This is a genomic window from Paenibacillus sp. cl123, from assembly GCF_900101595.1.
GTDB lineage: Bacteria > Bacillota > Bacilli > Paenibacillales > NBRC-103111 > Paenibacillus_G.
Map to the genome: position 1 here is coordinate 1 of NZ_FMYY01000016.1, position 57,298 is coordinate 57,298.

Annotated in this window: 56 protein-coding genes and 1 pseudogene (1 of these 57 cut by a window edge); 5 read left to right on the forward strand and 52 right to left on the reverse strand. The window is 56.3% G+C overall.

Features of this window, described 5'->3' with window-relative positions; genetic code table 11:
• A pseudogene (locus BLR08_RS31475) lies at nt 1-265 on the forward strand (integrase); the annotation flags it as partial.
• Nucleotides 266-413: 148 nt separating this feature from the next.
• Here BLR08_RS31475 and trmD read toward each other — a convergent pair.
• The 18 genes from trmD to BLR08_RS21290 form a co-directional block, all read right to left on the reverse strand.
• Nucleotides 414-1,178, reverse strand: coding sequence for a tRNA (guanosine(37)-N1)-methyltransferase TrmD (gene trmD / locus BLR08_RS21205; protein WP_072334750.1), 765 nt, complete (start codon nt 1,176-1,178; stop codon nt 414-416).
• Nucleotides 1,175-1,699 carry a ribosome maturation factor RimM gene (rimM, locus tag BLR08_RS21210; RefSeq protein WP_072334747.1) on the reverse strand — a complete coding sequence of 175 codons (525 nt, stop codon included), beginning with the start codon at nt 1,697-1,699 and terminating at the stop codon, nt 1,175-1,177. Before rimM ends, trmD begins: the two co-directional genes overlap by 4 nt.
• Before the next feature lie 120 nt (nt 1,700-1,819).
• The gene (locus BLR08_RS21215) at nt 1,820-2,050 is read right to left on the reverse strand and encodes a KH domain-containing protein (RefSeq protein ID WP_072334744.1); all 231 of its coding nucleotides are present in this window, start codon (nt 2,048-2,050) and stop codon (nt 1,820-1,822) included.
• A 28-nt stretch (nt 2,051-2,078) separates the two neighbouring features.
• Entirely contained in the window at nt 2,079-2,351 is a 273-nt protein-coding gene (gene rpsP, locus BLR08_RS21220) for a 30S ribosomal protein S16 (RefSeq protein WP_072334740.1), read from the reverse strand.
• A gap of 130 nt (nt 2,352-2,481) precedes the next feature.
• The gene (ffh, locus tag BLR08_RS21225) at nt 2,482-3,849 is read right to left on the reverse strand and encodes a signal recognition particle protein (protein WP_072334789.1); all 1,368 of its coding nucleotides are present in this window, start codon (nt 3,847-3,849) and stop codon (nt 2,482-2,484) included.
• Nucleotides 3,850-3,895: 46 nt separating this feature from the next.
• Nucleotides 3,896-4,246: a putative DNA-binding protein gene (locus BLR08_RS21230; RefSeq protein WP_072334737.1), complete on the reverse strand. Its 351-nt coding sequence runs from the start codon at nt 4,244-4,246 to the stop codon at nt 3,896-3,898.
• A 436-nt stretch (nt 4,247-4,682) separates the two neighbouring features.
• Nucleotides 4,683-5,678: a signal recognition particle-docking protein FtsY gene (ftsY, locus tag BLR08_RS21235; protein WP_072334734.1), complete on the reverse strand. Its 996-nt coding sequence runs from the start codon at nt 5,676-5,678 to the stop codon at nt 4,683-4,685.
• Nucleotides 5,679-5,794: 116 nt separating this feature from the next.
• Nucleotides 5,795-9,370, reverse strand: a complete 3,576-nt coding sequence (gene smc, locus BLR08_RS21240) for a chromosome segregation protein SMC (RefSeq protein WP_072334731.1) — start codon at nt 9,368-9,370, stop codon at nt 5,795-5,797.
• Between the two features lie 562 nt (nt 9,371-9,932).
• Nucleotides 9,933-10,637 (reverse strand): ribonuclease III, encoded by a 705-nt coding sequence (gene rnc, locus BLR08_RS21245; protein ID WP_072334728.1) that lies wholly within the window; start codon nt 10,635-10,637, stop codon nt 9,933-9,935.
• A gap of 101 nt (nt 10,638-10,738) precedes the next feature.
• Nucleotides 10,739-11,977, reverse strand: coding sequence for a beta-ketoacyl-ACP synthase II (gene fabF, locus BLR08_RS21250; RefSeq protein ID WP_072334725.1), 1,239 nt, complete (start codon nt 11,975-11,977; stop codon nt 10,739-10,741).
• A gap of 157 nt (nt 11,978-12,134) precedes the next feature.
• On the reverse strand, nt 12,135-12,368 hold the full coding sequence (gene acpP / locus BLR08_RS21255; protein ID WP_072334722.1) for an acyl carrier protein: 234 nt from the start codon (nt 12,366-12,368) through the stop codon (nt 12,135-12,137).
• Nucleotides 12,369-12,535: 167 nt separating this feature from the next.
• On the reverse strand, nt 12,536-13,276 hold the full coding sequence (gene fabG, locus BLR08_RS21260) for a 3-oxoacyl-[acyl-carrier-protein] reductase (protein ID WP_072334719.1): 741 nt from the start codon (nt 13,274-13,276) through the stop codon (nt 12,536-12,538).
• A gap of 74 nt (nt 13,277-13,350) precedes the next feature.
• The gene (gene fabD / locus BLR08_RS21265) at nt 13,351-14,292 is read right to left on the reverse strand and encodes an ACP S-malonyltransferase (RefSeq protein WP_072334715.1); all 942 of its coding nucleotides are present in this window, start codon (nt 14,290-14,292) and stop codon (nt 13,351-13,353) included.
• Nucleotides 14,293-14,326: 34 nt separating this feature from the next.
• On the reverse strand, nt 14,327-15,313 hold the full coding sequence (locus BLR08_RS21270) for a beta-ketoacyl-ACP synthase III (RefSeq protein ID WP_072334712.1): 987 nt from the start codon (nt 15,311-15,313) through the stop codon (nt 14,327-14,329).
• Between the two features lies 1 nt (nt 15,314).
• A complete protein-coding gene (gene plsX, locus BLR08_RS21275; protein ID WP_072334786.1) occupies nt 15,315-16,316 on the reverse strand; it encodes a phosphate acyltransferase PlsX in 1,002 nt (333 codons plus the stop codon).
• Nucleotides 16,300-16,938: a transcription factor FapR gene (gene fapR, locus BLR08_RS21280; RefSeq protein ID WP_072334707.1), complete on the reverse strand. Its 639-nt coding sequence runs from the start codon at nt 16,936-16,938 to the stop codon at nt 16,300-16,302. The genes plsX and fapR overlap by 17 nt, the downstream gene beginning before the upstream one ends.
• A 237-nt stretch (nt 16,939-17,175) precedes the next feature.
• A complete protein-coding gene (rpmF, locus tag BLR08_RS21285) occupies nt 17,176-17,349 on the reverse strand; it encodes a 50S ribosomal protein L32 (RefSeq protein ID WP_072334702.1) in 174 nt (57 codons plus the stop codon).
• Nucleotides 17,350-17,393: 44 nt separating this feature from the next.
• Complete coding sequence (locus BLR08_RS21290) at nt 17,394-17,918, reverse strand: YceD family protein (RefSeq protein WP_072334699.1); 525 nt, start codon at nt 17,916-17,918, stop codon at nt 17,394-17,396.
• Nucleotides 17,919-18,062: 144 nt separating this feature from the next.
• Between BLR08_RS21290 and BLR08_RS21295 the strand changes: the two genes are divergently transcribed.
• A complete protein-coding gene (locus BLR08_RS21295; protein WP_072334696.1) occupies nt 18,063-19,352 on the forward strand; it encodes a nucleotidyltransferase in 1,290 nt (429 codons plus the stop codon).
• On the opposite strand, the gene BLR08_RS21300 is transcribed toward BLR08_RS21295, so the two are convergent.
• Entirely contained in the window at nt 19,319-20,407 is a 1,089-nt protein-coding gene (locus BLR08_RS21300; protein ID WP_072334692.1) for a SepM family pheromone-processing serine protease, read from the reverse strand. The genes BLR08_RS21295 and BLR08_RS21300 overlap by 34 nt on opposite strands.
• A gap of 112 nt (nt 20,408-20,519) precedes the next feature.
• Between BLR08_RS21300 and BLR08_RS21305 the strand changes: the two genes are divergently transcribed.
• Nucleotides 20,520-21,797: a nucleoside recognition domain-containing protein gene (locus tag BLR08_RS21305; protein ID WP_072334689.1), complete on the forward strand. Its 1,278-nt coding sequence runs from the start codon at nt 20,520-20,522 to the stop codon at nt 21,795-21,797.
• A gap of 30 nt (nt 21,798-21,827) precedes the next feature.
• Here the strand turns inward: BLR08_RS21305 and coaD are convergent, their stop codons facing one another.
• The 22 genes from coaD to BLR08_RS21415 all read right to left on the reverse strand — a co-directional run bounded on the left by coaD (nt 21,828) and on the right by BLR08_RS21415 (nt 45,931).
• Nucleotides 21,828-22,352, reverse strand: a complete 525-nt coding sequence (gene coaD, locus BLR08_RS21310) for a pantetheine-phosphate adenylyltransferase (RefSeq protein ID WP_072334686.1) — start codon at nt 22,350-22,352, stop codon at nt 21,828-21,830.
• 24 nt (nt 22,353-22,376) lie between these two features.
• Nucleotides 22,377-22,934, reverse strand: coding sequence for a 16S rRNA (guanine(966)-N(2))-methyltransferase RsmD (gene rsmD, locus BLR08_RS21315; RefSeq protein ID WP_072334683.1), 558 nt, complete (start codon nt 22,932-22,934; stop codon nt 22,377-22,379).
• A gap of 435 nt (nt 22,935-23,369) precedes the next feature.
• Complete coding sequence (locus tag BLR08_RS21320; protein WP_083537398.1) at nt 23,370-24,194, reverse strand: sugar phosphate isomerase/epimerase family protein; 825 nt, start codon at nt 24,192-24,194, stop codon at nt 23,370-23,372.
• An 11-nt stretch (nt 24,195-24,205) separates the two neighbouring features.
• On the reverse strand, nt 24,206-24,634 hold the full coding sequence (locus BLR08_RS21325; protein ID WP_072334680.1) for a secondary thiamine-phosphate synthase enzyme YjbQ: 429 nt from the start codon (nt 24,632-24,634) through the stop codon (nt 24,206-24,208).
• A 10-nt stretch (nt 24,635-24,644) separates the two neighbouring features.
• Nucleotides 24,645-25,526 (reverse strand): amidohydrolase family protein, encoded by an 882-nt coding sequence (locus tag BLR08_RS21330; RefSeq protein WP_256257739.1) that lies wholly within the window; start codon nt 25,524-25,526, stop codon nt 24,645-24,647.
• An 82-nt stretch (nt 25,527-25,608) separates the two neighbouring features.
• Entirely contained in the window at nt 25,609-26,388 is a 780-nt protein-coding gene (frlD, locus tag BLR08_RS21335) for a fructoselysine 6-kinase (RefSeq protein WP_072334677.1), read from the reverse strand.
• A gap of 64 nt (nt 26,389-26,452) precedes the next feature.
• A complete protein-coding gene (locus BLR08_RS21340) occupies nt 26,453-28,195 on the reverse strand; it encodes a hydantoinase B/oxoprolinase family protein (RefSeq protein WP_072334674.1) in 1,743 nt (580 codons plus the stop codon).
• A 16-nt stretch (nt 28,196-28,211) separates the two neighbouring features.
• Entirely contained in the window at nt 28,212-30,260 is a 2,049-nt protein-coding gene (locus tag BLR08_RS21345) for a hydantoinase/oxoprolinase family protein (RefSeq protein ID WP_072334671.1), read from the reverse strand.
• Between the two features lie 27 nt (nt 30,261-30,287).
• Nucleotides 30,288-31,130: a carbohydrate ABC transporter permease gene (locus BLR08_RS21350; protein WP_072334668.1), complete on the reverse strand. Its 843-nt coding sequence runs from the start codon at nt 31,128-31,130 to the stop codon at nt 30,288-30,290.
• Entirely contained in the window at nt 31,127-32,062 is a 936-nt protein-coding gene (locus BLR08_RS21355; RefSeq protein WP_256257738.1) for a carbohydrate ABC transporter permease, read from the reverse strand. The genes BLR08_RS21350 and BLR08_RS21355 overlap by 4 nt, the downstream gene beginning before the upstream one ends.
• A gap of 60 nt (nt 32,063-32,122) precedes the next feature.
• The gene (locus BLR08_RS21360; protein WP_072334665.1) at nt 32,123-33,376 is read right to left on the reverse strand and encodes an ABC transporter substrate-binding protein; all 1,254 of its coding nucleotides are present in this window, start codon (nt 33,374-33,376) and stop codon (nt 32,123-32,125) included.
• A gap of 330 nt (nt 33,377-33,706) precedes the next feature.
• Nucleotides 33,707-35,557, reverse strand: coding sequence for a cache domain-containing sensor histidine kinase (locus tag BLR08_RS21365; protein ID WP_072334663.1), 1,851 nt, complete (start codon nt 35,555-35,557; stop codon nt 33,707-33,709).
• Nucleotides 35,550-37,067, reverse strand: a complete 1,518-nt coding sequence (locus tag BLR08_RS21370) for a response regulator (protein WP_072334660.1) — start codon at nt 37,065-37,067, stop codon at nt 35,550-35,552. Before BLR08_RS21370 ends, BLR08_RS21365 begins: the two co-directional genes overlap by 8 nt.
• Before the next feature lie 76 nt (nt 37,068-37,143).
• Nucleotides 37,144-37,872 carry a GntR family transcriptional regulator gene (locus BLR08_RS21375; protein WP_072334657.1) on the reverse strand — a complete coding sequence of 243 codons (729 nt, stop codon included), beginning with the start codon at nt 37,870-37,872 and terminating at the stop codon, nt 37,144-37,146.
• Nucleotides 37,873-38,109: 237 nt separating this feature from the next.
• On the reverse strand, nt 38,110-38,718 hold the full coding sequence (locus BLR08_RS21380) for an acetylglutamate kinase (RefSeq protein ID WP_256257737.1): 609 nt from the start codon (nt 38,716-38,718) through the stop codon (nt 38,110-38,112).
• Nucleotides 38,719-38,832: 114 nt separating this feature from the next.
• Nucleotides 38,833-39,435, reverse strand: coding sequence for an ABC transporter ATP-binding protein (locus BLR08_RS21385; RefSeq protein ID WP_072334651.1), 603 nt, complete (start codon nt 39,433-39,435; stop codon nt 38,833-38,835).
• Nucleotides 39,426-40,256 carry an ATP-binding cassette domain-containing protein gene (locus BLR08_RS21390; RefSeq protein ID WP_072334648.1) on the reverse strand — a complete coding sequence of 277 codons (831 nt, stop codon included), beginning with the start codon at nt 40,254-40,256 and terminating at the stop codon, nt 39,426-39,428. Before BLR08_RS21390 ends, BLR08_RS21385 begins: the two co-directional genes overlap by 10 nt.
• Nucleotides 40,257-40,266: 10 nt before the next feature.
• Complete coding sequence (locus BLR08_RS21395; protein WP_072334645.1) at nt 40,267-41,109, reverse strand: ABC transporter permease; 843 nt, start codon at nt 41,107-41,109, stop codon at nt 40,267-40,269.
• A 1-nt stretch (nt 41,110) separates the two neighbouring features.
• The gene (locus BLR08_RS21400; RefSeq protein ID WP_072334642.1) at nt 41,111-42,079 is read right to left on the reverse strand and encodes an ABC transporter permease; all 969 of its coding nucleotides are present in this window, start codon (nt 42,077-42,079) and stop codon (nt 41,111-41,113) included.
• Between the two features lie 85 nt (nt 42,080-42,164).
• A complete protein-coding gene (locus BLR08_RS21405) occupies nt 42,165-43,799 on the reverse strand; it encodes an ABC transporter substrate-binding protein (protein ID WP_072334639.1) in 1,635 nt (544 codons plus the stop codon).
• Between the two features lie 372 nt (nt 43,800-44,171).
• Nucleotides 44,172-45,011: an amidohydrolase family protein gene (locus tag BLR08_RS21410; protein ID WP_072334636.1), complete on the reverse strand. Its 840-nt coding sequence runs from the start codon at nt 45,009-45,011 to the stop codon at nt 44,172-44,174.
• 11 nt (nt 45,012-45,022) lie between these two features.
• Nucleotides 45,023-45,931 carry an aldo/keto reductase gene (locus BLR08_RS21415; protein ID WP_072334633.1) on the reverse strand — a complete coding sequence of 303 codons (909 nt, stop codon included), beginning with the start codon at nt 45,929-45,931 and terminating at the stop codon, nt 45,023-45,025.
• A 195-nt stretch (nt 45,932-46,126) separates the two neighbouring features.
• On the opposite strand from BLR08_RS21415, the gene BLR08_RS21420 reads away from it, so the two are divergent.
• Nucleotides 46,127-46,492, forward strand: a complete 366-nt coding sequence (locus BLR08_RS21420) for a c-type cytochrome (protein WP_072334630.1) — start codon at nt 46,127-46,129, stop codon at nt 46,490-46,492.
• A 147-nt stretch (nt 46,493-46,639) separates the two neighbouring features.
• Here the strand turns inward: BLR08_RS21420 and BLR08_RS21425 are convergent, their stop codons facing one another.
• The 3 genes from BLR08_RS21425 to BLR08_RS21435 form a co-directional block, all read right to left on the reverse strand.
• Entirely contained in the window at nt 46,640-47,662 is a 1,023-nt protein-coding gene (locus tag BLR08_RS21425) for a hypothetical protein (protein WP_072334627.1), read from the reverse strand.
• On the reverse strand, nt 47,659-48,978 hold the full coding sequence (locus BLR08_RS21430) for a c-type cytochrome (RefSeq protein ID WP_072334624.1): 1,320 nt from the start codon (nt 48,976-48,978) through the stop codon (nt 47,659-47,661). The genes BLR08_RS21425 and BLR08_RS21430 overlap by 4 nt, the downstream gene beginning before the upstream one ends.
• Before the next feature lie 149 nt (nt 48,979-49,127).
• On the reverse strand, nt 49,128-49,463 hold the full coding sequence (locus BLR08_RS21435; protein WP_072334621.1) for a DUF6262 family protein: 336 nt from the start codon (nt 49,461-49,463) through the stop codon (nt 49,128-49,130).
• 237 nt (nt 49,464-49,700) lie between these two features.
• Between BLR08_RS21435 and BLR08_RS21440 the strand changes: the two genes are divergently transcribed.
• Complete coding sequence (locus tag BLR08_RS21440; protein ID WP_072334618.1) at nt 49,701-50,318, forward strand: SCO family protein; 618 nt, start codon at nt 49,701-49,703, stop codon at nt 50,316-50,318.
• Here BLR08_RS21440 and BLR08_RS21445 read toward each other — a convergent pair.
• The 8 genes from BLR08_RS21445 to BLR08_RS21480 all read right to left on the reverse strand — a co-directional run.
• Nucleotides 50,315-51,166: a cytochrome c oxidase assembly protein gene (locus tag BLR08_RS21445; protein ID WP_072334615.1), complete on the reverse strand. Its 852-nt coding sequence runs from the start codon at nt 51,164-51,166 to the stop codon at nt 50,315-50,317. The genes BLR08_RS21440 and BLR08_RS21445 overlap by 4 nt on opposite strands.
• 261 nt (nt 51,167-51,427) lie before the next feature.
• Nucleotides 51,428-52,906, reverse strand: a complete 1,479-nt coding sequence (locus BLR08_RS21450) for a copper resistance D family protein (RefSeq protein WP_256257741.1) — start codon at nt 52,904-52,906, stop codon at nt 51,428-51,430.
• Nucleotides 52,907-53,147: 241 nt separating this feature from the next.
• The gene (locus tag BLR08_RS21455) at nt 53,148-53,492 is read right to left on the reverse strand and encodes a c-type cytochrome (protein ID WP_072334609.1); all 345 of its coding nucleotides are present in this window, start codon (nt 53,490-53,492) and stop codon (nt 53,148-53,150) included.
• A gap of 29 nt (nt 53,493-53,521) precedes the next feature.
• Nucleotides 53,522-54,169 (reverse strand): response regulator, encoded by a 648-nt coding sequence (locus BLR08_RS21460; protein ID WP_072334605.1) that lies wholly within the window; start codon nt 54,167-54,169, stop codon nt 53,522-53,524.
• Nucleotides 54,166-55,014 carry a sensor histidine kinase gene (locus tag BLR08_RS21465; protein WP_072334602.1) on the reverse strand — a complete coding sequence of 283 codons (849 nt, stop codon included), beginning with the start codon at nt 55,012-55,014 and terminating at the stop codon, nt 54,166-54,168. Before BLR08_RS21465 ends, BLR08_RS21460 begins: the two co-directional genes overlap by 4 nt.
• Nucleotides 55,015-55,461: 447 nt before the next feature.
• Nucleotides 55,462-56,247: a DUF1906 domain-containing protein gene (locus BLR08_RS21470; protein WP_072334599.1), complete on the reverse strand. Its 786-nt coding sequence runs from the start codon at nt 56,245-56,247 to the stop codon at nt 55,462-55,464.
• A gap of 148 nt (nt 56,248-56,395) precedes the next feature.
• Nucleotides 56,396-56,647: a YolD-like family protein gene (locus BLR08_RS21475; protein WP_072334596.1), complete on the reverse strand. Its 252-nt coding sequence runs from the start codon at nt 56,645-56,647 to the stop codon at nt 56,396-56,398.
• A gap of 84 nt (nt 56,648-56,731) precedes the next feature.
• Nucleotides 56,732-57,298 carry the 3' portion of a hypothetical protein gene (locus BLR08_RS21480; RefSeq protein WP_072334593.1) on the reverse strand. The gene runs 96 nt beyond the window's last position, so only the last 567 of its 663 coding nucleotides appear in the window; the start codon falls outside the window, past its right edge; the stop codon is at nt 56,732-56,734.

The following is a 57,298-nucleotide window of genomic DNA, read 5'->3' on the forward strand; positions in this document are numbered from 1 at the left end:
GACCGTCGAAGTCCGTGTGACGCTAGACGAAGAAGTCATTTTGTGGTTTCAGGGCAAGGCAGTTGCGCTTAAGCCAACGGAACGGCCGAAACGGATTTCTGCGCCAAAAGAAAAAGCGGGCTCTGCGCAGCCACGCAAACCCGCCAGCAGTCATCCGTGGAGAACCGCGGAGACTCAAAACCAATCCAAGCGTACCACATCCAAGAGCTCATTCCAAGATGCCATCTATTCACAGCACAACCGCTATTCGGAGGCCTCCTGGTAGGCGGCTTCCATTTATTCTAAAAGTGACATTTTCTCGGAAAAGTTAAGGTGACATTTTCTCAGACGATTGACACATGAACTTCACAAAGCTTTGGGGCTATATGCCGCCGCCGTCATTCCGGCTATTTATGTAAGGAAATGCCGCGGAGTCACGGCGCATCGTCCGCCACTTCCGCAGCCCGCTCGCGCTCAAATTCCGCCAGCCACTTACGGTCCTGCGCCGTCAGCTCCACCTGCTCCAGCAGATCGGGACGCTTGCGCCAGGTCCGGTACAGCGACTGCTTGCGCCGCCACTGATCGATATGGGCGTGGTTGCCCGAGATAAGCACCTCCGGCACATCCCAGTCCCGGAACTTGGCCGGCCTCGTATAATGAGGATACTCCAGCAGCCCTGTGCTAAACGAGTCGGTCACCGCGGATGTCTCATTGCCCAGCACGCCGGGCAGCAGCCGAACGACGCTGTCGATGACGACCATTGCGGGCAGCTCCCCGCCCGTCAGCACATAATCGCCTATAGAGAGCTCGTCGGTCACCAGATACTCTCGAATGCGTTCATCGTAGCCTTCATAGTGGCCGCACACAAAGATCAGATGGCGTTCGCCGGACAGCTCCTCCGCTTTCTTCTGCGAGAATGGCTCTCCCTGCGGACACATTAGGATGACCCGCGGCTTCGCCTGCTCGTCTGCCGGCCGTATATCTTCGACAGCGGAGAAGATCGGCTCGGCCTTGAGCACCATTCCCCCTCCGCCGCCGTACGGATAATCGTCCACCGTGTTATGCTTGTTGTTGGCATAATCGCGGAAATTCACCGTATTCAGCTCGACCAACCCTTTTTCCTGCGCCTTGCCGAGGATGCTGGAATGAAACACCCCGTCGAACATCGCGGGAAACAAAGTCAGCACATCGATTCTCATAGATCCAGCAAGCCTTCCATCAGGCGAACGGTCACCTTTTTCCCGGCTACATCGACATCCAGCACGACATCATCGATGTACGGGATCAGCAATTCCTTGCCTTGCGGACGCCGCACCACCCAGACGTCGTTGGCGCCGGGAGACAGGATCTCCTTGATCTCGCCAAGCGCTTCGCCTTCTTCGGTGACGACCGAGCAGCCGATGATTTCATGGTAATAGTACTCGTCGCTGTCCAGCTCGGACAAGTATTGCTCCTCCACCTTCAGCAGCCAGCCTTTATACTTCTCGACTTCATTAATATTTCCGAAGCCCTGGAACCGGATAATGAACATCTGTTTATGCTCACGCGCCGTCTCTACCGTCACCGGAAGCTTCGCCCCCGAATTCGGATCGACAAATACAAGCTTGCTGTTTTTCGCGAACCGTTCATCCGGAAAATCCGTCTCCGGCACGATCTTCAGCTCGCCGCGGATGCCGTGCGTATTTACAATTTTCCCTACCGTATACAGCTTTTCACTCATGCTTGCTCCATGCCTCCTGCCGCCAAAAAACTCTTGAAGGCTCGCAGATATTTGCTGCGCCCGCTTCCCTGTATAGAAAGAAAAGAGTTAGGAAGCATCTCCTAACCCTCATCTTTTCCATTATGACACAATCTCAACCGAAACGCGTTTCGATTCTTTCACTGCAGCTGATGTAACTACCGTGCGAAGCGCCTTGGCGATACGCCCCTGCTTCCCGATCACTTTGCCGACATCGGACTTGTGAACGGACAGCTCAAACGTGATGCTGCGGTCGTCCTCCACGATATTCACATGCACATCCTCCGGATGATCGACGAGCGCCCTGGCAATTACAGATACAAGATCTTTCATCGGAATCGGACCCTCCCAATCACACAGATTACTTCTGCAGCTTGGACTCGTGGAATTTCTTCAGAATGCCAGCTTTGCTGAACAGACTGCGAACCGTATCGGAAGCTTGAGCACCGGTTTGAAGCCATTTCAGTGCTTTCTCTTCATCAATATTTACAACGGCTGGTTGAGCAACCGGATTGTAAGTACCAATTTCTTCAATGAAGCGGCCATCACGCGGGGAACGGGAATCCGAAACCACTACGCGGTAGAAAGGAGCTTTGTGAGCGCCCATACGCTTAAGACGAATGCGAGTTGCCATGTTAACATTTCACCTCCCTAGTAAGATAAACGCTTATAATGAGATCCTAGTCCGAACGCTGCCTGACCGGATCGCCTTGATTAACGCAAGGCGGGCGCAGCTTCTGCCCTTAAAACGACCGTCCTAAGAACTAAAACGGGAATTTCATGCCTCGTCCCATTTTTTTCAGCTGCTTCATCTGTTTGGCGCCCTTCGGGCCCATCATGCCGGAGAACTGCTTCATCATCTTGCGCATCTCATCGAACTGCTTGATGAAGCGATTGACATCCTGCACCGAGTTGCCGCTGCCTGCCGCCAGACGCTTGCGCCGGCTTGGCGTAAGCAGATCGGGATTCTGACGCTCTTCCTTGGTCATCGACTTGACGATTGCCGCTACGCGCGTCATCTGCCTGTCGTCGACCTTGACATCCTTCATTCCCTTGATCTTGCCGGCGCCAGGCAGCATATCGAGCAGCTGATCCAGCGGTCCAAGCTTCTTGACCTGCTCCATCTGCTCCAGGAAATCGTCGAAGGTGAACTCCGCCTGACGAAGCTTGCGCTCCATCTCCTTGGCCTTGTCCGCATCGATGCCAGCCTGAGCCTTCTCGATCAAGGTGAGCATATCCCCCATCCCGAGTATCCGCGAAGCCATCCGCTCCGGATGGAACGGCTCCAGGGCATCCATCTTCTCGCCCATAGCCGCGAACTTGATCGGACAGCCGGTAACGGCCTTAACGGACAATGCCGCCCCGCCGCGGGTGTCGCCGTCGAGCTTCGTCAGAACGACGCCTGTCAGCTCCAGCTGCTTATGAAAAGTTTCGGCCACATTGACGGCATCCTGACCAGTCATCGCATCGACGACCAGCAGGATCTCGTCAGGGGTTACCGCAGCCACAATCTGCTTCAGCTCGCCCATCAGATTCTCGTCGATATGTAAGCGTCCCGCCGTATCGATGATCAGATAATCATGATGCTGATCCTTCGCATGCTGAAGCGCCTGCTTCGCGATCTCGACCGGGCTGACTTGATCGCCCAGCGAGAATACCGGCACTTTCAGCTGCTCGCCAAGCACTTGCAGCTGCTTGATCGCCGCCGGGCGGTAAATATCGGCTGCCGCGAGGAGCGGCCGGTGATTTTGCTGCTGCAGCAGCTTTGCCAGCTTGCCGGTCGTCGTCGTCTTGCCCGCGCCCTGCAACCCCGCCATCATGATGACGGTCGGAGGCTTATTCGCCTTGGCCAGCTTGCTGTTTGTACCGCCCATCAAGGCCGTTAGTTCCTTGTTGACGATATCGACAACAATCATGCCGGGCGTGAAGCTTTGGAGCACTTCCTGGCCGATCGCCCGCTCCTTCACCTTGGCCACGAATTCCTTGACGACCTTGAAGTTAACGTCCGCTTCAAGCAGTGCGAGACGCACCTCGCGAAGCGCTTCGTTCACGTCCTCCTCGGTCAGCTTCCCCTTGCCTCTCAGTTTGCTGAATACGCTTTGAAGCCGGCTGGATAATCCTTCGAATGCCACTGGGGTCACCACCTTCAAGGGAAATTTCATTGCTTCGATCGCTCTCTTAGTCCAATGCCTGAAGCTGTTCCGTCAGCTCGATCAGAGCCTTTGCTTGCGCCGGCGCCAATCCGTCAGCCAGCCCGCTTACGCTCTGCAGCAGCCGCTGTCTCCGCTCGTGCTTATCCAGCAGCCGCAGCTTCGATTCGTATTCCTCAAGCACGGACTCCGCACGTTTGATATGCTCATAGACAGCCTGCCGGCTAATCTGAAATTCCGCCGCGATCTCGCCAAGCGAGTAATCGTCATGGAAATAATGCTTCATAAAGGTTTGCTGCTTCTCCGTTAACAACCGCTCATAGAAATCGAACAGCAGATTGATCCGGTTTGTTTTCTGAAGGGCGCTATCTTCCATCATTCGCGTTACCCCCTTCGTTAAGGTAAAACCCTTTACACCCGAGCAACATCACCTATCATACTTAAACCTGGCTAGGATGTCAAGTCTTTCTCCTTGTCAGACAAAAGTCAGACAAAAGTCAGACAAAAGTCGGTCTTCGGCCGGTCCTTGAAAATCTCTACGTACGGCTCCATGCTTTTGGTGCGTGGGTAGGAATGGATATGGGCTTCCAACCGCTCTTGAAGTCGTGTCCAATTGGGATTGATTTTAGAGGTAAGGACACGACTTCAAAGGCGGACGCTTTCGCTTTTACACCCCATATCCATTCCCTTTCTTCTACTCCGTGCTCTCTTCGACTTCTCTAAGAGCAATCCGAGCTGCCATGCTCCTATTAAAGCGGCATGCAGCCAGAGCCGATTGACTTCACAACGATTGGATAATACGCCCGCTATCGGGTTCAAGCCTGCCCGCGTTTTTCTTCATCCGCTATCCACTTGTTGAAGAGCGCGTGAACGAACTGATCGGAGTCGAACTGCTGAAGATCGTCCATCTTCTCCCCGAGGCCGACAAATTTGACCGGCAGCTGCAGCTCCTGCCGGATGGCCACGACGATGCCGCCCTTGGCCGTGCCGTCAAGCTTGGTCAGCACAAGACCGGTCAGACCGGATTTTTCATCGAACAGCTTCGCCTGCATCAGCGCATTTTGCCCGGTCGTGGCGTCCAGGACCAGCAGCACCTCGTGAGGAGCTTCAGGCACCTCGCGGCGGATGACGCGGAATATTTTATTCAGCTCTTCCATCAGATTCACTTTATTTTGCAGCCGGCCTGCTGTGTCGCAGAGCAGTACATCCGCGCCGCGGGAACGCGCAGCCTGCAGCGCGTCGAACATAACGGCAGCCGGATCGGAGCCGGCCTGCTGCTTGATGACGTCCACGCCTACACGGCGCCCCCATTCCTCGAGCTGCTCGATCGCGCCGGCCCGGAATGTATCTCCTGCGGCCATCATCACTTTTTTGCCTTGCGACTTGAGCAGATGCGCAAGCTTGCCGATCGTCGTCGTCTTGCCGACGCCATTGACCCCGACGAACAAAATAACGGTCAAGCCGCTGTCTGCCATGCGCAGCGCCGTCTGCTCGTCGCCCTTCAGCAGCGCGATCATTTTCTCGGACATAATCGGCTGAAGCTCGCTCGGGCTTTCGATTTTACGCTTGCGCACCTCGGCCCTCAGCTCTTCGATCAGCTTCAGCACCGTATTCACGCCCACATCGGCGCCGATCAATATTTCTTCAAGCTCTTCGTAGAACTCCTCGTCGATTTTTTTGCGCCGGGAGAACAGGTCGTCGACGCGTTCGATGAACACATCCCGCGTCTTGGCCAGACCTTCCTTGAATTTGCTGGTTACCGACTCCGTTTTGGCGGAAATGCTTTCCTTCAGCCGCTGAAAAAAGCTCATGCTACCATCCACTTTCCACATATATTTAGTTGACTATGCCGCCCCCAGCCTCCCTGAGCGGCAGCGCGAAGCCGGCAAACTTCCGTCTGCCGGCAAGCTCCGGAAGCAGCCTTGCGTCAGCCTGCTTCCATGACCGCTTCCTCATCCTCCAGGCGGACGGACACCAGCTTGGATACGCCGCCTTCCTCCATCGTCACGCCGTACAGCACATCCGCTTCCTCCATCGTCCCCTTGCGGTGCGTGACGACGATAAATTGCGTCTGCTCCGAGAACTCGCGCAAGTATTCGGCAAACCGCGCCACATTCGCCTCATCCAGCGCCGCTTCGACCTCGTCAAGCACGCAGAACGGAACCGGCTTGACCCGAATAATGGAGAACAGCAGGGCAATCGCCGTAAGCGCGCGCTCTCCGCCCGAGAGCAGCTGCAGATTTTGCAGCTTTTTGCCTGGCGGCTGCGCCACAATTTCTATCCCCGTGTCCAGCAAATTGTCCGGCTCCGAGAGGATGAGATCGGCCCGGCCTCCGCCGAACAGCTTCGCGAACACGATGACGAAGTGGGACCGGATCGCATCGAACGTCGTGCGGAACCGCTTGGCCATCTCCTCGTCCATCTCGCGGATGACGCCATACAAGGCCGTCTTGGCTTCGACAAGATCGTTTTTCTGCTCGGACAAAAACGTGAAGCGCTCGTTCACCCGCTGGTACTCCTCGATAGCCCCGAGATTCACGTCACCGAGTATGGCGATCTCACGCTTCAGATCACGCACGAGATTTTGTGTGCCGAGCACATCCTCCGGCACCGGATACCGCTCCTTCGCCCGCTCGTAGCTAAGCTCGTAATCCTCCAGCAGCTTCTTGAGCAGGTTCTCCAGCTCGACATCCAGCCGGTTCACCTTGACCTCGGTCTGCCTGAGCTGCTCCTCGACGCTTCGCAGCTGATTGCGCTGTTCGCGGGTTTTATTCTCCTCCGCTTCCAGCTTGGCGGTCCAGGCGGCGCGCTCCGCTCTGTTCAGCTCCAGCGCTTCGGCCGCCTGCTGCTTCTTCAGCTTCAGATCGTTCAGCTGCTCAATTTGCCGGATCGTCTCCTGGTCATGATGCTCCATATCGTACTCCAGCTGGCGCAAAGCTTCCTTATTCGTATTCAGCTCTTCCGCAATAACCCCAAGCTCGGCCGCCAGTCTGCGCTCCATCTCCTGAAGGGATTGCTTGGCCTGCGATTGCGATGCGACCTGCACCTTCAGCTCGGTCATCTGCGACTGCAGCTCTTCCTTGGCCGACTCGCTCGCCTTGCGGCGGATTTCGGCCTCGCGGATCGCCTGCTGCAAAGCCGCTTCTTCCCCGGCCAGGCGCTCGAGCGCTTCAAGCGCGGCCGCACGGCGGCGCTGAAGGTCCATACGTTCTGCGCTCATCGTCTCATCGTCGGCGCCATAAAGCGCAAGCTGCTCCGCCACCTGCCTGGATTCATGAGCCAGAGGCTCCAGCGAAGCGCGAATTTGCTGCTCCTCGATCCGGCGCGACTCGCCCAGCTCCCGCAGCTCATCGAGCTGCCGGCCGGCGTCGCCGATCTCCTGCCGCATCGCTTCGGCTCTGGCCTTGTATTCCGCCAGCTGCTCCTGGGATACGGCGATCTCCTTGTCCATCTCCTCAATCTGCCGCTGACGGCTAAGCAGGCTTGTCGTCTTCCGCTGCTGGCTGCCGCCTGTCATCGAACCTCCGGGATTAACAACGTCGCCCTCCAGCGTTACGACCCGGTAGCGGTACTGAATACGCGCGGCAATCTTGTTGGCCGCTTCAAGCGACTTCGCAAGGATAACATTGCCCAGCAGGCTGCCGATAATCTGACGGTAGCGGTCCTCGAATTGAACCAGATCGACCGCAATGCCGACAAAGCCCTCCATGCTCTCCACCGCCCGCTGCTCGCTGTCGGGGATCGAGCGGGCGCGAATGACATCAAGCGGCAGGAACGTAGCCCGTCCCAGCTGCCTCCGCTTCAGAAACCCGATTGCCTCGCGGCCATGCGCTTCGCTCTGGACAACGACATGCTGCAGCGCCCCGCCAAGGGCTGTCTCCACAGCGGTTTCAACATGAGCGGGCACCTTGACCAGCTCGGCCACCGCGCCGTGAATGCCCCGCAGATCCGCGCGGTCCTTCGCCTTCAGCACTTCCTTGACTCCATGCATGAAGCCGTCGTAATCGCTTGCCATCTCGCTCATCGTATCCCGCCGCGAGATCAAGGCATCCAGCTTTTGCTCCCACTTGCGGACCGCCGCCTGAGCCTCCTCGGACAGCGACTGCTTCTCGCGCACGCCCTGGCTAAGCTCCAGATAGCGGTTGCGCGCTTCCTGGATGCCGGCGATCGCTTTCTCCAGCCGCTTCTCCAGAGCGGACTTGCGCGCCGCAATGCTTTCCTGCTGATCGCGCCACTTGCGGTTCTCGTCGCTGAGCCGGTCGAGTCTCCGTCCCAGCGCCTCCAATTGCTGCTCCGTGTAGCGCGCCTCATTGCGGGCGTTGGCCGTCTGGTTCAGCAGCTCGAGCAGTTCTCCCTTAAGCCGGTCCTCCTCCGCGCTGCTGATGCCGCCGGCAACCCCCAGCAGCCGATCCTCTTCGGCCTTCAGCTGACCTTGAACGACCGCCAGCTGGTCAGCTACGGTGCGCAGCTTGCCGCGCGCTTCCCCGAGCTCGGCTTCCTTGTCCGCCATGCGGCTCTCCAACTGCCTGGAGCCTATCTCGAGTTGAGCGCGGTTGGCGGAATAATTTTTCTTGCGTTCCTTCAGGACCTCGCCCTGGCCTTCGCATTTCTCGAAATCCTCGCTGATCTGCAGCAGCTTGCCCTGAAGCTCCTCGATCGCCTCCTCCTTGCGGCGCAGCTCCCAGCGGTCCGTCTCCAGCTGGGCGTCATGCGCGCTCACGAAGCCGGACAGCTCCAGCTGCGCTTCCTTGAGCTTGTCCAGCCGCTTGTTCGTTTCGTCCCATGTTTCGTAGATCTGCTCGATCTGGTAGACGTACATGGCGATTTCGCTGGATTTGAGCTCTTCCTTCAGCTCCTTGAACCGGATCGCCTTCTCCGATTGCGTACGGAGCGGATCGAGCTGGTCCTCCAGCTCCGACACCAGGTCGTGAATCCGCAGCAGATTTTGCTCGGTCTCCTGCAGCTTTTTCTCGGTTTCCTTCTTGCGCGATTTATATTTGACGATCCCCGAAGCCTCTTCGAAAATACCCCGTCTCTCTTCGGATTTCGTGCTTAAAATCTCCTCAATCCGGCCTTGCCCGATGATCGAATAAGCTTCCTTCCCGATCCCCGTATCCATGAACAGCTCCGTAATATCCTTCAGGCGGCAGGGCTGCTTGTTGATCAGGTATTCGCTCTCTCCGCTGCGGTGAACCCGTCTGGTGACGGTCACTTCCTGGTAATCCAACGGCAGCGATTGGCTGGCATTATCCAGCGTCAGCGAGACTTCCCCATAATTCACGGCCTTGCGGGCATCGCTCCCTGCGAAAATAACGTCCTGCATATTGCCGCCCCGCAAGCTTCTTGCGCTCTGTTCCCCGAGCACCCAGCGGATGCCGTCGGAGATATTGCTTTTCCCGCTGCCGTTCGGACCTACAACTGCGGTGATGCCTTGGACAAATTCAAGCTCGGTGCGGTCCGCAAACGACTTGAAACCCGACAGCTCAATACGCTTCAAAAACAAATGAACTCACCTCAAAATCTATTGTATCATATCCGCCGCCTCGCGTAGAGCGGGCTTTTCTTCAGGCGTTCAGCGTAAAAAAGCCCCGCCGCATGGAGCCTTGCAGGGGACGCTAAGATATATGGTCTTGCCGCACCTAGCTTCTTCATCGGCCGGCTCCGATGGGGATTGTCCGAAGCCGCCCCTAGCTTTTACGCAAAGACGGACGAGAGGGGAAGGGCGCCGAACGAACGCTAACGGAAATTAGCGACCGTTATAGCCGTTTCTCTCATGACCTTGCCATTCTTACGGAAATCAGCGACAAAATAGACGGGACACCTGTTATCCAATTCGCTTTAGACCTGGCAAAAGAATTTAGCCCGCCTGGCACGGCGTGGGTAAACGTCTTAAGATGTCTTGAGAAAACCCGCATGGATAGCAAGGAATCGAACAGCCGCCAGAGCCTGTTCTTCCTGTGGGTGACCCCCGCCATGTGGCGCCGAGCACCGCCCTCTGGGAGCTGTTCGGAGAAGAAAAAAGCTCCAAAAAACGGCGACCCATGGCCGCCGCCTTTTCTCTCGCCTCAGGATTGCTTCGCCCGCACCTTCAGCGTCTCGAGCGCGCCGGACGCCGCATGCTGCTCCGCCTCCTTCTTGGAGCGGCCCAACCCTTGGCCGAGCCGCTCATCGAACAGGAACACCTCCGCGATAAACTCGCGTTCGTGCGCAGGGCCCCGCTCGTCCACAATCCGATACTCAAGCGGCCCCATATTATGCTGCTGGGTATACTCCTGCAGCAGCGTCTTGAAGTCGGCCGTCAGCAGACGGCCTTGCTCCGGAAGCCGCGGAAACATATGCACGCTGAGGAAATCCCGGACGACCTCAAGCCCCTGGTCCAGGTACAGCGCGCCGACAAACGCCTCGAATACATCGGCCAGCAGCGCCGGACGCGTCCGCCCCCCAGTCAGCTCCTCGCCTTTGCCTAGCAGCACATACAAGCCGAATTGGAGCTGCTCGGCAAAACCGACAAGCGACGGCTCGCATACGATGGAGGCTCTCAGCTTGGTAAGCTCCCCTTCCGAGCGATCCGGGTATTTATTGTACAGAAATTCGGAGACGGTAAGCTCCAGCACCGCATCTCCCAGAAACTCAAGCCGCTCGTTATCTCTATGATGGCCCATTCGATGCTCGTTGACATAGGAGGAATGGGTAAACGCTTGTCTGAGCAGCTCCGGATTGCGGAACGGTATGGACAAATCGGATTGTAATTGCTTCAAGTTTCGATGCATGGCGATCACCTTCGTGTCAGCGGATGGTCCCAGGGGACATACGTCCTGCGAGCTTATGCCCCCTGAAACATTGTGGTTAGTTTACGGTCGTCCAAGCTAACTTATGCTTCGTATTTCTTCAGGATAACGGTAGCGTTATGTCCGCCGAACCCGAACGAGTTCGACATCACGACGTTCAGATTGGCCTCGCGCGGCGTATTCGGAACGTAATCCAGATCGCATTCCGGGTCCTGGTTCTCGAGATTGATCGTCGGAGGAATGATGCCGTGCTTCAGAGCGAGCGCACAGATCAGCGCTTCCACTCCGCCGGCCGCCCCAAGCAGGTGTCCGGTCATCGACTTGGTGGAGCTGACCGCCAGCTTGTAAGCGTGTTCCCCGAATGCCTGCTTGATGGCCGTCGTCTCGGATTTGTCTCCGACCGGTGTCGACGTGCCGTGCGCATTGATATAATCGATCGCCTCGAACGGAATGCCCGCGTCCTTGACGGCTTTCACCATACAGCGCGCTGCCCCGTCCGGGTCAGGATCGGTCATATGATGCGCGTCGCCGCTCATGCCGTAGCCGATCACCTCGCCATAGATGCGAGCGCCGCGCTTCTGGGCATGCTCCAGAGACTCCAGAATCAGAATGCCTGCGCCTTCGCCCATCACGAATCCGTCGCGGCCCGTATCGAACGGACGGCTTGCCTTCTCCGGCTCGTCGTTGCGCGTCGACATCGCGCGCAGCGCGCAGAAGCCGGCCACGCCCGTCGGACTGATCGTCGCCTCCGCTCCGCCGCAGATCATCACATCCGCGTCGCCGCGCAGAATCGTTTTGAACGCGTCGCCGATGGAGTGTGTTCCTGTCGCGCAAGCGGTGACCGCTGTGCTGTTCGGGCCTTTGGCTCCGGTAATCATCGAGATTTGACCGGCTCCCATGTTCGCGATCATCATTGGAATGAAGAACGGGCTGACACGCTTCGGCCCCTTCTCCAGCAAAATTTTGTGCTGCTCCTCCCATGTCGACAACCCGCCGATCCCGGAGCCTACGTAGACACCCACGCGCTCGGGGTCCGTCTGCTCCCGGATGTCCAGGTCTGCGTCCTTAAGCGCATTCAGCGTTGCCGCCACGGCGAATTGGACGAACCGGTCCATCCGGCGGGCTTCTTTCTTATCCACATAGTCCTCGACGACAAAATCCTTGATCTCTGCGGCAATCCGCGTCGGATATTCGCTCACGTCGAACGATTCGATACTGCTGACGCCAGACTTGCCCGCAAGCAAATTCGACCAGAACGTTTCGACATCCTGGCCGAGAGCGGACATCACGCCAAGACCGGTAATTACGACTCTCTGCTTCACTTGATACCCACCTCTATGAATACGGTTCAAGCGGTGCCGGCCCAGTGCCGGGCAAGCCGCTATCTCCAGAATATACTGCAATTAGGACTTGCTTTCGGGCACTCCCGGATATGGAGATAAGTCCCGTCACAGAACAGCATAACGGGACTTATACGGCTTACGTATGAGATTTTATGTACTCAACTACTTGACCTACAGTAGCGATTTTCTCTGCGTCTTCGTCAGAGATTTCCATATCAAACTCATCTTCCAATTCCATAACCAATTCAACAACATCGAGAGAATCGGCACCTAAATCATCTTTAAACGATGCTTCCAGGGTCACTTCCGCCTCATCGACGCCAAGACGGTCTACTACGATCCGCTTTACGCGATCTACAACGTCGGACATCCGGTTCACCTCCTCTTTGGTATTATACTGAACTTATGGACAAAATGCCAGAGCCAGTTGCCAAGCGGGCAAAAATGTGGCGGCAGCGTCCCAAGCCGGCACGGGACGCGCTTCCATGCGGGGCCTTGCGCCCAAGAGACCCCCGCTAATTTGCCCCGGAACACCGGCTACATATACATGCCGCCGTCGATGTGAATCGTCTGGCCGGTCATGTAGGAAGCATCGTCCGAGACGAGAAACCGTACGGCCTTCGCAATATCTTCCGGCTGCCCCAGCTTCGCCAGAGGGATTTGCTTCAGCAGCCCCTCGCGCAGCTCATCGCTCAGCTTATCCGTCATATCCGTCTCGATAAAGCCGGGAGCCACACAGTTGACGGTAATGCCCCGCGACGCCAGCTCCTTGGCCGCCGCCTTCGTCATCCCGATCACGCCCGCCTTGGCTGCCACATAGTTAGCCTGCCCCGGATTGCCAAGCGCGCCGACGACCGACGAGATATTGACGATACGGCCCGAACGCTGCTTCATCATCGGGCGGGTTGCCGCCTTCACGCAGTTGAACACGCCCTTCAGATTCGTCTCAATCACTTGATCGAACTCTTCTTCCTTCATCCGCATGATCAGGTTATCCCGCGTGATGCCGGCATTGTTGACCAGAATATCGATGCGGCCGAACGTCTCCAGCACATGCTTGAACATATCCTCGACTTCCTGGACGGAGCCGACATTAGCCTTGATTTTGAAGGAACGCCGCCCCAGCGCTTCAATAAGCTGGACGGTTTCCGCTGCGGCAGCCTCGCTGCCGGCGTAGTTGACGGCGACATCGGCCCCCGCCTCCGCCAGCGCAACCGCTATGGCGCGCCCGATACCGCGCGATGCGCCCGTGACGAGCGCGACTTTCCCCGTAAGCATGAGTATTGTACTCCTCCCGTGACAATCTGCCGGAGCAGGAGAAAAACGCGCCTGCTTCCGCCGGAATGCCTGATTTAAGCCTCTGCCGGCTTGAACTGCTCCAGCGCCTCCAGGCTGTTGATCGTATGCACCGTGACGCTGCGATCGATCTTCTTGATCAGCCCGGTCAGCACGCTGCCGCTGCCGAATTCGATGAACGTATCCACGCCTTCCGCAATCAGCCAAGCTACGCTGTCCTCCCACAAGACGGAGGAATGCACCTGATCGACCAGCAGCCGGCGGATTTCCTCCGGCTCCCGCACCGGCCTTGCGCTGACATTGGCTACCACCGGCACGGCTGCGCGGCTCATCTCCACCTCGCGCAGCACGGCTGCCAGCCGCTCGGATGCCGGGCGCATCAGCGAGGAATGGAACGGCCCGCTAACCTCCAGCGGGATAACGCGCTTCGCTCCGGCGCCTTCCTTCCCTTGCTCGACGACAGCCTGAACGCCCTCCACGCTGCCCGAAATGACGATCTGCCCCGGACAGTTCAGATTGGCCAGCTCAACCGGGCTCCCGCCCGCGCTGATCGAAGCGCACAGCGTCTGCAGCGCCTCGCGCTCCGCGCCGAGCACAGCCGCCATCGCGCCTTGCCCGCTCGGCACGGCCGCTTCCATAAATTCGCCCCGCGACCTGACGGTGCGGACCGCGTCGCGGAAGCTCAGCACGCCCGCAGCCACCAAAGCGCTATATTCGCCCAGACTATGTCCGGCGACATAATCAGGCTGCAGCGCATGCTTCGCCTGGAATCGCTCCAGATAGGCGATGCTCGTCGTCAGCAGCGCAGGCTGCGTATTGGCGGTCGCCTTCAGCTCCGCCTCCGGACCTTCCAGAATGATGCGGCTCAGCGCGAAGCCCAGCGCTTCATCCGCCTCGTCGTAAAGGCTCCTCGCCGCCGCATCCGCCTCTACAAGCTCCTTGCCCATGCCTACGGCCTGCGCTCCCTGACCCGGAAACACGAATGCCAACTTCCCCATATTCGTCAACCTCCTGCGACCTGTACGTCTTCTATTACCAAACCAGTACGGAAGCGCCCCATGTCAGTCCGCCTCCGAAGCCGACGAGCACCAGGGCGTCGCCTTCCTTCACCCGGCCTTGCTCCACGGCTTCCGCCAGCGCCACCGGGATCGAAGCCGCCGACATGTTGCCGTACTTGTCCAGGTTGATCATGCATTTATCTGCGGACAGCTCCAGCTTCTGCAGAGAAGACTGGATAATCCGGATATTCGCTTGATGCGGCACGAGCAGGTCAATGTCGCCTTTGGCCAGACCCGCTTTGCGAAGCGCCTCTTCCGCCGCATTGCCCATGATCCGCACGGCGAACTTAAACACCTCGGAGCCCGCCATATAGATGTAGTGGCCTTTGCCCGCAAGCGTCTCCGGAGTAGCGGGACAACGCGAGCCGCCAGCAGCTACCTGAAGCAGCGGACCGCCCGAGCCGTCGGCGCCAAGCTCGAACGACTTGAACCCCCGGCCTTCCTCCACTTGCCCGAGCACGACCGCTCCCGCCCCGTCTCCGAACAGAATGCAGGTATTGCGATCCGTATAATCCGTAATCTTGGACAAGCATTCCGCGCCGACGACAAGCACATGCTTGTACACGCCGCTCGCGATAAAGTTCGAGCCCGTCGCAAGCCCGTAGATGAACCCGGAGCAAGCGGCCGACAGATCGAAGGCCGCCGCCTTCTTCGCCCCCAGCTTGTTCTGCAGAATGCAGGAGACCGAGGGGAACGCCATATCCGGCGTAATCGTCGCCACGATGATCAGATCCAGCTCCTCCGGACTTACGCCCGCCGCTTCAAGCGCGCGGAGCGATGCCTCATAGGCCAGATCCGAGGTCGCCTGCTCAGCTGAAGCCAGCCTGCGCTCCCGGATGCCGGTTCGCGTCACAATCCATTCGTCGTTCGTCTCTACCATGCTTTCCAGTTCCTGATTCGTCAACACACGATCGGGCACATACTTGCCGGTGCCGATAATGCCTACAGGCAGTAAACTCATATTAAGACCTCTCGCTTCCATTGCTGATTTCTGCACGGATTCCGTCGATCAGGCCGCTCTGGACGGCGATGCGCGCCTGTCTTACCGCGTTTTTGACGGCCACTGCGCTGGAGGAGCCGTGGCTTTTCAGCACAAGCCCGTCCACTCCGAGGAGCGGAGCGGCGCCATGCTCGTTGTAATCCATCTTTTTGCGGAAGCTGCCAAGCCCCTTCTTGACCGTAGCGGCTGCCAGCTTCGTATACCAGGTGCGGGTAAATTCCGTTTTAAGAGCGGAGAAAATAACGGAGGCCGCCCCCTCCAACGATTTCAGCATAATATTGCCCGCAAAGCCGTCGCACACCAGAACATCGCAAGGCTTCTTCAGCACATCGCGCGATTCCACATTGCCGACGAACCGGATGGGCGCCTGCTCCAGCAGCGGATAAGCCGCTTTCGTCAGCTCATTGCCCTTCATCGCTTCCGTTCCGACGTTCAGCAGTCCGACCTTGGGCTCGCGGACCCCGTGTACTTTGTTACGGTAAATGCTGCCCATGATCGCATACTGGACGAGCTGCTCCGGGGTCGCATCCATATTAGCGCCCAGATCAAGCGCGAGCAAGCCCTCGCCGTCCATCGACGGCAGCATGGGAGCGAGCGCCGGGCGCTCGATGCCCTTCATCCGTCCGACGACCAGCAGGCCGGCGGTCATCAGAGCGCCGGTGTTGCCTGCCGAGATCATCCCGTCCACGGCGCGCTCCTTCACCATGCGTCCCGCCACGACCATCGAGGAATCCTTCTTGCGGCGGACCGCCTTCACCGGCTCGTCATCCGCTTCAATTACTTCCGCCGCGTGGACGATCTCCACATTGGCCGGCTTCTTGCCCTGAAGCAGCGGTTCGATTCGGGCCTGATCGCCCACGAGCACGACGGTTGTATCCGGCCATTCGGCCGCAGCCAGCAGCGCACCCTCCACCGTGGCCTGCGGCGCGAGGTCTCCCCCCATCGCGTCAATCGCTATCCGCATGCAGGTCTCCTCCTTCGGAGCGTTCTTTGCTCGCATGATAAATAATAAAGTTGCCCTGGAACACCATCTCGTCGCCGACATAGGTGAATACCTCCACCTTGGCCTTGCCCTTGGAGATGGAGCGGACGTACGCCTTGGCGATGCATTTCTCGGCGAGCCGGACGGAGCGGACAAAGCGGATATCCGCCGCCGCCGTCAGCGCCACCGCATCGTTGATCAGAGCGACGGCCAGCGAATTCGCTTGCGAGAAAATATGATGGCCGCGCGCGATCTTCGTCCGGGAGAACACGTGCTCCTCCTTGATTTCGAACATCGAAATGCCGCTTTTGTCGAGCTGGAGGTCTATGACATCCCCGATAACCTCATGAAGCGGCAGCGAGCGCACCTGATCGTAGGACTGCTCCGCCATCAGCTTCATCCGCTCGCGGAGCTCGGGGATACCCAGCTCCAGCCGGTCCAGACGTATAGTCTGTATACTGACCTGAAACTGCTTGGTCAGCTCCTCATCCGTTATGAACGGATTCTCTTCTATCGCTTTGGCCAGCTGCTGCTGGCGCTGCCGTTTGGGAAGGCGTTCGATCGCGAGCACCACCTTTGACGTAACTGCGTGCCTGTAGGTCATCCGTTGTCAATCTATGAACTGACACTTTATCTTATGACCAAGTCATAACGAAAAGTATACTGGATTCCGCAGGAAAAGGGAAGCGGCAAGCGGGGAAAAACAGCTCCGAATCCCGCGGTCCTATTCTCGCAGCCCGCCCAGCTCCCTGACAAGGCCCTCTCCGGACAGGCTGCACGGCCAAAAAAAATAGCACTCAAGCCGTTGGGCGAGCACTATCTCTTTGACGTTTGTATGAAATTACTGGTTGATGATCTCTCTGCTCTTGTACGTGCCGCAAGATTTGCACACGCGGTGAGCCAATTTCAATTCGCCGCAATGGCCGCATTTCACCATACCCGGTACTTCCAATTTAAAGTGAGTCCGACGCTTGTCACGGCGTGTTTTGGACGTTCTCCTTTGAGGTACTGCCATATTTCCCACCTCCTTCAACGAATTCACGCGTACGGCGCCCCGTTCTACTCGTTCTTGAATAAATCGGCAAGGCCTGCCAGACGCGGATCGATCTTGTCCGTTCTGCAGCCGCACTCCTTCTCGTTCCGGTCGGTTCCGCAAGAAGGGCACAAGCCTTTGCAATCTTCTTTGCATAGCGGAATGTACGGAAGCGAGAACATCACGCTCTCAGCCAAAAAAGGCGCAAGCTCGATGCGGTCGCCCGACACGTAAAGAACATCGTCTTCTTCCTCATCCTCTTCGTCCGAGTCATTAGCCGCATTCTCTTCGCCTTTTACGAACGTCTCATGAAAAGGAATCTCCACATGATCCCGAACCGCCGTCAAGCAGCGGGAGCAGGAGAGCTCTACATCGATCTCCAGGTTGCCGTAAACCACTGCCGCACCTTCGACATCCCTCGCTTCGAGCTGCACATGCAAAGGCCCGAATCCGGTAAGGCTGCCGTCTGTGGGCAGCAGGCTTGTCAGGTCTTCTTGACCTTCAAGCTTCAGCACGCCTTTCGTCGCCAATTCCTTCCAATGTATAAACATGATTATCACCCCAAACAAACAAAGATTATTATATCGACTATCCTTACCTTTTGTCAACATTTTCACTTCATCCAGCACTTCATGATATAGTGATGAATCATAGGCCATTATTTCCCCAATGTCAATATCCGGAGGAATCCTCTTATGAAGACCGTCGGTCTTATCGTTGAATACAATCCTTTGCACAACGGGCATCTGTACCACTTCCAGCAATCCAAGCGGGCTGCGGACGCCGATGCGGTCGTCTGTGTGATGAGCGGCCACTTCCTGCAGCGCGGCGAACCGGCCCTTGCGGGCAAATGGGCGCGAGCCGAAATGGCGCTGGCCATGGGCGCCGATCTCGTGCTGGAGCTGCCCGTCGCCTACTCGTCCCAGCCGGCCGAATGGTTCGCTTACGGAGCCGTCGCAACGCTTGCGGCCACCGGCGTCGTCGACAGCCTGTGCTTCGGCAGCGAAAGCGGCGAGCTGGGCGGGCTCACCGCAGCCGCGGAGCTGCTGCACCAGGAGCCGGCGGCTTTCCGGGCCGCTCTCGCCGAGGAGCTGGCGGCCGGCCAGTCCTACCCGGCCGCCTACAGCTCGGCCGTGGCCAGGCTTCTGCCGGGCATGGACAAGGCCGAGCTGGCCAAGCCCAACAATACGCTGGGCCTCCATTATCTGATCGCTCTGCGCCGACTGCAGAGCGCCATCCGGCCGCTGACGATTCGCCGCACGAAGGCGGAGTACAGCCAGTCGGATGTGACCGATGCGCGGATCGCCAGCGCGACAGCGCTCCGCAAGCTGCTGCTCGAGAAGGGCTCGCTCGATGAGATCCGCCCGTATGTCCCGGAAGCGACCGCCCGCATCCTCGAGCGCGAATGGCATGCCGGTCGTGCGCCTGTCCATTGGGAGCTGTATGCCCAGCCTCTGCTGCAGCGGCTGCTCACCCAGTCGCCGGAGCAGCTGGCCGTCTACGCCGAAGTGACCGAAGGATTGGAGCATCGCCTACGGCATGCGCTCGGCAGCCTCATGCCGGGGGGAGCAGCTCCCGTCGAGGCGCTGCTGGCGCAGCTGAAGACGAGGCGGTATACCCGCACCAAGCTGCAGCGCATGCTGCTGCGCATCCTGCTCGGTCATACCAAGGAAGAGCTGAGCCCTGCCCGGCTCGCCGCGGGCGTCTCGTATATCCGCGTGCTCGGCTTCAGCGAACGCGGACGCGGATTGCTGAAGCAGATGAAAAGCAAGGCGAAGGCGCCGATCGTCACCAAAGTAACGACCGCACCTTCGCCTTTCCTTGAGCTGGATATCCGGGCTACATCCGTCTACGCCCTGGCCTACCGGGAATTTTCGTCCCGGGAATGGCTTCGCGATTATTATGAAGCTCCGGTCCGTTCGTTATCCTCGGAGATTCGGACTCCGGACGATCAGGAGGATTTCGGCTCCAGCGTGTCGAGGTAGCTGAGCGCGTCCTTCACCGTGCCGACCGGCACGATCTTCATGCTCGTGCCGATTTCCTTGGCCCGCTGGACGGCAGCCGAGTAATTCGGAATGACGGCGCCGCCGGCCGTTTGAGCGTCCTTGGGCGCGAAAAAGATTTCCGCCCCCGCGCGGTCTGCCGCCACGACTTTATGCATGATGCCTCCGATAACTCCTACACGGCCTTCCGGATCGATCTCTCCTGTCCCGGCGATCCGATGGCCTTTGGTCAGATCCTCCGGACTGAGCCGGTTCATAATCTCGAGCGAAAACATCAGACCCGCCGACGGCCCGCCGATCGCTCCCGCCTGAATATCGATCTGATGCTCGGGACGGTCCGCCTGAACGCTGTGCACCTCCGCCGGCACGATGCCGAGTCCGACCCGTTTCGCCGACTCCTCCACCTTCTCCTGATCGGGCAGCACGGCCAGGGCGATGTCCTTCGTCCGGGTCACATCTCCGCGCTTATAGCTGACTTTGACGGAATCCCCCGCCTTCTTGTTCTGCAGAACCGCGCGCATCTCATCGTAGGTCTGGATCGGCGCGCCTTCCAGCTCGGTGATGTAATCCCCGGCCCGCAGCACTTCGGACGCGGGAAATTCGGGATATACCTGCTGTACGACAATGCCGTCCTTGCGGATATGATACGGAATCTTCAGCTCGTTGTACGCCGCCTGGATCGCATCCGCCTGGGAGGTATGCATCACGATAACCTGCCGCTGGGAATATTCCTCCCGGGTCTCATTGTTCTTAAGCAGCTCGCTTTTCAGCCGCAGCTCCTGGTACGGAGATACGAAGGACATCAGATATCCCGCTATGTTCACCTCGGAGAGCTGAACGGTCGTCAGCATGAACTGCCCCTTGTCCTCTCCCGCCGCCTGCTTGGCATGCACCATCGGAGCCAATACCTCCGCGGTGCCGGGCTTGAAAATATAATAAGGCAGCGGAACAAAATACACGATAAATACAAGCAAAACGGCCGCAAATACGGAAAATACAATACGCGACGCTTTCTTCAAATGTCCGGAATCTCCCATAGCTCTCCACCTCTGTCTATACCGACCTATCTGTCTATCGTACGCGCCTCAGGTCTATTCCATGCGCTCTGCGCGTAAACATGTACCAATCTGACAAGCCGGAGGGATACGGATGCCTGCTTTATCCGCCCTGATCTCCCCCAGGCTGACCACTTTCCTGCTGGGCGCGGGAGCACTGGCGTTCGTGGTCAGCATCATCGTATTTCCCGATCAAGCGTTCCGCTCCTCGCTGCAGGGGCTGCAGCTCTGGTGGAAGCTCGTCTTTCCCGCGCTTCTGCCCTTTCTGATCCTGACGGAGCTGCTCCGCGGTCTCGGTCTCCTGCACGGCATCGGCGTGCTGCTTGAGCCGTTGTTCCGCGTCGTGCTGCGCATCCCAGGCATCGGCGGCTTCATCATGGCGATCGGCTTCACGGCGGGAATGCCCGCGGGCGCGGCCGCCGTCGGCACCCTGCGCAAGAACGGGCAGCTGACGCGGGACGAAGGCGAGAGGCTGCTCGCCGCCTCTCATCTGCTCAGCCCCGTCATCCTGATCAGCGTTGTAGGCGTCGGCTTCCTGCACAGCGCTGCCGCCGGCTTGGCTCTTGCCGTCATTCATTATGGCTCAGCCTTGCTCCTGGCTTTGTTCCATCGTATGAGACTGCCCTCCGACGCGGAGACGACCTCCTATCCCCGGGACAACACAGGCTACATCCGGCGTTTTTTCATCACGCTGGAGGATGCCCGTGCCCGGGACGGCCGCACGTTCGGCAAGCTGCTTGGCGATGCCGTGTCGTCGGGCGTCCAACAGTTGTTCGTCATCGGCGGCTGCATGATGATGTTCTCCGTACTGTTGCAGGCCGTCTCCTTGACCGGCGCGACCCAGGCCATAGCTTCAGCGCTGCAGCCGGCCGGTGCGGGCAAGCTGCTCCAGGATCCGGGCGCCTTTCTCTCGGCGGCTGTCGCCGGCCTGCTCGAGCCGCATCTGGGCGCTTTTGCAATCTCGCAGCAGCTGAATAACGGAGCAAGCGGCGCTGTCTGGGGGTATGCGGCGCTCAGCGCGCTGCTGGCCTGGGGCGGGCTCTCGTCCCACGCGCAGGTGAGCAGCTTTACAGCGGCCACCGACCTGCGCTTCTCGCGGTTTATGCTGGCGCGTCTTCAGCACGGCGTCATCGCCTACCTCGTGACACTCGTAGTCTGGCATCCGCTGTACGCTTATTTCGGCCGCGACGCCACCGTTTCCGCGTGGGCGCCTTCGCTGTCTCAACATAACGGCTGGCTGCTCGAGCAGGACCGGTGGTGGCCGTTTATCAGCCCCATGATGCTTCAATTTGGCAGCACCCTGCTCGTCATGCTTGTCCTGTCCGTCTTTGCCGCCTTCCTGTTTCACCGCGGCCGCAAGCCGTTCAAATAAACCGGCAGGACGAGAGGACCGGAATCTCGCTTACGCTTTGCGTTCTTCGCCCAATTTCTCCCGCAGCGCCCGCTCCACGACCGGTGGAACCAGATCCGTCACCGGTCCATGGTAGCGGGCGATTTCTTTGACGATGCTCGAGCTTAAGTAGGAATATTGCGGAGAAGACGTCATAAAGAACGTCTCGATGTCCTCGCACAGCTTGCGGTTCGTAGACGCCAATTGCAGTTCGTATTCGAAGTCGGAAACCGCCCTAAGCCCTCTGACAATCAGATGCGCATCCTTTTGCTTCATATAATGAATGAGCAGATCCTGAAAGCTGTCGATCTCGACATTCGGCAGATCCGCGGTCGCCTGCCGGAGCAGCTCCGTCCTTTCCTCCACGGAAAACATGGGACTTTTACTGGAGTTTCTCAATACGGCCACAATCAGCTTGTCGAACGCCTTCGCGGCTCGGTGAATAATATCCATATGCCCGTGCGTCACCGGGTCAAAGCTGCCGGGGTACACCGCCACCGTGTACCGCCGTTCGCCTGCTTGGTTGTTGATTTCCATCGGCAAGGTCATCTCCCTTTAGCTTTATTCCTTCTCCACCATGCGAAACACCGTGATGGCTGTGGCGCCATACTCAGAGCGGCGTACCGGCTCCAGCAAGCCGACCGGCTCCTCATAACGATCGTCGGCATCATGCTCCACGACCACACGGGCCCCGTCAGCCAGCATCCCGCCTTCCAGTTCCTCCAGCAGCGGTCCAATGACCTTTAGCTTGTATGGAGGGTCCAGAAATACCAGATCGAACTTCATCTCCCGCTTCGCCAGCGCCTTTAGCGCTCTCTGCGCATCGTTGCGGTATACCTCCGCCCGATCCGTAAAGCCTGTCGCCTGCAGATTCAGACGGATCGTATCGATCGCCTTCTTGTCCATATCCGTCAGCACCGCCAGCTCCATGCCGCGGCTGAGCGCTTCGATACTGAGACCTCCGGTGCCTGCGAAGAGATCGAGCACCGCCCCTCCGTCGAAGTACGGGCCGATCATGCTGAATACCGCTTCCTTTACTTTATCCGTGGTGGGTCTTGTCCCCATCCCCGGCACCGCTTTCAGCGTCCTGCCTTTGGCGCTGCCTGAAATTACCCTCATGTCGTGCTTCCTTCCTTCTTCCGCTGAATACCGTTATCGTACCATAAAGAGGAAACGTTGCACAAAGCGCCTTGCAAAAAAATGTTCCGGCTTATGTATATCTTTCCGTGATTTCGGCCATCCTTGAATTATCGACATCCGAAAATGTCGTAGATAACCGCGGAGAAGACTTACGTTCCCCATAAGCTCTTCGTCCGGTTTCTCCTCTCCCATGAAAGGGCCTCGTCGCGAGACGGGGTCCGATTTTTTTATTAGCCTTATCATCAACAGGCTTGAGCTCACGCGTGATAGCTGCCTATCTATTGGACCCCGCTACGACTTGTATTTGTAAATTTTACATTTAAACAAAAAAAGCGTACAAGCCGGTTTAGGCTAGTACGCTCATTCTCACATTCACGATTTATAGGTTTATGACTATTATGGAAGCGATTTTTGCTACAGCAGCTTGGAGCCGATGAAAGACAGGCTTTGGCGTACGGCGGCTTCCGGGTCCCAATTGTACTTGGGTGAAATATGCTCCAGCGTCAAATACCCGTCGTAACCGATTTTTTTCAAGCCGCTCACGAAGCTGTCAAGCGGAAATTCCCCTTCGCCCCATGCCAGATGGGCCGTCGTCTTGCCGTCTCCGTCCAGGAAATGGACATGGACCAGTTCGTCGCCGAAAGCCGTCCCGTAGTCCTCAATGGTTTCGCCCGCCAGCATCATCGGGATCGTATCGAGCATAACCTTCAATGCGGGAGAGCCGACCTCGGCATGCATGCGCCTGAGTGTATCCAGGTTGTAAATCACGTTGGATCCGATGTTCGACATCGCTTCAAGAACAAGCGTAACGCCTGCTTGCTCCGCATCCTTCGAAAGGATATGCAAGGACTGCGCCGCCCGCTTCCACGCTTCCTCCGGAGGCTCGTTGTAGAAGCCGAAGCCGACGATTACGAGCATCTTCCGGCATTCGAGAGCATTTGTCACCTTGAGGCATTTTTGAAAATAGTTCACGCTTCTATTCCGGCATGTATCGTCCTTCGCAGACAGGTTGATCGGATAAATCGCCTGCTCTGGCGTAAAACAGACGAGCTCAAGGTTTCTTTGCCTGATCTGCTTAAGCACTCCCGCCACTTCTTGAGGCGATGCGTCGTCGACATACAGATGAGGAGTGCCTGCCCACAGCTCGATTGCTTCCAGCCCGGTACGGACGGTTGAATCCAGAAAGTATTCCAGCGGATAACGGTGGTAATTCTGATTCATATTAGCGAGCTTCATCATGACGAATTCCCCTATTCTCCGATGATTTGAATATACACCTTGCGCGCTTTGGGCCCGTCGAATTCGGCCAAATAGACGTCCTGAGCGTCGCCGGTCACCATTTGGCCGTCTTGCACGACAAACAGGCAGTTGTTGCCCGACAGCATCGATTTCAAGTGCGACGGCGAATTGCTGCCTGTCGCTCCGTAAGAAGGCAGAAAATGCGCATGCGCATACGGCGCATCCTTCGGAATGAGACGCTCCAGCGTTTCTTCGATATCCGTTTCCACGCATTCGAGCCCTTCATTGACCATGATGCCTGTCGTCGTATGGGCGGTAATGACAGCCGCAAGTCCGTTCTTGACTCCCGATTCTGCAATGAATGCCCGCACATCCTCCGTAATTTTGATCATTTGAAACTCAGCCCGGGTTCGGAGCACTATGCTCTTCAGTTTGACCATGCCCGTTCACCTACCCTTTCAGTCCGATAAATTTCAGTGCGTTCAAGCCGAGAATCTTGTTTAGCGTTTTCTCTCTGAGCTGGAGTCCTTCAAGCGCTGGAAGCAGCCGCTTGGCCCGGAAGCGGGGGGCGTTCGTGCCAAACATCACCTTGTCGCCCAAATTCCGCTCTATCCAGAGCGGCCCCATATTGCGCGTGAACACCTGCTCGTAAAAGTCCTTGGCGTTGTCCATATGCAGTAAGGACGTATCCGTGTAAACGTTCGGATATTTAAGCAGCAGCATCACCGTCTCATGAATCCAGGGCCATCCGAAATGAGCCAGGCACATGCGGAGCTCCGGGTAGGCGATTGCTACGTCCTCAAAATGCAGCGGATGCGAATATTTAGCCGGAGCGTCCGGCTGCCAGCTCATTCCCGCATGAAACATGATCGGCTTGTTGTACTTCAGGCACACCTCATAAACCGGCTTCAGCATCTCCTCGTAAGGGAAAAACCGCTGTTTGGACGGATGCAGCTTGAGTCCCATCAGACCAAGCTCCCCAAACGCATGCTCGAGCACCTGCACCGCATCGGGGCGGCGGGGATCGACGCTGGCGAAGCCGATAAAGCGGTCCGGAGCCAATTCGACGATTCTCTTGATCTCCTCGTTGGTCACGATGCAGCCCCCGTGAAGCGACGTCAGATCCTCGGGAAGCAGCACCGTCTTGGCGATATTCATATAGTCCATCTCGATAAACACCGATTCCAGCGGGTAAGGAGACTGCTTGTAGATGCCGAACTGTTCCTTGCGGAAATTCAGTTTCTCCTTGTCGTCACATATATCTTTGTAAAATATCGGATGCGAATGTATATCAATGATCATCGTATTGTCCTGCCTTTCGTTGAAGGTCACCCTGGCCCGCCTCTAGGGAAGGAGGTAAGGGAGCATGTGTCTAGCGCTAGAAAACCATGCCTTTCAGCAAGTAGCTGAATCATTAATACGGCTTGAACCGGGCCACCACATGCGAGGCCACTTGGGCTCCGCGATGCAGACAGTCCTGGATCGCTTCTCCTTGAAACACACCGTACATAAAACCGGCGCAGAACGAGTCTCCCGCTCCGACCGTGTTCACTACTTGGGCCGGGACGATGCCTTCCCGGTAAAATCGGGTTCCATCGTACGCGAGACTGCCATGCTCGCCCAAGGTTGCGATAACGGCGCGCGGACCGAGACGCTGGGCCCACTGTATATAGGTTTGAATGAACTCGTCCTCCTTCCCGTAGGAGAAGAAGGCATAATCGATATGAGGCAGCGCAGATTCAACCTCTTTATTTACGCGTGTCGAGAAATCAAATACCGTTGTCAAGCCCCGGTCCTTGAACACGGGAAGCGACCCGGCTGCTCTCCCGGAAAAGTTAGTGTGGACGCAATCATGCCCGGCAATAAACTCAATATCTTCGGCGCTCAGGACGAAATGAGCCATGACGCCTTCCATTTTCTCCTTGTGAACCCGATCGTTTCCGTTCAGGTCCATCCGAAACATCGCCGTACGGCCTTCCGCTACATGCAGATGACTGATATCGATGCCTTCCCCGCGTAAAACGTCAGCCATCTGCTTGCCGTATTCGTCGGTTCCAACGACGCTCACCATCGAGGTTTCAATGCCGAGACGGCTTAAATGAATGACGAAATCGACGCTGTTGCCCGTCGGATAAGAGCAGTTCAAGTTTTCGTACAGATCGATGCAGCTTAAGCCCACGCCTGCAACCCGCATGGCTCAACCTCCCGTTTATGGTTTCCGTGCATATAGGCGCTACTTTACGGCTTTTTTGGCGCAGTTAACCGCCCGCAGCCATGCTTCGCCGAAGCTCCGCCGTCTGCAGCTCATCCACCTCTCCCGTTCCCGGCACAAAAGCAACGCCGTATTCACGCAGGGCATCGTCCGGCTTGACATAGCCGAAGCGAACGTCCTGCCGCACCGAGTCCGGATCCCGCTCGAGGGGATTCCTATACCCGCCGCCTCCCGGGGTACGGATAATGACGGTGTCCCCCCTCTGAATCGTCAGCGTCGCTTTCGGCGGCAAATTCGTCACTTTGCCCGAAGCCTCGATATGGATGCATTCCGACGCAGCGCCCTCCTTTCCGCCGAACAATCCCCACGGTCTTGTCTGCTGCCGCTCGGATGTAATCGTCACGATCACGTCGTCGGCTTCGGAAATAATTTCACGAGTAATGCCCACGCCTCCGCGGTATTTGCCGTAGCCTCCGCCGCTTTCGACAAACGAGTACTTCTTGACAAGCAGCGGGTAAGACTGTTCGATAACCTCCGTCGGCGTATTTCGCGTATTCGTCATATGCGTATGGACGCCATCCATCCCGTCCAGGCCAAGCACAGCGCCTTGTCCTCCGCCGCAGGTCTCGATGTAGGAAAAATACTCGCCTGTCTCTTCGTTAAATCCGCCGAAATTGAGCCCGTTCATGGAGCCGGAGCAGGCTGCGATCGCCGCCTCGGGCAGCACGGGCGCAAGCGCCCCGAGAATCGCATCGGTGATGCGCTGCGACGTGTTTCCGTTGGCATTGGACACCGCCGCCGGAAATTTGGCGTTAACGATCGTGCCTTCCTGGGCATGAACGTGAACCGGCCGGTACGCACCGTCGTTGGGCGGAACCTCGGGATCAAGCAAAGCTTTGACTGCATAGTAGGCGCATGCGCTTGTAACTCCGATTGTCGAATTGATCGATCCTCTTGCTTGAGGGGCAGTGCCGTCGAATGACACGTGGATCTCGTCGTCCTTGACACTAACCTGCACCGCGATTTTGATCAGGTCGTCGGTCAAGCCGTCTCCTTCCAGGTAATCCTCGAAAGCGTAGGTTCCGTCAGGGACCTTGCGGATGGCCGCACGCAGTCTTCGCTCCGAATAATTCATCAGCTCGTTCATGCACGCTTCCGTAAAATCGGGCGAATACCGCTCAAACAGCTCCTTCAGGCGGGTTTCGCCGATTTTGTTGGCGGCGAGCTGGGCATAAATATCGCCGAGCATCTCCTTCCCGGTCCGCGAGTTTTTCGTCAAGAGGCGCAGCACCTCTTCGTCCATCACACCGGCTTTGCGAACGCGGATGGCCGGCAGACGAAGCCCTTCTTGGAAAATTTCCGTCGTTTTTACCGAACAGCTTCCCGGTGTCATGCCGCCGACATCGATATGATGTGCAATATTGGCGGTCAGCGCAACGAGCCGGCCTTGATGAAACACCGGGGAGATCATGAAAATATCCGGGAGATGCGATCCGCTGATATACGGGTCATTGATTAATATCGCATCGCCCTCCTTCAGCTCATCCGGCTTGTAAATTTTCAGCACCTCGCCGACCACGGATGGCATCAGTCCGAGATGAAGCGGAATATGCTCCGCCTGAGCAACCAGCTTGCCTTCTTTCGTATAAATCGCCGTCGAACAGTCCATCCGGTCCTTGATGTTTGTGGACAACGCCGTTTTGATCAAAGCGACACCCATTTCTTCGGCAATCGTGTGAAACGCATTTTTCATAACCTCTATCGTAATGGCGTCTACTTTTCCGCTCATGGTCCATCCTCCCTCGTTATGCGTTATGCAAATGAATGATCAGATTGCCGAAATCGTCGGATACCGCTTTTTGTCCCGGATGGATGACGATGGTGGAATCGAGCTGCTCCAGAATGGCCGGTCCTTCCACGATGTTGCCCGGACGCAGGCCGGAACGGTCATAGACCGCCGTATCAACGAATTGCCCGTCGAAAAACACCTTGCGGGACGGGATCGATACGGGCGCTTCGGATGCATTCTCCCGTTTGTCGAACCGGATTTTCGGAATGGCTCCGATAGCGGTTAGACGAACGTTGACCAGCTCCACCGTTTCGCCTTCCCGGCTGAAGCCGTACATTTTGTGATGAAGCGCATGGAAATCGGTCACCGCCTGCTCAAGCAGCGACGCATCTACCGTTAAGCCCGGCACCGGCACATCGATCTCATAGGCCTGGCGCAAGTAGCGCAGGTCGAGTGCCGCATGCAGATGAATATCCGCACCGGCGAATCCTTCCTTGCGCAGCTGCTCCCGCGCTTCTTGCGCAAGATGGGCGATGACTGCGTTGGCTTCGTCTAGCTTCAGCTGGCAGACGCTGGACAGCACCGTTTGCACATAGTCATGGCGCACATCGGCCATCAGCATGCCCATCGCGCAGGTGATGCCCGGATTCGGCGGGATGATGATCTCCTGACAGCCGAGCTCCATGCCGATGTCAACCGCGTGGACCGGTCCAGCTCCGCCAAAGGCGACCAGCGAGAAGCTGCGCGGATCATGGCCTTTTTCTATGGAAATGACGCGGATGCCGCGAATCATGTTAGCATTGACGACTCTCAAAATTCCTTCGGCAGCTTCCTCTATCGTTATGCCGAGCGGGTCGGAAATTTTTTCCTTCATCACTTGCCGGGCCAGCTCCAGGTTCATCTTCATTTTTCCGTTCAAAATGTAGCCTGGATTGATCCGTCCCAAAATAACGTTCGCATCGGTAACGGTCGGCTCCATGCCGCCTTTGTTGTAGCATACAGGCCCGGGCATCGCGCCTGCGCTCTGGGGTCCTACCCGCAGCGCTCCGCCGGCGTCGATCCAAGCGATGCTGCCGCCGCCGGAGCCGATCGTATGCATTTCTATCATCGGCAGCTTGATCGGATTGCCATCCACTTCGCTCATCGTCGTGTACTGCGGCTTGCCCTTTTCGATCAAAGCGGTATCGAGGCTGGTGCCCCCCATGTCGATAGTAATCAAATCTTTATAAGGTGTCGTTTCCACGATGAAGAGCCCGGCCAAAATGCCGCCCGCCGGCCCCGACAGCACTGTCCTGGCAGGCGTGTGCATCGCGCTCTCTGCGGTAATAATGCCTCCGTTCGACTGCATGATGTACAGCTCGGACGACACGCCGGTCTCCTTCAGGCTGCCGACAAGCCGATTCAGGTATCCTTTCATCTTGGGCAGAACATAGGCATTGGCCGACACGGTGCTCGTGCGTTCATATTCCTTGAATTCAGGCAGCACCTCGCTCGATAGCGTGACATAAGCTTCGGGATATTCTTCCTGCAGCGTTTGTCCGATCATTTTCTCATGCGCATCGTTCATGTAGGAATTGATCAGGCAGACGGCGATCGACTGTACGCCTTCGCTTTTCAGTCTGCGCGCGATCTTGCGTATTTCCTCCGTGTCGAGCGGCTCCAGCACTTCCCCGCTCGCCTTTATGCGCTCGCTGACTTCGATGCGCAGGTCGCGCGTGACGAACGGAGGCTTTTTCCTCGCTTTGAAATCGTACAGCTTCGGCCGGGATTGCCGTCCGATCTCAAGCACGTCGCGGAAGCCTTTGGTCGTCAGCAGTGCTGTCTTCGCCCCTTTCCGTTCGAGAAGCGCGTTTGTTGCGACCGTCGAACCGTGAATGAAAAACGAGATGCTCTTCACATCGATGCCGGTTTGATTCACAATTTCGTGCACGCCGTTAATGACGGCCTCGGACGGATCGTGAGGGGTTGAGGGCACCTTGGCCACATGCACCTTGCCCGTTTGTTCATGAATGAGAGCAATGTCGGTAAACGTTCCGCCGGTATCGACACCAAGGCGATAATTCATGTTGAACACCTCTTTGGTTAATTGGGATTAATCTTTCATGGAGCCGCTTGCCAGCCCGCTGACAATATATTTTTGCAGCGAAGCGAAGATCACGATAATCGGCAGGGCCGCTATGGCAGCCACCGCCATCAAGTAATTCCACTGCGTACCGAACTCGCCGGTGAACTTGCTGAGGCCCATCGTTAAAGGCCGCACGGTTTCATCGGAGGTTAGCGTCAGCGCAAAAATGAAATCGCCCCAGCCCCATAGAAAGCTGATCGCTCCGACCGTGAGCAACCCCGGCAGCACAAGCGGCAGCACAATTTTCCAGAATGCCCTTGCTTTGCCGCATCCGTCGATCAGCGCCGCCTCTTCCACCCCGCCGGGAATACCGAGAAAATAAGGGCGCAGCACCAGTACCGCAAAAGGCAGCGTATGCGTCGTATTGGCGATGATGAGCGCCGTGTAGCTGTTTACGAGCTGCACCTTGGAGAACATGATGAACAGCGGCATCGCGAGCATAATGTTCGGCAGCATCTGGGTCGCAAGCAGCACGATGAGCACGACGCCCTTGCCCCGGATCGGAAGTCTGGCAAGCCCGTAGGCGGCAGGCGCCGCCAGCAGCAGCGTGAGAAGCATCGTTCCGGCCGCTATGATACTGCTGTTCCCGATGTAGCGGAAAATGCCCGTGTTCGTCACGAAGTTATGGACATATGCCTCTAGTGTTGGCGCAAGGGGAATATAGTGCGGCGGATAGGCAAACAATTCGTTCATCGGCTTGATGGACGTCACAAACAGCCAATAGATCGGGAACAGGTAGACGAGCGTGACCACTGCGGCAACGAAGGCGGTGCAATAGCTGCGGAAGCTGTATTTGCCGAAAACGATCATGACTTCTCCTCCTTGCGGGACATCCACAGGTACACCGATGCAAGAGCGATCAGAAAGACGAACATCAGGCTGGCCACCGTCGATCCCATACTGATTTCGTAGTTGTTGAAGGCGAGCTTGTAGGCAAAAAGCGGCAGTACGGTCGTCACGTTCACCGGTCCTCCGCCGGTCATGACATAGATCAAATCGAACACCTTGAACGTGTAGATCAACACGAGCATCAGCACGATGAAGATGGTCGGCCGCATCAGCGGGATTGTAATCTGCGTGAACTGTCGCAGCCTGCCCGCACCGTCGATTTTGGCCGCTTCGTATAGCTGCTCCGGCAGCGCTTGCAATCCCGCCAGCAGGATCAGCATATTAAACGGGATGCCGATCCAGACGTTGGCGATCGTCGCCGCCGCCAGCGCCGTATCCTGATTCGTCAGCCAGAACACCGGCTGGTCGATCAGGCCGAGCACGCTCAGCAAATGGTTAAACACGCCCGAGTCGCCCGATAAAATCCATTTGAACAGCGTTCCCGTAATGACGATCGGCATCATCCAGCCAAGCAAGATGAGCGATCGCATCAAGTCCCTGCCGGGGAAACGGCGGTGGAAAAAAAGCGCCAGCGCAAACCCGAGCACGAACTGAAATACCAGACTGCCGGCGGTGAAATAAAGCGAGTTGCTCACCGAGCTCTTGAAGAGCGGATCGGCGAATACCCGCGAATAATTTTGCCACCCGACAAAATGATGCCCGCCTTTCAGATTCATCAGCGTGACATCCTGAAAGCTATTCCATATATTATAGAAGATAGGGAATATAAGGAATATTAGGACAAACGCCCCTCCGGGAATAACGAACATATAATTGGTCAATTCCATCCGTATTCGCCGGGGAGCCGATCCGGAGACAGCTCTCTCCGCCTTGGGCAACGCACGGTCCGTCATGGAGCTTTTTCCTCCCCTCCTTTGTTTAGGGGAGGAGCCCCTCCCCTTGTCCGCCACTTTTTATTTCAGCAACGGCTTGATTTTCTCCGCCGCTTCCTTCACCGAGTCTTCCGGCGATTTCACACCGGTTACGGTTTGCTGCACCATATCCTGAATAGCCTCGGAAATTTTCGGGTAATTCGGGCCGTAAGCACGGGCTTTGGCGTATTTATGCTGATCGGCGAAAATTTTCATATATTTGTCCGTTTGCCAATAAGAATCGTTAATCAAATCTTGGCGGCTCGGAATTCGTGCGCCTCCGACCAGCAGCGGCTTCAGAAATTCGGGCTTCTGCGAAAACTTGATAATATCCCAAGCGACGTCCTTATACTTCGAGGTTGCTGTAATCGCCCAGTTGTCTCCGCCCAGAATGGTCGCTCTTTCCTTGCCGGCCGGCAGGTCGACAAGTCCCCAGTTGAACTTGGCTTCCTTCAACGCAGGCAGCTGCCAAGGCCCGCTTAGCACCATTGCCGCCTTCCCGGCCATAAATTGCAGAAAGGTAGCCTGCTGATCCTGCGTAAGCACTTCCTTGGACATGGAGCCGCTGTCTACCAGCTCCTTGTAGAGCTTGAGCGTATCAACCGTTCCCGGATCATCGATCCTGGTCAAGTCGGAGCCCGCTTGCCAGAGGAAAGGGAGGTATTGGAAAGTAAGCTGTTCGCTTTTCGGAGCTGCGATAGCAAGTCCGTAGACACCGTTTTTACTCAGCTTTTTGGCTGCGGTTTTCAGCTCGTCCCATGTTTTGGGAGGCTCCACCCCCGCTTCCTTGAGCAGGTCGGCGTTATAAAACAGCCCGAGGTTGTTGTTGCTCACCGGAACCCCGTAGTTTTTGCCTTGATACATCGTGGCGTCCCAAGGCGCCTCGAAATATTTATCCGCTTCGCCCCATGCCTTGACCTCTTCCGTAATATCGGCCAGCACGCCGGCCGAGGCAAAAGCCTGATGATCCGGACCGTCGATCATAACGATGTCGGGAAGCTGGCCGGCGGCCGATCCGAGCAGCAGCTTGTTTTTGATATCGGCAAAGGGGACAAACGTTCTTTCGATTTTCACATTCGGATGCTCTTTCTCGTATGCGGCAATCAAGGTGTTTAGAGCGTCGATCATTGCCTGGTTCGGCTGGAAGTCCCACCATGTAATCTTGATCTGCTCGTTCGATTTGTTTGCAGTTCCCGTGTTCTCCTGGGGACCCGGCGTGCTGCCCGTTCCGGAGGAACAGGCGGTGACGAAAGCGAAGCTCAATGTAAATAAAGCGAGCAATCCTTTTTTGTACATTTGTTCGAGTAGCCTCCCTTTTTTGGACTTCCGATTGGAATGAGGATATGCCTTGCTTCTTCCTCTTGGCATCATTATAGATCAACCGGTCTTCGCAAAATATAAACAAAGTTAAGAGAATCGTATATACAATTTTAATGTGTGCGGAAGCGCTGGCCGGTGGACGCGTCAAATCAAGCGAAAAAAAGAAGACGGCCAAGGCCGTCTTGTCTTACGCCGAGATGGCGAGCTTATTATTTCGGATAAACGCGGGCGTGTCGTGGCAGCCAGGAAACTTCAGCTTGTCCGGGAGCACGGATACCTCTGAGCCGGCTCCCGGCCTCCAAAGGCTTATCCGTCCGCACGGATGCGGATCGTGACCCTGGTTCCCGGCCCCCCTTCGCCGGATTCGATGCGCATGCTGTAAGCCTCGCCGAACATGAGCTTGAGCCGCGAATCGACATTTTTCATACCGTAGCCGGAGCCCTTCATCGCCTCTTCCTCCCACAGGTCGGAATCAATGAGCCGTCTCTGTTTGTCCAGCGTTTCGATCGGCATGCCAACGCCGTTATCGGCCACCGTCAGCACAACCTCCCCGCCGTCCAATTTTCCCGAGACCATGATCATCCCTTTTGTGCGAAGCCTGCGAATGCCGTGCAGCAGCGCATTTTCTACAAGGGGCTGCAGAACGAGTTTGCCGATTTTGTGCTCCCGAACCTCCGGCTCCAGACGGATTTCATAGTCAAAGCGGTCCTCCAGTCGAATTTTATGAATGTCCAGATAAATCCGCACCATCTCGAACTCTTCTCTTAAAGCAATCGCTTCGTTTCCCTTGCTCAGGATGATCCGGAACAGCTTGGACAAGCCTTCGACCATTCTGCTGATCTGCGGCCGGTTGCTGTCCAGAGCCAGCCAATGGATCGTATCAAGCGTATTGTACAGAAAATGCGGATTGATCTGATACTCCAGCACTCTCAGCTCAAACAGCCGCTTCAGGTTTTGCTCTTCGGCTACGTTGCTCAGTAAATGTTCGATACGGGAGGCCATCGAATTAAACGTACTGCCCATGATGCTGATTTCATCGGAGCCTCTGACCGCAATTCGCGTTCCCCACTTTTCCTGGCCGAACTGCCGCATTCCCTTCAGGACATGACCGATCCGGCGCGACATGACCGTTGCCCCGAACAATGAGATTCCCAGCGCCACGATCAGAAAAACCGCATAGCCGAAAATCAGATTATCGCTGATCGATTTCGTCTTCTCGCGTATATACGCATTATCCAGTCCAACAAATAAATAATTTCGGGTATCCGCCGAAAACGGTCCTTCCAGCTGTCTTACGTTCATATGCCATGAGGTGCCGTGATACGATACGTCCGTCTGCCTTTCTCCGAATTCGGCAAACGACAGCGCCTCGTCATGCTCTGCGGAAAATCGGCGTCCATCGTAAATCATGTTTCCGTTGCCGGAAGCGTTGGATAAGCCGAACACCATCTTTCCAAAATAATTGTAGGTATCGAAGGAATCTTGAATTTCCCTCAGCGAGAGATTAATAATAACGCGCCCAATCACCTGCTGGGGCATCGTGGTGCCATATATTTTGCGGGAAATGGTGATCATGTTTTCATTTTTGGTCAAAGCGTCGTTGATGCTCCAGGGCAGCGGATCGTCGGAATCTGCTTTCAGAAGTTTTGAGGCCCCGAGGTCTTCGGGATAGATTTGATAGTTTTGCGCCGTGCTCAAATATACGTTTCCTTGCGTGTCGACGATGGCCAATGAATAAATATTCGACCACACAAGGCGGTACCTGGATAAGAGCGACTGCATCAGCGCCTGATTGTCGTACAGCATTTGCAGCTTCCTCAGCTCGGTATCCGCGGAAGGATTTGCGTTCGGCGCAAGCCCCTCCCGCCAACTGTACGTCAAAATCCGCTGCACCTCGGGCTCAATGATCAGCTGATTGGAGAGCGTAGTGACCACGCCAAAGAGGGAGCTGATCTCACGATTAACCGCATGCCCCAGCCCCAGCAGCGTATCTTGGATTTCGCTGGCCTTCTGTTCGACCTGGCGATCGGTCAATTGCTGAATAACGAATACCAGAAGCAGGTTGGGAATAAGGAGCAGCAGGAGCAGCTTGGTAAAAATCATGCGCGACATCTTGTTGTACCACCGGTTCAGCAAGCTCCTGGGGCGCTCAGTCATGAGAGGAAAGTCCTTCCTTGTAGACGGACGGACTTTTGCCGATCCACTTTTTGAAATAGCTGCTGAAATACAAATGATTGTCATAGCCGACTTTTTCGGCAATTTCGGAGATTTTGAGATCCGATTCGTTCAGCAGCTTTTTTGCCTGCTCCATGCGGAGCCGAGCCAAATACTGCATACACGAGAAGCCGGTCAGCTTGCGGAACGTTTGCGTCAAATAATTGGGATGCACATAAACGAGGTCGGCCAAGCGCTGCAAGCTCAAGCTGCCGTCAGCGTAATACTCCTCCATATGCGTGATCACTTTGGCAATAATATCGTTCTGCTGTCCTTGCCTTTTCGGTTCGACCCTTGCTATACATTCCTCAAGCCACTCATGCATGCGTTCAATCAGCCCGGATCTCGGCAGCCCGGCAAGCAGAGGGGGAGAAACCGGCTGCTCCAGCTCGCGAAATAAATCCTCCAGCGATTCGGTCAGCCTGTAAAACGAGCGAAGCAAAAAGTCCGCATGCGCAGAACTCGCCGCAATCGCTCCGACGACCGCCTTGGCATCGGCTCTCGCCGCATCCCGATCGCCTGCGCGCACGGAAAAGCGCAGCTTCTGCTCCAGCTCCGACGGGTACAGCCGCTGCTCTTGGCCGGAGCGCTCCATATCCTCGAAAGCTGCTGCCACCGTCTGGCGGAATTGCAACAAATTCACAGCATGCGCGCTTATTCCGAACTCGACCGGCACGCCAAGCATGCTCGCCGACGTACCGGCAAAGCGGGCAACCGATTCGCGCACCCGCTCCGGCTGCGTTTCCATCACGCCGAACACGAGTGTGCACGAATCCTTAAGAAGCACAAATCCCCTATACTCCGCCATCACCGTCTCGGTAAACAAATGCTTGACCGCGACGGAATATAACAGGGAATCCCGCTGCGACATACTCTCCCCTGCCGACAGCAGCCGGATCACCCCGCCGGAGAGCGAGGTCGCCTCCAAATCGAAATCAAAGCAGTCGGCATGCTGCAGCAGATCCCGGGCGGAAACGAGCCTCGACTCCAGCAGATCGGACAGCAGCTTGTCTCTGATGTATAGCGCACTGCTTGCGCTTCGCTGCTCCCATTTGAGCAAATCCTTTTTACGCAGCTTGTCCTGCTCCACCTCGGACCGAATTTCGCGCAAGGCTTCATCCAGCTCTTCACGGGTAACCGGCTTGGTCAAATACCGGCACACCTTGAGGCTGATCGCTTGCTGGGCAAGCCGGAAATCGTCGTGTCCGGACAGCAGTGCGCATTTGACGCCCGGATATTCCGCATTGACTTTCCCCACCAGCTCCATCCCGTCTACGTATTTCATAAAAATGTCCGTAATGATCAGGTCCGGAGGAGAGCCGCACTGCTTCAACCACTCCAAAGCCGTCTCCCCGTCATCCACAGACGCCGCGACGTTGTACCCGAGATCGCCGACCATTCTCTCCAAACCATTTCGAATCATCGTTTCGTCTTCGACAATCAGAATCTCCATAATCCGCGCTCCTCTCATCGTAAGTCCATGAAGATTCACTGCTCCCGGCATGCAGCCGATCAAAATAAAAGGATTTTCAATGAACCAGAAATCGGAACCGGTCTGCGCGGAACAACGTATGAACGTACTCCATGACCCGGTTGTCTTCCGAGTAAACGACGGCGGTTAGCAGAAACAGGGCGGCGGCGTTTTTGACGCCAAGCAGCCTGGCCTCTCTGCTCTCCGCGCGTGCCATCTCCAGCGTCTTGCTGGAATGGGCCGGCCGAATGCCGTATTTGCTATCCAACAGATGATACAAAGATTGCTCCGCCAAATCCCCCTCTTCCATCCCAGGATAACGGTCCGCCGGCAAGCTGGAGGTTTCGAGCGCTACCGGCACCTCGTTCGATAACCGAAGCCGCACGATTTCGATAACGGCATCGCCCTCCATGATGCCAAGCAGCCGTGCCGTCTTTCCCGCCGCTTTGACCGTTTTCATACTAATGATCCGCGAGCCTGCACGGAGACCGCGCGAATTCATCCTTTCGGTGAAGCTTGCGACGTTCACGAGCTCCCGATCGATTTTATGCTCCGCCACAAAGGTGCCTTTTCCTTGCCGGCGCACGAGCATCCCGTCCTGCACCAGTTCCGCAATTGCGGTTCTCACCGTTATCCGGGCAACGCCGTAATGCTTCACGAGCTCCAGCTCCGCAGGAAACCGCTCTCCCGGCTGCAGCTCCCCCGTTTCAAGCATGCTGCGGAAATGTTCGGTCAGCTGCACGTAAAGCGGTGTTTCCGTTTCCTGGTCCACCCGGTTTTTTATCATACGCCTCCCTCCTTCGATGAGAGCTGATAATTAGTCATTGTATGACACCGCTTACAAAACGCGTATTGCCAAACATCCAACAAAATGTCTCCCGCGCCTCGACGCCCAAATGTCCCATAATGTACTATCAATTAAATTATAAAAAGAGCAGACCGATGCGTCAACCGTTTAAAATTTCAAGGAATACGCGACATGCTTAAAGGCTCCGGGTTGATAACCCGGAGCCATGATTCAAGTCTACCCAACAAATGCCGCCGGGAACTGACGGAAGATGCCATACGCCATCGTATCGGCCATTTCCAGCGCCTGCGGTTCGATTCTATCGTTCGTCGCAATATTTTCCGCATAGTTTCCCGCTAAACGGGCGGCTGCTTCATCGGTCAGCAGCTTCAGATGCTCATGCATCATGTCCTGCCATTCTTTCCGGGACCAATACGGATTGATCCGACTCAAAAATTCGGCGATAGCATCGGCATTCGCATACCATCTGGCATTGATCTCCGCGGCCACATTCGAATGGCCGGCCTGCAGCGCCTTGACCAGCTCTGCGGCTATGACGAGATGCTCCCTCATGAGCTTCCCGAATTGATTGGCGGCGGCTTCCCCGTAGTAGGGTCTCAGGGCGGCGGTGAAATCGTCCGCATTGCGCAAAAGCCTGACGGTTGTGGGCTGTTCGTCCGGAAACTTGCCAACGATACTGTTAATGGTCAGGCGCGTCCAGTAAATATGCTGCTCCCATAATGCCCGTAAATGGCGGTTCAGCGCTACCATGGATGGAGTCCAGACAGCTGGCGGGTGAAGTCTCGGGGCAAATGGCCCGAACGGCATATAAGTATACCTATACATATCGTATCAAAAGCTCCTTTTTCACGAATTTAGTATAGGATATGGGGGATCGCCTATTTGGTGCCCAAAATAGCAGTTAGCCGCACGGCTCCCTGCTCCACAGGCTTTATACCGTCAATGCCGGCCTACCTTATATATATTGTCGCATAACCGGCTGAGCAAACTGGCTTCATGGCTGACCACGATCACCCCGATATTCCGGCTCCGGCAGATGCCCAGAAACGCGTTCCAGATTTTCGCCTGTGTGATCGCATCCAGCATCGTGGTCATCTCGTCGGCAATGATATACCTGGTGGCGGGATTCAGCGCCCGGACGATGCAGAATCGCTGCAGCTGCCCGCCGGACAGCTCGATGGGCCAGCGGTTCATCCACTCCTCCCGAATCTCGAATGCATCCAGCATATCCTGCGTGGGCGTATAGGATTCGGTCAGAACGTCGCGCATGCGCCACTTGGGGTTGATCGCCTTTTCCGGGTGCTGGTAGATCAATTGGACCGGGCGAAAAGCCCGAGGCTTCAGCTCAATTCCGTCTGAGGTGACGCGGCCCGCGGAAGGGCGGATATACCCCGCCAGTATCCGGGACAACGTCGTCTTGCCGCAACCGCTGTAACCCGACAGTCCGAGCACCTCGCCCGGAGCGACAGAAATATTCACATCCTCAAAAATCCAGCGTTCCTTTTGATAATAGTAGCCGAGATTCTCACCAGTCAGCGCCATGTCGCGCGTCCTCCCTCCTCCTGAAATTCCAGGTCAAAATCGTTCTGAGGCAGCGTTCTCCACAGCCTTTGGGTGTACTCGGTTTTCAGCGCTTCGCCCTTGCCTGTAAATGCCGATACTTCGGAAATTTCCACAGTAGCTCCGTCCTTGATAACTGCTACGCGGTCCGCTATCTCAAGCGCCGACATAATATCATGAGTAATCAGCATCACGCCCGCTCCATTTTCTGCAAATTGCTTGAGCTGCTTCAAAATTTCGGACAGAGCCTGCGGATGGATGCCGGGCGTCGGCTCGTCGGCAATGACAAGCTTGACGCCCTCCCGCACGCTGGTCGCAAACAGCACCCGGCGGAGCATCCCGCCGGACAGCTCGAACGGCAGCAGTCGCCCATCGCTTTTCTTCAAGCCATATTGCGCAAACAGCTTTTCCTGCTGAGCCTTGGCAGTTGCCCGGTCCAGCCCGATCCGGACCTGCCGTCCGACACTCATCAGCGGGTCCAGATAATTGACCGACTGCGGAATAAACGCAATCTCCCGCCCCCGGAGCTGCTCCTTCCTTGTCTGCGTCAGTTCCTCTCCCTTGTACACTATGCTTCCGCTGCAGATTGCATTGCCGGGCAGGATGCCAAGCACAGCGTGAGCCAGCAGGCTTTTGCCCGAACCGCTGGCGCCCACCACCGCTACGATCTCCCCCTCGCCGATGTCCACATGCAGACCGGAGATGGGACGAACGATGCGCTTTTGCGTGCCTTTCATATACTGCGAGAATCCGATCGACAGGCCGCTTACCTGCAGCAGCGTGTTTTTGTGCGTACCGCTCATTATGATCCCTCTATTCATTGGAGCTGGAAGGCTCCATTAAAATACGAACCTGCTCGCCGATATTGTCAAAGCTTTTGACTACGACAACCAGCAGCAGCCCCGGGAAGACGACCAGCCACCATTTCCCGGTCGAGATATGGCTCATCGCCTCCGATAAAATAATGCCGATGGCTGGGGTTTGGGGAGAAAGCCCGAACCCGAGGAAGGTCAGCGCCGCTTCATGCAGGATCACATGAGGAAACATCAAGAGAAAGCCGATCATAACTTGGGGGAAAATGTATGGCAGCATATGCTTCCTTGCGATATACCACGGAGACTTCCCGCAGCTTCGCGAGATCTGGATATATTCTGCGTTTTTGATCTGCAGCACCTCGGAACGAACCAACCGGGCCAAGGCCGTCCAGTGCGTGAGCGACACGCCGAGCACGATGCCATAGATGCCGCCCCCCGCGATAAAGCAGATCAGCACCATGAACACCAAATGAGGCATTCCGATAAATAAATCGATCACCCAGGAGATCACGGCATCCACCGCCTTGCCGAAGGTCGCTGCGCATACGCCCATCACGATGGCGATCAGAACGCTGAGCAGGGAGGCAAATGCGCCCACCGCCAGCGATAAACGCAGCCCCTTGATGGTCCGCGTAAACATATCCCGCCCCAGCCAGTCCGTGCCGAATAGATGGTCAAGGCTCGGAGCCAGATTTTTGCTGCCGCTCAAGCGCAGGTTGTCGTTGCTCAGCCAAAAGCTCAGTATCAGAATCGTCAATAAAAAGCCGGAAGAAATCGCCAGAAGCAGAACCATTTTTTGACGTACGTTCATTCCTTCTCGGGTGCCGGTCGCAGCGGTCATCTCAGACTCCCTCCTTCATTCTCGGATCGACGACCTTGTTCAACAGGTCGGCGATCAGATTGCCGGCGAAGACGAACAAGGAGCTGATCAAAATAATGCCTACCATTAATGGCAGATCGCCCTTCAGCCCGGCTGTCGTCAGCGTGCTGCCAAGCCCAGGATAGGCAAATACCTGCTCCGCCAGCATCGAACCGCCGAATAGCTCGCCGAAGTAGGCAAATTGCAGGGACACAGCCGGAAGAATCGAATTGCGCATGCCATGGTTTTTGAAAATTTGCCATCTGCTTTCTCCCCGGGCCTTGGCAAAGATGACGTATTCGGAATTCAGTATATCGATCATCTTCTCGCGGGTGTGCATCGCTACGTTGGCCACCCCCAGAATGCTCAAGGCAAGCGCCGGCAGCACAAAATGCCGGACCCGGTCCATAAACTGCACTTCGCTCTCCAGCACGCCGGGCGGCGCCGCGAGCCCTATGGGAAACCATTTGAGCCAGACGGCGAACACGATTAGCAGCAGAAGGCCCATCCAGAAGATCGGAGTGGATACGAGCGTATAGCTGTACCATTTAATGACCCTGTCAATCGTTCTCCCTCTGTTCATGGCGGCGATCATGCCCAGTATGTACCCGACGACTCCCGACAGCACCCAAGCCACCCCCATCAAGGCGAGCGAGGTCAGGAAGCGGCTCTTGATAATATCCAGCACCGGGCTGCGATAAAGCAGCGACGTGCCGAAGTTGCCCTGCTGGAGCGCGCCGGCCCAGGCGAAATATTGCTCCACCGGGCTCTTATCCATGCCCCAGTAGGCTTTGAACTTCTCGATCTGCTCCGGCGACGCCGAGCTGTCTCCCCCGATATAGGCATTGACCGGGTCCAGCGGAGACAGATGGATCAGAGAAAAGGTCAGCACGGATAAGCCGATCAGCAATGTCACTACGCGAACCAGGCGTATCCCGATACTTTTAGCCACGATAACTCCCCCTTCACACTATAAAGAGAGCTTTCAGAGGCTGAGAGCCTCCAAAAACCCTCCTGTTCTAGCCGTAAATCGGCGTTCAGTTTTTCCATGTCCACTCCGTTACATTGCCGAATAGGGCCCATTCATGGCCGTGCGTATGAACCGGTTGCTTGCCGAGATCGAGCTTTTCATTGGCCAAATACAAGTGGTCTACGCGCAGCAGCCATACGATGGGAGCGTCTCCGATGCCGCTGAAGCCGGTTTCCCCGTCCCACTGGGCCAGCTTCCAGTACTTGTTGGCTTCTTCCTGGGTAGAGGCGGTGAGCGCTTTGTTCAAATACTCGTCTACCTTGGGGTTCTGGTAACCCGCCATATTGTCGATGCCCTTGTTCATCCGCTGGGAGGAATTCATTGAATACAGCTGATGGGGATGATGTCTGCCTCCGCCCCAGGCCACGGCCGCCGTTTTGCCCTTCATATAGATTTCATCCCACGTAGCGCCAATCGTATTGATCTTGATGCCGAACTGGGCAGCCTGGTCGGCCACTGCCAGAGAAAGATCGCTGCGAAGCTGGTCGCTGGAGCTGAAGTACATATCAAACTCCGCCTTGCGGCCGTTCTTCTCCACGATGCCGTCCTTATTGGTATCGGCCCAGCCGCCATCGGCAAGCAGTTTTTTCGCGGCCTGGAGATCGCCGTCCTTGACAACCGTCTTCTCATTGAACCAAGGCATATTGTCGCATAGGCAAAACGCTTTTTGACCATGTCCGTTCAGCGCAACATCCAGCAGCTTCTGACGGTCCAGCCCGATAGCAAGCGCCTTGCGTATGGCGAGGTCGCTCGTGACATCGTTGCCGGTGTTCACTTCTTTGCCGTTCGTCATGCCCTTGCCGCCGCTCGGCAGCGTAGGCAGCATAATGCCGCGGGAATCGATGCTCTCATAAGTGCGAAGCGTCATGCCCTGTACCTTCTGATCCGCAAATGTCGGCGGAACATAGACGATATCGGCCTCTCCTGCCTTGGCGGCTGCCAAGGAGGCGTCTTCTGCGAGAAGCAGGAAGGTCAGCTTCTTGAACTGGGGCTTGTGGCCGTACCAGTAAGGATTGTATTCCAGGATAACCTGCTGTCCGTCGTTGTACTGAGCCACCTTATAAGGACCAGAGCCAATCGGATTTTTGGAATAGTTATCGTCGTAATGAGCTTTCGGAACTATTCCGATCTCAGTGAGCTGACTGACGAAGGTGGAACGCGGTTCGTTAAGCCGGATAGCGACGGTGTTGCCGTCCACAACGTCGATGGATTTGACGAACGACAAGTCGAACTTGATCCCGTCCTGCTTCAGCATTTCGTATGTAAATTTGACATCCTCTGCCGTCACTTTTTCCCCGTTGGAGAATTTGACATCGTCGCGCAAGGGAAAGGTCCAGGTCAGGGAATCCTCGCTGATCTTATAGGACTTTGCGAGGTCTCCGATAAAGTTAAGGTCGGAGTCGATCATCAGCAAGGAGCTGTGGGTCAGCCGTATTTGTGTCATCCCCCAGCCCTTCTTCGGGTCAAACTGCCCGCCGTCCATTTTGCCTACGGCCAGCACCAATTCCTCCTTGAGCGCTGTCGGCTTCTGTCCATCCTGTCTGGCAGATTCAGCGGCCGGAGAATCTGCAGTGCAGCCGGCCAGCAGCATGAATACGGATAAGATCATAGCTATGTACGGTAAAACGTGTTTCTTCTTCATGTGTGACTCCCATTCCCTCCATCGATAATCGTTTCTCTGCTTTGAACAGCCTTTTGTCGGAACATTACTGTTTTAATAGTAATTATTACTATATAACACATGTCGACCCCCTTCTAGCAGTCTCAGCATCTTTTATTCAGTAATATTTACTATTATATCAAGGAATCATCTTTGCGCAACCCCAATCTGCGATCTTGTTTGTATTACCTGGCATAAACCATAAAAAGACTCCCGCTTAAAGGAGTCCTTTATGCCGAACGGCAGCTGAAACTGCGAGCGACCAGAGGCCGATCGTCGCCAAGGCCGGCAATTCGCTGGAGGACATTTGCCGCGACATCGGCTATGCCAATGTCAGCTGCTTCAGCAAGCTGTTCAAGACGTTTCGTGCAGCCCATAGTATCGCCGGGCATTGCCTGCCCGAATCTTTCCTTTAGCCTCCTCCTCCAGTTCCGCAGGGAGCACCTCCTCGAACAGGCGGATCACGTCCCCATACCCGCCTGCCTGCAGGGCGACCGGCCAGTCGCTGCCGAACATCAGCCGATCGCTGCCAAACATCCGCACCAGCCGTTCGACGTAAGGACGGAGAAGCCCGGCTCGGGGCCCCCCGGCCATCGTAATCATCCCCGACAGCTTGACGGCGGTATGCGGAAGCCGCGCCAGCCGCTCCATGCCGGAGTGCCAAGGCTCCTCTTTCCCCTCTCGGACATTCGGACAACCCAGATGATTGATAACTGCGCGCAAGGCCGGCACCTCCTCCAGATAGACCGCCGCCCCGGCAAGATCGCCTGGCTGCGCAAGCAGGTCCAGCGTCAGATCGGCCTCAAGCAGCCCGACGAGCGCCGCCCGCAGCCTGCGCTGTTCGGCTGCCGGCCTGTCCGCGCGGAAAGCGCTGCCATTCAGACGGATTCCGGCCAGGCGCGGGCTTGCCGCAAGCGATTCAAGCTGCTCGCTGAAGCGGTCTGCGAACGGATCGAGCCCTCCGCTTACGCCTGCGATCAGCGGCCAAATCTGCGACAGCTCCAGCAGGAAGGCGGCTTCCTCCGCCGTCGGCGCCGCCTGCACGGCGATCAGCTCCTTCACGCCGCAGGCGTGAAGCTCGGGCAGCAGCCGCTCCGGCATGTAATCCTGGTACAGCCGGGCATTGTCCTCCTTCAGCCAGCCGTAATCCCCCCGCGACAGCTTCCAGAAATGAACATGACTGTCAACGTACATATGCGCGCCCCCTATTCTGCCGGAAATAAGCTTTGACCTTGAAACAGCTCATACACCCGGCGCAGCTCTTCCGGCTCCAAGCCCCGTCCGTCGCAAAGCGCCATATTGGCCCGCAGCACCTCCCGGGTGGCCGCTCCTGTCAGCGTGACATGGATGCGCGGCTCGGACAGACTGAAGCGCATGGCCGGCTCGACAAGTCCGAACGGCTCCGACTTGCGCAGAAACTGCAGCCGGGAGATCCGCAACGCGGCCTCGTCCACAATCTTGCGGTTCAGGAAAGGCGCCGGGGTATCGGCCAGCAGGCCGAGTCCGAGCACGCTGCCATTGATCACGCCGATGTCCGCCTCCGTGGCGAGCGGCAGCAGCTCGTCCTTCGCCGTATGGTCGATGAGCATATACCGGGCGTAAAATTGAATGCTGTCGAACCGGTTCAGCTTCACGAATCGCCCCAGCAGCGGCAGCAGCCGCGAGGAAATGCCGATATACCGGATTTTTCCGTCCTCACGCAGCTTTTCGAGCGCAGGCAGCGTCTCCTCCAGAATGGTCTCGAACGGGACTTGCTCCGCATCATGGATTTGCAGCAGATCGATCCAATCGGTGCGCAGCCGCGCCAGACTCTGTTCAACCGAGCGTACGGTAGACGCATAATCGAATGACTTTCCCGGTCCTACCGCCTTCGTGGCCAGCACGACCTGATTTCTTCTTCCTCCGTCCAGAGCCTGGCCGATTCTCCGCTCCGATTCGCCGTCGCCGTAGCTGGGCGCCGTGTCGATCAGATTAATGCCTCCGTCGATCGCTTCGTGGATCATCTTCTCGACCTCGCGTTCGTCCGCTTCTCCGAAAACGCCTCCCAGGGGCGCGCCGCCAAGCCCGAGCTTCGACACGCGAAGCCCTGTTCTGCCAAAGGTTGTGTATTCCATGCTTCCATCCTCATTTCATCACCTTATTTTAACAATTACTACTTCAATTATAGCAGGGCTTCGATTATTTGCGAGTCATAGAAGATAGTATCCTAGCTCCCTATTGCCAACCTTGCCATTGGTCTAGCCCTTTAATGCTATATACAAGCGAAGAAGCAAAATGCTAGGATTTTGTGTATGGAGGAGGTGTCGATGATGTACAGATGGACAATGGTCATGCTTGGAGCAATCGCTTGCTTCCTGGGCGTTACCGTTTTGTTTATGAAGGCTGAGCAGCGGCAAAATGAGATCAAACATGAAGCGGCCGCCCCTGCACTCCCGGACACTCCATTGAACGCTCAAGCGGCCGAGGCGATCTATAAACAGTCTTGCTTGGCTTGTCATGGAGCGGAGCTGGAGGGCAAGCTGGGACCGAATTTGCAGAAGGTGGGCGGCAAGCTGAGTGATCAGCAAATCTACAAGGTGCTGCTGAACGGCAAAGGCGGCATGCCTGCTTTCAAAAGTACCCTGAAGGACGAAGAGCTGGTCAACCTTGCCAAATGGCTGGCCGAAAAAAAGTAAGACAGGGCGCCTTCATTAGCTAGAGAAATCTCACCGCTCACTGAAAGGCCCCTCTTGTTAGGATTCATCTAACAAGAGGGGCCGTTTTTTTGGGGACAATGCTTGCAGGCGCAGATAAAATTTTATTCGTTTAGCAAAGAGCTCGGCTTAACCAACCGTATTACGCGGTGAACGCTCCATATATGGCGCAAGTTGAATTTCGCGAACCTCATGGCGAATCCAGCTCATTAGCGACAACACGACAAGCAGCAGAACGACGGCTATAAGGAATCGCCGACGGCTGTCTTCACGGACAAGCCTTATCAACACCACGCATAAAACGATGGCCAGTACAATTGCCAGTGCAAGCAAGGCGGTGTGAAAAAAGGAGCCGCCCATGAAAGCATGTCGAACAACGGAGTTCATACTGAAGAGGAGCAATGGACCGGCCAACAGCTGGAGCAGAGTGAAGCCTGCAGCCATTCCTTTTCCAAACGTTTTAGCCCGAAAGGTGACTTCTTCCCCGTGCCGCTGGCTCGAACGATTACCCCACCAGTAGATGTACACGCCCAGCATCGAGAAGCTGGCGGCCATAAAGTGAAGGTATCGCTGCCAGATCGTCGGATAAGCGAACAAGGACAGCCAGAAGCCTCGCCCCGGCTCCCACAATTCCGGATGCAGCATAGACACGACGTTGGTAATAAAAAGCAGCGGTACAAACAGCAAAATCAAGGCGCCGGCAATTCCGAACGTGAGATGCAGCTTTCGACGGCGCTTCAGCTTCTCCCAACTGAACTTGTACGCGTACAAAGATAAAAATGCAAGGATCAGCAGCGGTATCAGCATCAGCCACATTTTGCCGATCAAAATGGTAGAAGAATAAAAATACTGGGTATAAATCGTACTGATGATCAGCAGCGGAGCGATGCCGAGTACAATCGCGATACTCTTGACGATCGACACTTGGGTCGCCAGATGAAAAGCCAGCTTGTCGGCTAAGGCATCCTTTCTTACGATGCCCTTGATTTCGTTGTAAACCGCCGAAACCGAGCCGGCCACCAAAATATTGACAAATACAATGTGCAGAACGAAAGCCGTCACCAGCAAAACCTCAAAGAAAGGCAAATCTCCCGGAATGGCTAGCCCAAGCTCGTTGGGAACCGGCGAGACGGCGCTTAGATAGACGTTCATGGCGTGTCGCTCCTCTCCGCAACTATCTTATGAATGTAGGCGGCCAGCGCCTTCACTTCTTCATCCGTCCCGGCGAACGGCGGCATCACCGGACGCACCATATGCATCTGCGGGATAAAGGCGGCCAACGCTTCCTCGCTCCAGCCCTTGGCTCGCTCGGTCATGACCCGGCTCCGGCGCGGTCCGTCTATGCTGTGACAGGCGATGCACTGCATTCGGAACAGTTCTTCGCCAGCCTCCAGCTTGTTCTCCTCGGTTACCTGTTTTACTTTGGAGAATGTCGACTGTGCCAGTGCGCCATCCCGTTTGAACCGTTCCACGTCCGACTTGAGAATGCCGTTAGCGTACATGTAGTTGTAAATGACATACGGCTTGCGAATATTTTCGCGGACAATCTCAAACTCGGTGATCAGCGCCAGTGAGAAGATGGCGGTGAACACTGACAGTGCCAAAGGATGCCTTGTACGTCCATCCAACAACATAATCCCAAACACCAGAATGAGCAGCAGTCCGGCGGCATTCAAAAAAGCAAACGCAAAGTCGCTCATGCCGCTCGCCCACACGACCAAGGTCTGTGCTTGCTCAGGCAAGGTACGCAAGTACCACCAGCCGGACACCAGCATGCAAGGAACGGATACAATCAGCCATTTTCCGTAAATGCGCTGCACGGAGGCTCGATCAAGCGGATGCTTTACCCGCCAGCGGTTAAGAGGGGTCAACAGCGCCACCCCCAGCGCGATAGCAGCGAAGGTGCGAAACAATGTCGAGGGGACCCAAGTCGGATTCAGGAAGGCGCTCCAGAACGACAGCGTTTCTACCCAGTTGCCCGGGTTCAGCTGCGCAGCCAGCACTCCGGTGATGATGACCAGCGTGAACCAGGACATGATGCACAGGGCAAGGCCAGTCCGTAGATGGAGTTTCTTGCGATCTCCCTTCCACCTGTCCCAGGTATAGTAATACGTGAGCAGCAGAATGACCTCCGATACAAAGACTAGCCACTCGGTAAACCATGCCCAGTGGAAAATACGCAGCAGCGAACCGATCGCATTGGGTAAAATGACGGTTGTCGTAAACCAGATGCCCACACCGGTCATCGCTCCCGCGGTCGTCGTGATGATCAATATCCACTTGCTGAGCCATTTGGCGTATTGCTCCAGACGAGCGTTTCCAGTTTTCACAGCCGCGTATTCAAGCGATACCATCAAAATCGAGCCGCCGATTGCGACCGCATGGTTGATCATCACGTGAAGAACGGCCATCATACCGATCAAATTGCCATTGCCCAGCCAACCGAAATCAATCGTCGGAAATTGCAAAGTGAACACTCCCTTTCTGTATGCATATAAAAAAATAAACCTTGCACGAAACAAGGATTATTATATCCAAGCTATTTCAGATCAAAATGACCCGAAATAGCTAATATTTTGTCATTCAGATGAACAATCAGCATGTTTACTTTAAATAATTATGCATTTCTCATGATTTGAATCATTTGCTCCAATTTACTTATTTTTTGCTTTAACTTTTCGTTCTCACGCTCCAGCAAATGCAAATGGCTGCGCTCCGGTTCCAGTTCTCCCCAACGCTCCGTCCGCTCACGCAGCTCCTCGATCCGGCTTCTCAGCTCAGGCTGCGTATACAGGAAGGGTTTGGACACGCCGGCCTCAAGCGATACCGTGTTGAAGTTCACTTTCATGTCCCGATTAAGCAGCCGTTCAATAGCCTGCTCGGCTTTTCTTGTCGCCGTACTGGATTTGAGCTTGCTGAACTTCCTAATGCCTTCCACATTGCGCTGCTGCATACTATTCTCCTCCTTCATTTGCTAGTCGCTGACCTTATTGACCTTAATTATAGGCAATGCACAGCTTTGGCAAATGACCCTGAGGGGCCACATGTGAGTGTTATTTATGAAATCTGTGTGAGCGATTTCCCAAACTCCACCGCGGACAGCGCAGAGATAGCCCTTTGGAGTCATAGGGCGGGCAAGAGAGACATGATATAATGAACCCTATATCGATGACAAGGAGTTTTGAAGAAAATGGTCGCGATTTTAAAGCGTCACGGATTCAAGGCAGCCGTCTGTGTGCTGCTTATCGCTCTCGCATACAGCGTATACAGCTGGGTTAGCCAGGACGGTCCGCCTCTGCCTACACTCAAGCAGGCGCCTGCCTTTACGCTGCAGAACCTGGACGGCACCCCGACCGGGCTGGAGCAAACCGACGGCAAGGTGAGACTGGTCGAGTTTTTATTTACGAGCTGCCCCGATATTTGCCCCATGACAACCTACAATATGGTGAAGCTGCAGAACCAGCTGAAGCAGACAGGATTATGGGGAGACAAGGTTCAGTTTCTCTCCATCACTTTCGATCCGCAGCGCGATACGCCGGAAGTTTTCAAGCGTTACGGGGACAAGATGGGGATGGATTACACCGGTTGGACGCTGTTGACGGGCACGGAGAAGGAGACCGCCGAAGTTGCCCGCAGCTTCGGTGTGCTGGTACAGAAAATGCCGGATGGCTCATTCGTCCACACGGTCACCTCCCTGTTTCTGATCGATCAGCAGGGCAAAATTCGCAAGGTGTTCCCGATGGGAGAAGAGATGAACAACGAGGATGTATATAAAACGATCCGGCAGTTAGCCGGATCATCGAGCTAGCTTACTGTGCCGAGCAGAGGGTCTTCCGGGTCCTCTGCTCTTTCTTTGCGGAACCATGCAAAAAAAATGGCGCCGAGCACCCAGCCATACGAAATTTCCTGCATGATCTTCATGATCACCCCGCCTAGCTGCTGGTCGGCCAGTTGAGTCAGCCATGACAGCTCGAGAGGAGGCTTCTCTGCCGTAATCGAATAGAAAGGCAGACATAGCAAATGTGTATCTCCCGCATACAGCGCGTACAGCGGCTCACGAGCAAAAATGATCAGCGCGCATGCCGGAGTCAGCATCAAGCCATTCAAGAAAATATACCCCATCTTTTTCAAGGGGCTCATCGGGTACGGTCCCACCAGAGAATAGACCGGCCACCAGAGGCCGAAGGCCGTCACAAACAGCAGCAGGTGCAGCACGTTGTGAAGCGTGTAGTTGGACATCGCCGCCTCGAAAATAATGGGAATATGATAGAAGGAAAACGCTCCGTTGAACAAAAACAAGGCAAGAATCGGATTACCAATGACCGCGACGATGCTGCGAATTACGGGCAGCTTCAGCACCCCCTCATAAAAGCTTGAAGGCAGTCCTGCGAGCAGCATCGGAGGAACGATCAGATAAAGAATGGACTGCTGCAGCATATGCATGCTGAACCAGAAATGGCCTAGCAAATTGAGCGGTCCGCCCAGCGCCAAATACCAGAGCAAGAGGCCGCCAGCAAAGCTGATTGCTCCCGCAGCGGACACCTTCCCTCCCGCGTACCTCCAGTAACATAACCCAATAAGCAGCACGATCAATATAAGCTCAGGACTGAATACAGCTCGGAACCCGTATGCAGCCACCAACGGCTCGAGGCCCATGATTTCGTCTCCTTTCTGAAATGTAACTATGTTATGATTCTTCCTAATTCTATCCTGTCCGTGGCAAGCTCTCCTTAAAATGACCCCAAAGAGCTATGGCTGCTCCGCGAGGTTCCGCACCGTATGGGGAGCGGGCTACCGCCTGTATTCTTCAGCTGCTCCAGGTCCTTCGCCGATGGTTGGCGACACCCGGCGGACAAATCTGGTTCTCCTGCGTCGCCCTGCTTCCGGTGGCGTTGGACAAGCCGGTTGATGCCCTCTTTACGGCAGATCGACAACCTTCTCGTACCGGTGCAATTGTCCTTGCGAGTCGGAGAAGGAAACTATGATCCGCCATGAACCGGAGCCGCCGAACCTGTAAGCTCGGTTGACCGATTCATACGTGAATTTATCGAAGCCCTCGAAGCCGTACGGGTCGGGCCCGCTTACTTTCAGTTCTAGCGGTATCGATTGCGGCTCCGTATCCGGCGAGGCCAGCGGAGCTGCCTCCACCTTGGGCTCTACCGGAGCTTCAAGCTCTGAGGGCAGCCAACTATCCAGCTTGATCGAATGCCCTCCCCCGCTCTCCGGCTTGATCCTCAGCGACATATGGGCCTCTTCACCCATCACATGCCAATAGAGAGGCTCAGCGGAGGCTTGGGATGGGGAGGTCGTCGACAGCATCCCTGCCGCTATGAAGGCCGCGAGAGCCAGCACAAGCTCCAGTTGGACGCCGTTTATGAACCGGCCGATCGCCTGCTCGCGCTCCGTTCCCTCCTGCTCCAGCAACGGCTGCAGGCGCGGCAGCCAGACCCGACGATGGAAAACTCCGATACCAATCACTACGAGCAGTATCGCTCCCTTGAGCAGCACAAGCTTGCCGTAGCGGCTGTCCAGCAGCTCGGTCGCAGCGTGCAATCTTGCGATGGCCAACCCGGCTCCCGTAGCTCCCATGAGCGGGACGATCAGCAGAGTCAGCTTGGAGAAGCGGGAAATCGATTGGTTCCAATCCCGAATATTTTCCACCGACGGCTTTCGGGCGAATGTCGCCGCGAAGATTCCGATCAAGCCGCCAAACCAAAGTCCGGCCGCAATCAGATGCAGCAGATGACCGCCGACTGCCGCAGCCGCTCCATCAGATGTCCCTGCCGCATGTCCGGTCAGCGGGGATAAAGCTGCCCACAACACAACGATGAGTCCCTTGATCCACTTCAGCGACTCTTGATCGCGGGAACAGGTCAAAAACAGCAGGAAGCCGGCCAGCAGCGGTCTCATCCATGCGGCCGTGCCGATCCAGGTTGAGGTCAGCAGCAAGAAAAACCGCTCCGAGGCTGATTGCATCCCCGGGCCGCTAAGCTGCTCAACCTGCAGCCAGACCTCGAGAAAGCCGGTCAGGAGGCTGAGCGCTCCGGCCACCAGCAGCAGCCTTCGTTCTACACGCAGTGAGAAACCCAGCGGAGCCTGCCTCCCGGTCCAGATCCAATAGCGATAGCCGAGAAACCCGAGAACGAGAACCGCTGCCAGTAAGTCGGCCGTTCTCAATAAATGTCGGGCAACGGCCCTCTGATCTGTTCCGTGATGCATGTGCTCGTCATGCAAATGAGCCTGCGTGTCGGCGTTATCGCCTGAAGCTGACCCGGGCTGTGCGGCCGGAGCGAGCAGCGAAGACGACATTTCCATATTCGCATGGGCACCGGCGGCAGCCGGCCATGACAGCGTAAGGGCCGCCAGTATACTGACATAAAGACACCAACGAAACATCGCATTCACTTTCCTTCCTCCATACGCAAGCAGAGCCGCCCGCTTCCGGCCAGCGGCGGCTCTGCTCTATGGACAAGTTATGTCGTCTGGCTCAGCACCGCGGCGCGCAAAGCGGCCGACTCTGCGCCTGTGTGGTTCAAGCTCCGGACAAGCGCGAACAAAGTGGGCGGATATCCAAGTTGCCGTGTTAACGTCGCTTGCCCTCTACAGGAAGCACTCTGCGTCGCCGACAGTAAAGCCGTTATTTTTTCTCCGCTAGCCAGGCGGCCAAGGTTTGCACTTCTTCTTCCTTTAATTTGGACTTGTAGGCAGGCATGCCTCCTCCGCCGTTTTTCACCTTTGCGGCAATCTGCTCTTCTGTGAGCTTGGTTCCTATCTTCTGCAAGCTTGGCCCCATGCCGCCCTGCAGATCATTGCCGTGACAGGAAAGACAATTGGATTTATACAGCGCTTGAACGTCTTCGCCTCCGGCCGCCTGGCCTTGTCCGGCGCTTTGCGCAGCTTCTCCGGCGCTCTTGCCGCCGCAGCCGGCAAGGGCAAGCGTCAATGCGGCCGTCCAGACGGCAACCATCATTCTTCGTTTCATTATTTAATTCCCTCCCGTTTCAGTACTTTTCAAGAATGAATCCAGCCCTTCTCGTAAGCATATCTCATCAGCTGCACCCGATTGTCCAGATGAAGCTTGTGCAGGATATTTTTCAAATGATTTTTTACCGTATGCTCGGAAATATCCAGCTCGTCGGCGATTTCCTTGTTCGATCTCCCGCAGGCTACGCACTCCAGAATTTCCTTTTCCCGGCTTGTCAACGGCGATTTTTCGGGCACGTTAGTCTTCACCATCGTAAATTCCTGCAGCAGCCTCACCGCAACCTCGCGAGACATCGGAGCTTCGTCGAAGGCGACTGCCCGCAAATATTCATGCCAGGAGGCGGGGCTCAGATTTTTCAGCAGATAGCCTTGGGCGCCGCGCTTGATGGCTTCAAACAGATGAGTGATATCCCCCGATACGGTCACCATAACGATCTTCACATACGGAAAACGCTCCTTGATCGCTTTAGTCGCCTCCAGCCCGTCCAGCCCGGGCATACGAATGTCCATCAGGATCAAGTCCGGCATGCATTGCTCGGCCAGCCTCACCGCTTCCTGCCCGTTGACCGCCTCGCCGACGATTTCAAAAGAGGCATCCAGCCCGATAATATCCTTCATCGCCTCGCGTGCGTGCTCGTGGTCGTCAGCCAGCATAATTCGGATCGGCTGTGTCATCGCTTGTCCTCCTTCTCGATCGTCACCATAGTACACCCTTGCTCTCGTCTGATAACGAGACTCCAGCCCAATTCGTCAGCGCGCTCGCGCATCATCAGCAGGCCAAAGCCGCCGCGTGCCTCGGAGGGCGTCCCTGCGTCAAAGCCTTTGCCGTCGTCGCGAATCTCGCAGCTCCAGCCCGCTTCTCCGCGGTCGCTCCCCTGTATCCATAGATTTGCAGCATCCGCATGCTTGTAAGCATTGATCATCGCCTCGCGAATCGTGGAGTACAGCTCCACCTTCTCCTTCAGCTTGATCCTCTCTTCGGACAGCGACCAGTTCAGATGTACCGCAATGCCCGTATCCTGCATAAACTCCTCGGTCAGCTGGCGTATCGAATCCATCCACGGCTCGGCCGAAGGATTGACCGGATAGCGAAGGCCGGCGATCGCCTGCCTGACATAATCGTTCACCTCGTGGACAGTTTTGCGCAGGCTCTGGTAAGCCTCTCGCAGAGCGTCCGTCAGCACGCCGGTCTGGCTCTGCTCCACCCGGTCGATCCGAACCGACAGCAGAAACAATGATTGTGCGATGCCGTCGTGCAGCTCCTGCGCAATTTTTTCACGCTCTTCCAGAGCGGCCTTGGCTGCCCGCTCCTTCTGCAGCTCCTCCTGCAGCTTCTCGATCATGAAGAACAGCTTGCGCAGCAACGTCATCGTTACCAGAAAGACGAGCAAAGGCGCCAGCCAGTTTCCGAGATCCATGGAGATGTACGGGAGCAGGAAGGCGTGGCGAATATATTCCCATAACCCGATGGTCAATGTCGGGATGATCAAAATCAAACTTTTTAAATGCCGGTACAGCAATCAGGTTCACTCCCTTAACAGCCCCATACCTTTATCAAATCATATTGTCCGCGTTGCTGGCTATGACTCGAAAGAGTCATTTGTACTCCGCTTATGAACAAAGCGTGACAGGGAGGAAGTCGTATCCTTTCCCAAAGCTTCAAACCGCATTAAAAAGCGAGGCCCGCCCGGCACTAGCCTGGGGGTCTCGCTTTGTTGCAAGCGGGATGTCATACAATGCCTGGCGCCGCATGCTTTGACCATTGCTTGGCATACCTATGAGACAATGCTCATGCTTCCCATATGACCCTAATGCTTGTCCTTTCATTAGTATGACAGCGGGGGGTGTTAAGAAACCGTCCTGCATCGAGTGCATAACGACGGTTTCGGGAATTACCGATGACGCTTCATCTGCCCGCAAGCCGCCCGAACCGACGGCCGGACGGCCCCGGCAGTTCCGCTACGCGATCATTCGCGAGGCAGGCCCGCTGCGTCCCTCAGCGCATTCGCCAGCTGGTTGTAGTACCGCTGCTGCGAGGTCAGCGCCTGGACCGTCTCGGCGGACGCGCCCTGCTTGGCGGCCTCCGCATCCGCCCACGACTTCTTAATCCACGTGTTGATCACCGTCTGCGCCACTCCCGGGTCCAGCGCCGGCTGCTGTACGATTGCCATCCCTACCTTCCACCCTCCTGCGTCCCCGTTGGACTCATTGTAATCGATGCCGATTCCGTTAACCGTAACGTCATTTTTATATTGATAAATGCTGATGGGATCGTACCTCAGCCCGCGGCTCCAGGCGTAGGTCTGCATAAGCTTGGTCGTGATTCCCCGCTCATGCATCGCTTTGACGACGCTGTAGGAGCCGTATACCCCAAGCTCATAGCCCACGATCTCCGCATCGAATGCCCGGAGGTAGGCGGCGATCGCGCCATAATCGCGTGCAGGCGCATCATAGTCCACTGCCGCATAGATGACAGAGCCGGGCGGCTGGCGAACCTCCTTCGCGTACTGAAGAGCAAGCTTGCCGTCTATCGCTCCCGCCCCTGCTCCTTCGCGTACGCGGTTGGCGTAGCGCTCGAAGAAAGAGACGATGTACATGCCCGCTTCCGTAATCCACTGTGCCTCTTCGGGAGAGAGGCGCTTCCAAGAACCCGCTTCAGCGAGATACCGCCCCACGAATGTAAAGCCCTGACTGGCAAACAATCGGGCAAGAGCCGCGGTCAGCGGCGTAGCGCAATCGAATCCTTTGGCCATCAGACTGGTCTCCTTTCGGCGAAATCTACGAACCCCGGGAGTAGTCCCTTTAGTTTAAGATATTCGACCGCTTGCCTGTTCGTGTGGGCCATGCCAGCCTGAAATCAAACAAAATGCAGGCCGCCTCAGAGAGAAGCGCCTGCATCCTTTAATCCCGTGGATAATCCACCTTCATAATGTCCAGGAAAGGAACCTTCGTAAGCTCCCCCTGATGCTGAATATGGACCAGCTTGGTGCGGGAGTCCATCAGCACGATTTGTCCGCGCACCTGCTCCTCCCATCCCCAGACCGTCAGCACAATTTCGGAATCCTCTTGCTTGGCCTCGACCAGTTGATTGCCCAGCTCTTCCAATTCGAATTCATCCCGCGTAGGACGCTTCGTTACTTTTGCTTTGGCCATATGACTGCCTCCTTCTCCATCAAGTTCAATTGTCTCTTGCTGCCAGCATCCTCAGCCCGTCCTGCTCCAATCGTCGCCCTCGCGTCACGTTCTGCTTTCTTGCTTATAAGCCAAATAGAGCAAGCCGCCAAGGGCCGGAAGCCCCGTCCACAGCATCACATCCACGCCAGCGTTCCCGAACTGGATAATCCAATACATCCCGCTGGCCATCACCAAGACGGCAACCGTGTGAATGAAGAGCGCAAGCGGCTCGCCGGCCGGCACAGGACTGACGGTTTCGCGGACGCGGCCCGTCACGTAAGTGAAGCCCATACGCAGCTTATAGAGCATATAGGAAAGCCCGATACCCGCGAGCTGGCTAAGCAGCTGCAAGGAAAATATGCCGGCGCCTGCGTCCTCGGCCGCTATATCCGCGCTCACAATCCCCAGACCATCCAGCGTCTTCAATCCGAGCAGCTGGACCATCGCATAAGCCAGATAACCGGTTACGGTCATAGTCATCGCGTGATACGGATGCACCTTGAGCGTATAAAGCAAGCCCAGGAAAATGATCAAGCCCTGGGCGGCCATGTCCCACTGCGTCAAGTCAAATACGATGCGCAAGCAATAGGATACGACGGAACAAACGCCTGCTATAAGGAGAGCTCCGCC

Excerpts from the sequence above, each read along its gene's own strand:
- trmD (WP_072334750.1), bottom strand. The coding sequence starts at position 1,178 with ATGAGAATCGATGTGCTGACTTTGTTTCCCGCGATGTTCGACGGGGTG.
- rimM (WP_072334747.1), bottom strand. The coding sequence starts at position 1,699 with ATGAGTGAAAAGCTGTATACGGTAGGGAAAATTGTAAATACGCACGGC.
- BLR08_RS21215 (WP_072334744.1), bottom strand. The coding sequence starts at position 2,050 with ATGAAAGATCTTGTATCTGTAATTGCCAGGGCGCTCGTCGATCATCCG.
- rpsP (WP_072334740.1), bottom strand. The coding sequence starts at position 2,351 with ATGGCAACTCGCATTCGTCTTAAGCGTATGGGCGCTCACAAAGCTCCT.
- BLR08_RS21230 (WP_072334737.1), bottom strand. The coding sequence starts at position 4,246 with ATGATGGAAGATAGCGCCCTTCAGAAAACAAACCGGATCAATCTGCTG.
- ftsY (WP_072334734.1), bottom strand. The coding sequence starts at position 5,678 with ATGAGCTTTTTTCAGCGGCTGAAGGAAAGCATTTCCGCCAAAACGGAG.
- rnc (WP_072334728.1), bottom strand. The coding sequence starts at position 10,637 with ATGCATCGAAACTTGAAGCAATTACAATCCGATTTGTCCATACCGTTC.
- acpP (WP_072334722.1), bottom strand. The coding sequence starts at position 12,368 with ATGTCCGACGTTGTAGATCGCGTAAAGCGGATCGTAGTAGACCGTCTT.
- fabG (WP_072334719.1), bottom strand. The coding sequence starts at position 13,276 with ATGCTTACGGGGAAAGTCGCGCTCGTCACGGGCGCATCGCGCGGTATC.
- fabD (WP_072334715.1), bottom strand. The coding sequence starts at position 14,292 with ATGGGGAAGTTGGCATTCGTGTTTCCGGGTCAGGGAGCGCAGGCCGTA.
- BLR08_RS21270 (WP_072334712.1), bottom strand. The coding sequence starts at position 15,313 with ATGAGTTTACTGCCTGTAGGCATTATCGGCACCGGCAAGTATGTGCCC.
- plsX (WP_072334786.1), bottom strand. The coding sequence starts at position 16,316 with ATGCGGATAGCGATTGACGCGATGGGGGGAGACCTCGCGCCGCAGGCC.
- fapR (WP_072334707.1), bottom strand. The coding sequence starts at position 16,938 with ATGACCTACAGGCACGCAGTTACGTCAAAGGTGGTGCTCGCGATCGAA.
- rpmF (WP_072334702.1), bottom strand. The coding sequence starts at position 17,349 with ATGGCAGTACCTCAAAGGAGAACGTCCAAAACACGCCGTGACAAGCGT.
- BLR08_RS21290 (WP_072334699.1), bottom strand. The coding sequence starts at position 17,918 with ATGTTTATACATTGGAAGGAATTGGCGACGAAAGGCGTGCTGAAGCTT.
- BLR08_RS21295 (WP_072334696.1), top strand. The coding sequence starts at position 18,063 with ATGAAGACCGTCGGTCTTATCGTTGAATACAATCCTTTGCACAACGGG.
- BLR08_RS21300 (WP_072334692.1), bottom strand. The coding sequence starts at position 20,407 with ATGGGAGATTCCGGACATTTGAAGAAAGCGTCGCGTATTGTATTTTCC.
- BLR08_RS21305 (WP_072334689.1), top strand. The coding sequence starts at position 20,520 with ATGCCTGCTTTATCCGCCCTGATCTCCCCCAGGCTGACCACTTTCCTG.
- coaD (WP_072334686.1), bottom strand. The coding sequence starts at position 22,352 with ATGGAAATCAACAACCAAGCAGGCGAACGGCGGTACACGGTGGCGGTG.
- rsmD (WP_072334683.1), bottom strand. The coding sequence starts at position 22,934 with ATGAGGGTAATTTCAGGCAGCGCCAAAGGCAGGACGCTGAAAGCGGTG.
- BLR08_RS21320 (WP_083537398.1), bottom strand. The coding sequence starts at position 24,194 with ATGATGAAGCTCGCTAATATGAATCAGAATTACCACCGTTATCCGCTG.
- BLR08_RS21325 (WP_072334680.1), bottom strand. The coding sequence starts at position 24,634 with ATGGTCAAACTGAAGAGCATAGTGCTCCGAACCCGGGCTGAGTTTCAA.
- frlD (WP_072334677.1), bottom strand. The coding sequence starts at position 26,388 with ATGCGGGTTGCAGGCGTGGGCTTAAGCTGCATCGATCTGTACGAAAAC.
- BLR08_RS21340 (WP_072334674.1), bottom strand. The coding sequence starts at position 28,195 with ATGAGCGGAAAAGTAGACGCCATTACGATAGAGGTTATGAAAAATGCG.
- BLR08_RS21345 (WP_072334671.1), bottom strand. The coding sequence starts at position 30,260 with ATGAATTATCGCCTTGGTGTCGATACCGGCGGAACGTTTACCGACATT.
- BLR08_RS21350 (WP_072334668.1), bottom strand. The coding sequence starts at position 31,130 with ATGATCGTTTTCGGCAAATACAGCTTCCGCAGCTATTGCACCGCCTTC.
- BLR08_RS21355 (WP_256257738.1), bottom strand. The coding sequence starts at position 32,062 with ATGACGGACCGTGCGTTGCCCAAGGCGGAGAGAGCTGTCTCCGGATCG.
- BLR08_RS21360 (WP_072334665.1), bottom strand. The coding sequence starts at position 33,376 with ATGTACAAAAAAGGATTGCTCGCTTTATTTACATTGAGCTTCGCTTTC.
- BLR08_RS21365 (WP_072334663.1), bottom strand. The coding sequence starts at position 35,557 with ATGACTGAGCGCCCCAGGAGCTTGCTGAACCGGTGGTACAACAAGATG.
- BLR08_RS21370 (WP_072334660.1), bottom strand. The coding sequence starts at position 37,067 with ATGGAGATTCTGATTGTCGAAGACGAAACGATGATTCGAAATGGTTTG.
- BLR08_RS21375 (WP_072334657.1), bottom strand. The coding sequence starts at position 37,872 with ATGATAAAAAACCGGGTGGACCAGGAAACGGAAACACCGCTTTACGTG.
- BLR08_RS21380 (WP_256257737.1), bottom strand. The coding sequence starts at position 38,718 with ATGTATAGGTATACTTATATGCCGTTCGGGCCATTTGCCCCGAGACTT.
- BLR08_RS21385 (WP_072334651.1), bottom strand. The coding sequence starts at position 39,435 with ATGGCGCTGACTGGTGAGAATCTCGGCTACTATTATCAAAAGGAACGC.
- BLR08_RS21390 (WP_072334648.1), bottom strand. The coding sequence starts at position 40,256 with ATGAGCGGTACGCACAAAAACACGCTGCTGCAGGTAAGCGGCCTGTCG.
- BLR08_RS21395 (WP_072334645.1), bottom strand. The coding sequence starts at position 41,109 with ATGACCGCTGCGACCGGCACCCGAGAAGGAATGAACGTACGTCAAAAA.
- BLR08_RS21405 (WP_072334639.1), bottom strand. The coding sequence starts at position 43,799 with ATGAAGAAGAAACACGTTTTACCGTACATAGCTATGATCTTATCCGTA.
- BLR08_RS21410 (WP_072334636.1), bottom strand. The coding sequence starts at position 45,011 with ATGTACGTTGACAGTCATGTTCATTTCTGGAAGCTGTCGCGGGGGGAT.
- BLR08_RS21415 (WP_072334633.1), bottom strand. The coding sequence starts at position 45,931 with ATGGAATACACAACCTTTGGCAGAACAGGGCTTCGCGTGTCGAAGCTC.
- BLR08_RS21420 (WP_072334630.1), top strand. The coding sequence starts at position 46,127 with ATGTACAGATGGACAATGGTCATGCTTGGAGCAATCGCTTGCTTCCTG.
- BLR08_RS21425 (WP_072334627.1), bottom strand. The coding sequence starts at position 47,662 with ATGAACGTCTATCTAAGCGCCGTCTCGCCGGTTCCCAACGAGCTTGGG.
- BLR08_RS21435 (WP_072334621.1), bottom strand. The coding sequence starts at position 49,463 with ATGCAGCAGCGCAATGTGGAAGGCATTAGGAAGTTCAGCAAGCTCAAA.
- BLR08_RS21440 (WP_072334618.1), top strand. The coding sequence starts at position 49,701 with ATGGTCGCGATTTTAAAGCGTCACGGATTCAAGGCAGCCGTCTGTGTG.
- BLR08_RS21445 (WP_072334615.1), bottom strand. The coding sequence starts at position 51,166 with ATGGGCCTCGAGCCGTTGGTGGCTGCATACGGGTTCCGAGCTGTATTC.
- BLR08_RS21450 (WP_256257741.1), bottom strand. The coding sequence starts at position 52,906 with ATGTTTCGTTGGTGTCTTTATGTCAGTATACTGGCGGCCCTTACGCTG.
- BLR08_RS21455 (WP_072334609.1), bottom strand. The coding sequence starts at position 53,492 with ATGAAACGAAGAATGATGGTTGCCGTCTGGACGGCCGCATTGACGCTT.
- BLR08_RS21460 (WP_072334605.1), bottom strand. The coding sequence starts at position 54,169 with ATGACACAGCCGATCCGAATTATGCTGGCTGACGACCACGAGCACGCA.
- BLR08_RS21470 (WP_072334599.1), bottom strand. The coding sequence starts at position 56,247 with ATGGCCAAAGGATTCGATTGCGCTACGCCGCTGACCGCGGCTCTTGCC.
- BLR08_RS21475 (WP_072334596.1), bottom strand. The coding sequence starts at position 56,647 with ATGGCCAAAGCAAAAGTAACGAAGCGTCCTACGCGGGATGAATTCGAA.